This window comes from Citricoccus sp. CH26A (assembly GCF_000224415.1).
Taxonomy (GTDB): Bacteria; Actinomycetota; Actinomycetes; order Actinomycetales; family Micrococcaceae; genus Citricoccus.
Genome location: NZ_AFXQ01000002.1, coordinates 1 through 57,244, shown reverse-complemented (window position 1 = coordinate 57,244; position 57,244 = coordinate 1). Strand labels below are relative to the sequence as shown.

Genomic DNA, 57,244 nt, shown 5'->3' with positions numbered 1-57,244 from the left:
CGATTCCCTGCGTGCAGCCGTGACCGAACACGGTGCAGTGATGGTCCGCGGGCTCGGTCTTCAGGATGCAACCGAAGTGGCTGCCGTCTTCCACCGGCTGGCTCCGAATGGACTGATGCCAGACCGGGAGGCCTTCGCCACCAGGAAGCAGTATGTCGACGGCGTCTACTCGTCGCTCACGTGGCCCGCGAACCAACCCATGTGCATGCACCACGAACTCAGCTATGCGCTGGAGTTCCCCGGCATGATGCTCTTCGCCTGTCTGGAGGCGCCTAGCGCCGGTGGCGTGACGGGGGTGGCGGACGCTCGAACGGTTCTTGACGCCCTCCCCGAGGACCTGGTCCGGCGCTTCGAACACGAGGGCTGGCTGCTGGCCCGCAGTTACAACGAGGACATCGGAGCGTCCTATGAGGAGGCCTTCGGGGTCTCCGACCGAGCTGCCGTTGAGAGCTACTGCCGAGACCATGAGATCGAATTCGAGTGGCAGTCCGATGGGGAACTGCGCACCCGGCAAAGACGCCCCGCCGTGGTCCGCCACCCGCTGACCGGAGATCGCTGCTGGTTCAACCAGGTTGCATTCCTGAACGAATGGACGATCGCACCCGAGATCCGGGAGTACCTGGTGGACGTCTACGGTCCCGATGGGTTGCCGTTCAATACCCGCTTCGGCAACGGCGATCCGATCGATGAGGACGTCATCACCCTGCTGAATGAGGTCTATGAGGCCCACACCCTGCGGACCCCGTGGGAAGTTGGGGACCTCATGGTCGTGGACAACGTTCGCATGGCCCACAGCCGTGAGGCCTACGAGGGGCCTCGAGAGATCCTCGTCGGAATGGCGGAACCGCAACGGGTATTCGATCTGGTGACCACTGTCCAGGAGGATGTCCGATGAAGGGTGATCTCACGACGTCACCGGCCACGACAACGGAACTCAAGGCCGTTCCGCCGTTTGCGGTCATTCCCGGGGCCCAGGTGCAACAGGTGCTCCAAGGGCGGGAGAAGGAGGTCGTTGGACTGGTCGAGGAGACCTATCGGGTGCACGCCGCCGGGGACTCGGTGAACCCGCCGTCATACTTCCTGCGTTTCCCGGACCGTCCGACTTCGCGCATCATCGCCTTGCCGGCCTCGATCGGCGGGAGCGTCGGAGTGGACGGGATCAAGTGGGTCTCGAGCTTCCCGGACAACGTGGCGTCGGGTATACCCCGTGCCTCCGCGGTGCTGATCCTCAACGACCGCGCCACGGGATACCCGTTCGCCTGTATGGAGAGCTCCGTCATCAGTGCCTCCAGGACGGCCGCATCGGCGGCCGCGGCCGCGGACTGGCTCAGCAGGGGAGGGGAAAGGCCCAGACGCATCGGGTTCTTCGGTGTAGGCCTCATCGCCCGGTACATCCACGCCTTCCTCGACGCGACCGACTGGGCCTTCGACGAGATCGGGGTACACGACCTCTCGGTCGAGAGCGCGGAGGGATACAAGGGATACCTGGAACGAAGCGGCACTACTGCTCGGGTGACCGTGCACGAGAATCCTGAGCCGATGATCCGGGACAGCGACCTCATCGTGTTCGCCACCATCGCGTCACAGCCGCACGTGCACGACGTGACCTGGTTCGCCCACAATCCGCTGGTGCTGCACGTGTCCCTGAGGGACCTGGCACCGGAAGTCCTGCTGGCCTCTGCCAACATCCTGGACGACGTCGACCACTGCCTCAAGGCCGAGACCTCCGCCCACCTCGTCGAGCAGATGGTGGGCCACCGGGATTTCGTGGACGGAACCCTGGCCGACGTCATGGCCGGCTCGGTCTCCCTGCCGGATGACCGCCCGGTGGTGTTCTCGCCGTTCGGCCTGGGCGTGCTCGACCTGGCCGTGGGGAAGTACGTCTACGACGAAGTGGCCAGAAGCGGTGGGCTCCAGGTGATCGATGACTTCTTCTCGGAGCTGCGTCGCTATGGCTGATGCGGCACGTCGTTTGTCCCGGCCTGCGCTGAGGGCCTACGGGGCACGGTAGCGGGACACGACAGAGCCGCCCGTCCCACGATCGGGATCGGGCGGCTCTCCCTGCCGTCTTGACGACGGAGCAGGGGTCAGGCCGCAACCATCTGCAGAGGAACTTCCTGCGCTGGGCGGCTGCGGAGGTCAGCCATCTGGTCGTGAACCCGGACCTGGGCCAGGGCCAGTCGGGTCAGGGGAACATCCACGCCATGCCGCTCGGCGATGGCCACGAAATGACCCAGCAGGTGTTCCCCTTCGTGTGAGAACCCCGCCGTCAGGTCCCGGTAGAGGGAGGACGTGAACACGGATCCGGGCTCAGTGAACATCTCCAGGCTCGCCGCGTGGGCGAGTTCGGAGACAGGGTAACCGGCTGCTGCTGCGACGCGTTCGGTCTGGTCGATGACCTCCAGGACGAACTCCCTGCCACCGGGGGTGGCCAGGATGGCGCCGATTGTGCCGCGCATCAGGCACGTGGTGGTTCCCCCGGCCACGATGAAGGCCCACTTGTGCCACATGGCGGCCAGGATGTCCTCGCCGAGGATCAGGTCGTAACCGGGGACCGTGAGCTCCTGTTCGATGCGGGCCGCGCGGTCCGTGCGTTGCCGGTCCTGTTCGCCGAAGATCAGGCTGGCGTGCGGCTTCATCTGCAGGACCGCGCCCTCTGGGGTCACAGTGGTGACCACGCGGACGATTCCACCCAACACGGAGTCGGGACCGAACCGGTGGTTGACTCGGTCCAGGTGGGCCAGGCCGTTGAGCAGGGGCAGGATCGCAGTATTGGGCCCGACCCCCGGGGCGATGTCCTCCATCGCCTCGTCAAGAGACCATGCCTTGGTCATCAACAGGACCAGATCGTAGGGCCCGTCCAGCTCACGGGCCGTGACGGTGCGGACGGGTACCGTCTCGTCGTATCCGGGCCCGTAGACGCGAAGGCCATCGCGCAGCTGCTCGGCCCGACGGGGGCGGACCAGGAACGTGATGTCGCGACCAGCCTGGACGAGACGGCTGCCGAAGAACCCGCCGGTGGCCCCGGCACCCACAATGAGAGTCTTCATGATCTGTTTCCCTTCGGTGTTCTTGTCGGTGTTATGCGGCTTGGTGAGACTGACGGGTGATTCATCGGGCTGCCCCGACCGGTCGCGGCGATTGCGACCGCTCCACCGAGTCCGGTGAAGGGGGAACTGGGCGCGTTCCTCGCACACGCCATCGCACCCAGTCGCTGGCCTCCGAGATGATCGCCTCCAGCGGGCCCCTGCCCATCGAACTTCGCCACATCAGCGCGTAGACCATGAAGGCGATCATCTGAGTCCACAGGGACACCACCGGGCGATCCTCGTCCAGGATCTCGAGCATGAGGATGATGCAATGGGTCGAGTAGAGGGTCAGGGTCATCGCGCCGAGGGCCGCGAACGTTGTGAAGACCTTGTGCCCCCCACGGGCCAGGAACAGGGTGAGGCCCAGGACGGCCAGAGCCGAGCCCAGAGTGTGCAGGATGTTGAACGACGTTTCGGAATGTGGCGCGACAGCCGTCAACCACCACCATGTCGTGTTCGGCATCAACACCGATGGGCCGTAGGCCAGCACATCGGCGATGTCCTCCCCGTCCATGGTTGGCGTCGCCTCGACGAGGCGCTGGAATCCACCGACAGGACCGAGCAGGATCTTCGAGGTGCTCCAGGTTACGAGGGCAAGTGCCGTACCCCACCCCATGAGCTGCAGCGCCAGTTTGCGTGACGTCAGCACCTGTCGTCCGATCACCATGCCGACGCACAGGTAGACCATCCAGCTGACCACTGGGTAGAAACCGGTGACCAGCATGTCGGCAAGGAACGGCAGCGGCTGCTGCGCCGCGGTGACCAGCGTGTAGTCGGCCTCGATGTCGACCTGCTCCGGGGCACGGCCGTTGAGCAGGTGCCGAAGGATCGGGCCGAGGACGGCAAAGAGGATCGCGGAGAAGAGCAGGAAGCGACAAGACCGTCCGTAGAACGGGATGGCCACCAGGAACAGGACACCGAAATACGGGATGATCGTCTCGATCGGCGTGTCCAAATGGCCCAGGAGTAGGCCCACCAACAGGATGAGCAGGCCCCGGACGGTCAGGGCGGCCCGGTCGGCCGCCAGGGTGCGGCCGGCCAACTGTCCGCGGGATCGCTTTTCCACGAAGGCGATGGAGACCCCGGCGAGGACCGCGAACAGGGCCGAGGCGCGACCGGCGGCAATGCCGTAGGCCAGGGTCATGTCACCGTCGGCGTCGTCCGACGGGAAGACATGGGCAGCGATCATGCCGACCAGGGCAAGCGCCCGGGCAACGTCGACGCCCAGGGCACGCCGTGACGGCGGCGGTACCGCCTCACGGGGAGGACGAGGTGCGGGTTCACTTGCCGGCGGATGTGGAGACATGGGATCGACCTTGCGGAGTGGGGAGGTGGATGGGTGTCGTGGCCCGGTCAGCTGCGGCTGGATGTGCAGGAGCGGGACACCGTGTGCCTCCAAGAATGTGCCGGAGCCCGCTCAAAAGCGTCCGCCACGGGCGGTATCCCGGTGCTACGGAGTGTGGTGGATGCCGAACGGCCCGGGGCACGACGATCAGGTCGTGCTTCGGACCTCAGCCGGCGTGCTCCGACCGGGATGTCGGCCATTCTGGGTGATGGCAGCCGCGGTATCTCCCTGTGAACCATCCCCTGGATCCACATCACCGCGCCGGTGATCAAGTCCAGCACCGGGCGCAGGGCGGTCGCAATCATGGCGATGCTGTGCGTTGTCCAAGAGGTCCCCTGCGCGCCGCGTACGCAATGAACAGTACGAGGCCTACCGCAGCGCAGGTATTCCCAAAGTACCGCTGCGGGAGGATCCTTTCTGGTGTTCTCGCAACCATCATTGACTGACATAGGGACAGTTCGAGCCCATCGGTGAGCCGAACTGCGGGGAAGAACGAATTGCAGAGGGGCAGTCTCATGCGAGCCAACCACCAGATCACCCATGCCTGCGTCGATCACGCCGGTGTGCTGCCTGTCCGGTACCTCCGTGCCGCCGCCAGCGTGGCGGCCGTCGAGACCGCCGGGAGGTAGGACCATGTACTCCTTGTCGCAGATCCTCGGCGACGTGTCGGCAGCGCACCACCAGACCCCGGACGACTGGTCGCGGTCGGTCACCACCCTCGTACGGGACGCCGCTATCTACCACACGGCCAGGAATGGCTTCTACCGTGCCCAGTGCGACGCCGTGGGAGTGGACCCGGCCACGCTCCACGAACTCGAGGACCTCCAGCGCCTGCCCCTGCTGCCCGTCAGCCTGTTCAAGCGAGCCGACGCCCGCGTCCTGCTCACCTGCCCCCTGTCCAAGGTCGAGACCGAGGCCCGGTCCACCGGGACCAGCGGGGTGTCCTCGGTCGTGCGCCGCGACGCCGAGACGGTGACGCGCGCGCTGGTCGGACTGACCGGGACGTACCGGGAGTTCTTCGGCCTGTCCGGGGGAGCGGGCCTCTTCCTGAGCCCGTCCTCCGCCGACGCCCCGGAGAACGGCATGGCCAAGGTCTTCAACATCCTCAACGGCATCCTCGACGACCACGCGTACCTCGTCAGTGACAACGTCTTCGATCCCGCCGAGGCCCTGGAGTACCTGCGGAAGTGGAAGGGCCTGATGACCCGCCACATCATCGGGCCCCCGTTCCTCGTGCGTCGGTTCCTCCGGTTCCTCGAGCTCGAGGGAATCAACGTCTTCCTGGACCCCTACAGCATGGTCATCACCCTGGGCGGCTGGAAGCGCTACCCGGGCGAGGCCGTCTCCGCCGAGGACTTCCGGGACGAATGCCATCACCGGCTGGGCGTCAGCCGGGAGAACGTCCGGGACATGTACGGACTGATCGAGTCGGACCTGCTCGCGGTCGAGTGCCACCTGCATCGCAAGCACGTCCCGCCGTGGTGCTACGTGTCCATCCGGGACATCCACGACGTCACCAGGGAGGTCGCCGCCGGGCAGACCGGCATGATCGCCGTACTGGACGCCGTCAACACCAGTTATCCGGGCTTCCTCCTCACCGACGACGTGGGCGAGGTCGAGACCGGCACCTGCGCCTGCGGCCGGACCGGGCAGGTCATCACCTTCCGCCACCGCAGGCAGGGGGGTGAACTCGACCGCAGCGCCGTGAGCATCGAGCGGTACCTGGGCTCGGGCCGGTACGCCACGGCCCAGCCCGCATGAGTGCAGCACCGCCAGGGCCTGGAAGGGCGGTCGGGACGGAAGATCATGAGTGCAGTCGAGACCGGTAAGCCGCTCCGGCGATGATGGGCACGGGGCGCCGGCCGTGGGGCCCCCTCGGGGCCCGGAGCACGGTCCGTCAGGTCGGGGGTGAGGGGCGATGATCTCGCCCATCGTCTCCGGCCGGGACGTGAAGATCGCCCTCGGGGCGGTGGCCCTGGACACGCTGCTGTTCACGGGGGTGCCCTACGCCGGATGGTCCGCGCTCGGACCGCCGTCCGTGACGGTGGTCGTGCTGAACCTCGCGATGGTGCCGGTCCTGTTCCTGCGGCGGCGCGCACCGGTCCTGATCTGCCTGATCCTGTGCGGTTACGCCGCCGCCCTGACCCTGACGGTGGGGTCACGTCCCCTGGCCAGTCTCCTGGTGGCACTCTTCACCGCCGCGGCGCTGCGCCCGGCCCGGTACAGCGGCTGGTGCCTCGCGGCCATCCTGGGCACCCATGCCGTCAACCTGTCCTACCAGGCCTCCCTGGCCACGAGGGAGGGGAACCCCTGGACGACCGTCCTGGTCGTCGGCGTGGCCTTGGTGGTCTTCGACCTCGCAGCCTGGTTCCTGGGACGCTGGGCCGCGGAGTCCCGGCGCCGGGCCCGTGAGCTCGTCAGGACGAGTGAGGTCAGGGCCGCGCAGGCCGTCGCGGACGAGAGGCTGCGGATCGCCCGGGAACTGCACGACATCGTGGCCCACGCGGTCACCGTGATGGTCCTGCAGGCCTCCGGTGCGCGGCGGCTGCTGGTCAAGGACCCAGCCTCGGCCGAGACGGCGCTCGCCTCCGTGGAGGAGGTCGGCAAGCAGGCGATGGCCGAGCTGCGCCGCCTGCTCCAGGTGCTCCGCACCGTGGGCAGCACGGATGAGGAGGCGCTCGAGGCCGGGATGATCGCCGGCCTCAAGGACCTCGATCCCCTCGTCGAGCAGACCAGGGCAGCCGGGGTGACCGTCGAGCTCTCGACGTCGGGCATGGAGGGGCGGCTCCACTCCAGCGTCGAACTGAGCGTGTACCGGGTCGTGCAGGAGGCCCTGACCAACGTGGTCCGCCACGCCGGACCGGGTACGCACGTCCGCGTGAGCGTGGCCCGCGTGGATGACACCGTCACGGTCGAGGTGGCCGATGACGGTTCCGGCACGGTCAGCAGCGTGGCCCAGGAGCTGACCAGCGGGTACGGCCTGGCCGGACTCCACGAGCGGATCAAGCTCATGGGCGGCGAGATCCTGACCGGGCCGGTGGACGGCGGCGGCTACCGGGTCCGCGCCACCCTGCCGGCGGTGGCACCATGATCCGCGTCCTGCTCGCCGACGACGAACCCCTGGTCCGGACCGGTATCGCGATGATCCTCGGCGCCGAGGACGACATCGAGGTCGTGGACGCCGTGGGCGATGGCCGTGCGGCCGTGCTGCGGGCCCGCCAGACCGCACCGGACGTCGTCGTGATGGACGTCCGCATGCCGGTGATGGACGGGGTCGAGGCGACGCGGCGCATCCTCGACGAACAGGAGGCCGGTGCGCCGCAGCCGGGGGTCCTGGTGCTGTCGACCTTCCACGTGGACGAGGCCGTGCACGGTGCCCTGCGCGCCGGTGCCTCCGGTTTCGTCCTCAAGGACGCGGCGCCGGACGAGCTGGTCGCGGCCGTCCATGCGGTCGCTCGCGGAGACGCCTGGCTCGCCCCCGCGGTCGCCAAGCGACTGCTGGCGGAGTTCAAGGGACGGCCGGAGTCGCTGTTGCCCCGCGGCGACCTCATGGGCCGCCTCACCCATCGCGAACGGGAGGTGCTCATCCTCCTCGCCCACGGCCTGGGCAGCCGGGCGATGGCCGAGCACCTGTTCCTCAGCGAGGCGACCGTCAAGACCCACCTGAACCGGATCCTGACGAAGCTCGGCGTGCACGACCGGGCCGGAGCGGTGGCCGTGGCCTACCGGGAGGGACTGGTGGGCCCCAATGATCCGATGCCGCCACGACCGTGACCACACCGAGACGGGCCCGCGGACGGGCATGTGTTCCGGGTCACGGGGTGACCTGCTACCCTCTGCCCAGGCATCGTGGAACCTCTTGGCCCAGGGACGGGGCAACAGTGAGAACCTTGCTCGTCAACAATGGATCCGTGCCAGCGTCGGCTGAATGCTCCGCCGGGGGACGGGCGCGTGTCCCACTGCTCCGGGTGCTCCTCGGCATCGCCGCCCTGGTGTGCCTGACGGCGGCCGGAAGCCCCGCCCCGTCTGCGTCGACGGAGCTCCACAGCGGCACGGAGGGGACGAAGGCCGCGCTGGTCCGCATCGAGCTCGGTGCCGTGGCGGAGATCGTCCACATCGACCACTCCTCCGGTGAGGTGGAGATCGCCCGCGGCGGGACCACCGTGCCCCTGGGGGCCGGGACGGGCGTGCTGGTGTCCGCGGACGGCGTCGTGGCCACCACGTGGGAGAACATCCGCGTGGACACGGACCAGGTGGCCGTCTACGCCGCCAATGAGCTGTTCGCCGACGTCATCGGCGTCCCCATCGTCGGCAACGACGGTGACCCGGCCCAGCGGGGCTCCACGCCGGATCCGTACTGGGGTCCGCACCTGCAGCACTGCTACGACCAGGTGACGCACTGCGTGCACTTCCGGGTCCCGCAGTACCACGTGCGCACCTATACGACGGAGCCCGGTGGCGTCATGGCCGAACTGCTCAACTCCCCGTCCGGGCCCGGGGACGTGGCCCTGCTCCGGATCAGCGGCGGCGGGGGTGCGCCCACCGCCACGGTCGCGGCACCGGACGCGGCCCCCGGGCCGGACGACCTCCTGCTCGGCTTCACCCGACGACCTGGACCGGAGCACGGTCCGGTGCAGCTCCCGGTGAGGCTGGACGCCGCCACCGGAGTGATCAGCTCCCCGGAGGACCTGGCCGCGCCATTCGGCGCAGGCGTGTCCGGCGGACCTATCGTCGACCCCTCGACCGGTCAGGTCATCGGACTGGCCGGGCCGAGCCAGGACGACGGATCGTTGACGCTCGTGACCGCCGCGCAGATCCGGGCGGCCATGGACGAGGCGGGCGTGGAACCGTCCTCCTCGAAGTTCGACGTGGTGTTCCGCCGGGGGATCGATCATCTCGCCTCGGGCAACCCCGGCAGGTCGGCCCAGGGCGCCCTCGAGGAGTCCCTGACGTACTACGATTCCGCGCTGGCGACGAGCCATCTCCACCAGGCCCAGACGTTGGAGCCCGTCGAGGACGCCGACGCGGCGGCAGCCACCGGGTCGGGGGAGGACGCGGGAGGCCTGCGGTGGGGGGCCTTCCTGGCCATCGTGATCGGCGCCCTGCTCGTGGCGGGCCTTGTCGCGGCCCTCGTCCTGGGACGACGCCGGACGCCCGCGACCGCCGGCGCCGACAACCGGCCTCCGGAGACCGGCCGCTGGCGCTCCGTCACCGCGTCCGTGGCGTCAGTCCTCCCGGCGAGGTGGCGGGGGGACACGCACCCGGGCCCCGCCCCCCGGCACTCCCGGTCGGCCGACGCGCCGGCACCGCCGGATGCCGCACCGGACCACGGCGGCGACGGCACCGTCGACGCGCGGACCGGGCCCGCCCCGGACAGGCTCGACGGTCGTCGGTTCTGCTCCCAGTGTGGCGGGGCGGTGGACCCGGGAGCGCGATTCTGCACCGGTTGCGGTCATCCGGTCGGCTGATCCGTGGACAGCCCGAGGAATTCCCTGGGACCCGGGGCGGAGATCGCGGGGTACCGCGTCCAGTCACTGATCGCCCGGGGCAGCAGGGGCGTCGTCTACCGGGCTCTGGACGTCGCACATGACCGTCCGGTGGCCCTCAGGCTCCTCGCCCCGGAACTCTCGGCCGATCACGAGTTCGCCCGACGGTTCGAACGTGAGTCCCGGCTCGTGGCCTCCATGGACCACCCGAACATCCTGCCCGTGTACGGGACCGGGGAATGGTCGGGGCTGCTGTACGTCGCCATGCACCACGTCCGCGGGACGGACCTCCGGTCCGAGCTCGACCGGTGCGGCCCCCTCCCGCTGCCCGAGGCACTGCGCATCCTGACCGGCACGGCCGCCGCCCTGGACGCCGCCCATGCGGCCGGGGTGGTCCACGGCGACGTCCGGCCCGGCAACATCCTGTTGTCCGACGATCCCCTCGCCGCCGACGGCGCGGACGGCCACCGCCGCGTCTACCTGGCCGGATTCGGCCTGGGCAGGTCGATGGCGACCGTCACCGGGGCCACCACACCGGCGCAGGACCCCGGTCTCGTGGACTACCTGGCGCCCGAGCAGATCCGCGGTGAGGACGTCGACGGCCGGGCGGACGTGTACGCGTTGGCGTGCGTGGCGTTCGCACTGCTCGCCGGCCACCCACCATTCGACGAGGCGGACGAGGAGGCGGACGAGGAGACACGGCTCCGGGCCCACCTGGCCGGGGAGCCGCCACGGCTCGCCGGTGAACGCCCCGACGTCCCGGCCGTCGTCGAGTCCGCGATCCTCCGGGGCATGGCGAGGGACCGGGCGGACCGGCCCCCTTCCTGCGGTGCGCTGGTCGGCCTGATGTCCGGGGCCCCGGCCACCGACGTCGGTCACGTCCGGCCACGCCCGCCGGACGCCCCCACCGAGCCCGCCGGTGACGGACCGGCGCGCGGTGGCGATGACGACGTCCGCGCCGAGCCCGGACGACCGGCGGACACCGGAGGCGGCCCGGGGCCAGGTCCCCGCCCGGACCAGCACGGAGGCTCCCGGCACCGCGCGGTGCCCCGGGTGGGCGGACGCGCCCGCTGGATGATCGTGCTGGGCGCGGTGCTCCTCCTGCTCCTGGGCCTCGGCCTGGTGCTGGCCCGGTGGTCACCGGGGGAGAGGTACGTGCCCTTCCGTGCAGACGGCGTGCCCTACACCCTCGATGTCCCGGAGAACTGGACCGCCCGCACCCACCAGGCCGGGGACAGCACGGTCAGCGTGCTGTCCCCGGCGGACCTCACCGCGTTCTTCGCCGATGACCCGGAGGCGCCTGCAGCCGTGGGCCGGACCGCGGCCGATGACCCGTCCGACGTCGTCGGCCTGGCCATCTACCACCGTCCCACCGGGCTGGAGGGTCAGTCCCCGGCCGCCCGGGTCGATGCGGCGGAGGCCCTCCTGCCCGGCCGGGACGCGTACCTGGTCCACCGCGGAGAGGCCACCGTCGGAGACCTGACGGGGCAGGTCATGGAGGGATCCGTGCAACTGCCCACCGCCACCCTGCAGGTCCGGGCCCTGGTTGTCGAGACGGACCCCACCCAGTTGCTCGTGTTCTTCGCCCCCTCGTCGCTCTTCCACGAGCGCGCGGAGGTCTTCGACGAGGTCACCGCATCCCTGCGCCGGACCGGCTGACCGCCCGGCCCCGGGGTCACTGGGTCTGGCAGGTGGCCAGGCGCAGTTCCTCCAGGACGGACAGCACCGGGGTGCCGGGCTGGTCCAGGGCGGTCTGCATGCCGCTCAGCGCCTTCCGGAGGGCGGCGGCCGGCCGGGTGGACCCCTGGGCGTTGGCGTACCGCAACAGGTGCTCCACCAGGCTGATGCGCTCCAGGGTGCGGTCCTCACTCGGGCCGTTCAGGGTGTCCTCCACGGCGAGCACCGCCAGCCGGGTGGCTACCGCGGCCAGGGTGCCGTACGAGGCACCGCGGCTCGTGAACGTCTCCTCGACCCGGTGACGGGTGGCGGTGGTGACCACCGCGGTGCCGGTGGCCGGGGAACTGGTGGTCGAGACGATGGTCATGGTCTTCCCTCGTGGTCTGCTGAATTCGTGCGGGTGCGGGTGCGGATGCGGGGGCGGGATGTCCGGCGGGGTGCGGGATCCGGCGTGGGCGTGGATCCCGCACCCGGTGGCGTGCCGGTCTGCCCGCCTAGTCCCAGTACCTCACGACCTTGTACTTGAGCTCGTAGTGTGCACCGTGGTCGTCGAAGGTCGCGTACTGCCATCCCTCGTCGTAGTCGTGCTTCTCGATCCAGACGTGTCCGAGGTAGTCATCCTCGTCGTCGTGGTGTCCGTGGTCCTCGTCCCAGAGGCTGAGCTTGAAATCATGGTCGAAGTCCGCCCAGGCGCCGTCGAACCCGTAGTGGTCTCCCTCGTCCATGTCCTCGGGGCCCCAGACGGTGTGGTGACCGAACTTCATGTAGACCTCGTCGTAACCCTTGTGGTCCTCGTTGTCGTGGCAGTCGAGGTAGTCGAAGACCACTCGGTAATGCCACTCGCCGTCCGAAGAGCCGTCCACGCCGGCGGTGCTGGCCGTCGCGGCCGGAACCCCGGCGAGGAGCGCAGAGGCAGCGAATGCCGTTCCCGCGAGGGTGGCGCCGATCTTGCGGTTGAGAGGCGACATGGTGGTGATCCTTTTCCTCAAGGGGGTGTTCCGCCGACCGGAACCCTGGATGCCCTGTGTCATCAATGGTGGTCCGATCAGCCGGGGAAAGCGTCGGCTCGAAAAGGTATTTCCCGGCTACCTCGGACGGTGTACCCGGGGTCCTCCCGGGGTGACGGCGCAGACGCCCACGCCTTGCCGCGCCGCGGAAACGGGCGGAGCATGGACGCCATGGACTGGGGGTCGGGCCGCGGCCGGTGGGGGCCGTCGTCTCATCAGGGGTTCTGCCGGACGACGACGGCGCGTGCCGTTCGCCGCGCGGGCCACCGCGTCCCGGGAGCGCCCTGATGTCCCGCGTGTTCCTGAGCCACTCGAGCCGTAACTCCGCGGAGGCGGTGGCACTGAAACGCTGGCTCGTGGAGCAGGACCCCGGGCTCGCCGACGAGATCTTCCTGGACCTGGACCGTGACACGGGCATCGCCCCCGGTGAGCGATGGAAGCGTGCGCTGCGCCAGGCCAATGAACGGTGTGAGGTCGTGCTCTGCCTGCTCTCCACCCACTGGCAGAACTCGAGTGAGAGCCTGGCCGAGTACCGGACGGCCGAGACCCTGGGCAAGCTGATCCTGTGCGCCCGGCTCGAGCCCCTGGACACGGCGGGGATCACGGGGGAGTGGCAGCACTGCGACCTGTTCGGCGATGGACCGGCCACCGAGATCCCCGTGGACGAGGCGGGCCGGTCCGTGTGCTTCCAGACGGACGGGCTCCGGCGGCTGTACCGGGGGCTGCGCCGGGCCGGCATCGGTGCGGACCAGTTCGCCTGGCCCCCGCCGGACGATCCGGAGCGGGCCTGCTACCGGGGGTGGGAACCGCTGGACGAGTCCGACGCGGCCGTGTTCTTCGGCCGGGACGCACAGATCGTCCGGGGCATGGACGCGCTGCGGGGCATGCGGGCCTCCGGGATCGAGTCGCTGTTCGTGGTGCTGGGCCCCTCGGGTGTGGGCAAGTCCTCCTTCCTGCGCGCGGGACTGCTGCCGCGCATCCGGCGCGACGACCGGCACTTCCTGGTGGCCGGCATCGTGCGCCCCGGCCGGGACGCCCTCACCGGGGACCGGGGCCTCGCCCGGTCGATCCATCACCTGCGCATCGGCCTGGGCCTGAACCATCCCGCCCTGGGTGACATCAAGGAGGCCTGCCTGCGCGCGGACGCGGCCTTCCTGACCGGCCTCCTGGAGGAGGCCCGGCAGACCGCGGGCCAACGCCTCCTCGACGAGTCGGAGCAGACGCCCCTGCCCACGGTGGTCCTGCCCCTGGACCAGGCGGAGGAACTGTTCAGCGCGGACGCCGGTCCCCAGGCCCCGCGGTTCCTCTCGCTGCTGGCCCAGTTGCTGGGCCCCGGGGACGGGGCCGCGCGCGGGATGGTGGCGGCCTGCACGATCCGCACCGACTTCTTCGGGGCGTTGCAGGGCGCTCGCCAGCTGTCGGGCCTGAAGAGCGTGGTCTTCGATGAGCTGCGGCCCATGCCCCCGGCCCATTTCCGGGAGGTCATCCTGGGGCCGGCGGCGCGCTCCACCGCGGCCGGGCGGCCGTTGGTCGTCCAGGCCGACCTCGTCGAACGGCTGCAGCGCGACAGCTCACACGGTGCGGACAGCCTGCCCCTGCTCTCGCTCACCCTTGCCCGACTGTACGAGGACTACGGGGACACCGGTCAGCTCACCCTGGACGGATATGAGGCGATGGGCGGGATGGGCCGGGTGGTCCAGACCCAGGTCGACGCGGTGCTGGCGCGGGACCCCGTGGTGCGGAAGTCGCAGCTCCATCGACTGCGGTCGGCCTTCATCCCCTGGCTGGCCACGATCAATCCGGACAACGACCAGCCCGTGCGGCGGGTGGCACGGCTCGCCGACCTGCCCGCGGACGCCCGCCCGGAGATCGACGCCCTGGTGGCCACCCGGTTGCTGGTCCAGGACGAACGTGACGGCGAGGTCTTCGTCGAGGTGGCGCTGGAGAGCCTGCTGCGCCAATGGGGGGAGCTGGCCGGCTGGCTGGAGGCGGAGCGGGGGGACCTCAAGGAGGCGGACAACCTCGAACGGGCCGCCGCCGCCTGGGAACAGAACCAGCGCAATCCCTCGTGGCTGCTGGAGGGCGAACGCCTCGACCGGGCCGAGTCCCTGGTGGCGAAACCGGGCTTCCGGGATCGTCTGTCCCACACCATGGACTTCCTGTTCGCGTCCCGCGCCCGGGAGTACCAGCGGATGGCGCAGGAGGAGCGCCACAAGGCCGCCGAACTCCACGCGGCGCGGGAGAGGCAGGAGGTGGCGGAGGCCCATGCCGCGACCCTGCGTCGCAGGTCGCGCATCCTGAGGGCGGTCCTGGCGGGGACCGCCGTGGTCGCCCTGGCCGCCATCGTCGGTTTCGTGCTGGCCGTCTCCGCCATGCGCGAGGCCTCCGACCGGGCGCGCGAGACCACGGCGCTCATGCTGGCGGCCGAGGGCCAGGCGCGGCTGGCCGGCGCCAGGCCGGGGGGCGAGCTGCTGGGCATGCAGCAGATGCTGGCCTCGCGGGCCCTGATGCCGACCACCGAGGGGGACCGGGCCCTGGCCAGCTCCGTGGTGGTCCAGCACGACGTGTACAAGATGATCCCCGTGGGGTCCCCGGTGCGGGACGTGGCGTACGCCCCGGACGGGCGCCTCGTCGCCTCGGGTGATGACGGCGGAGCCGTACGGCTGTGGGATGCCGGGACCGGCCAGCCGGCCGGCGAACCACTGTTGGGACACGCGGGAGTTGTCCGGGCGTTGGCCTTCAGTCCTGATGGGCGGCGCCTCGCCTCGGCCGGCGACGACGGCACGGTCCGGTTGTGGGACCCCGGGACCGGCCAACCGGTGGGAGACCCCCTGACCGGCCATGGTCAGCCCGTGCGGGCGCTCGCGTTCAGCCCGGACGGGCGGCGCCTCGCCTCCGGTGGCGCGGACGGTTCCGTGCGCTTGTGGGACGCCGGCTCCGCGCGACCGCTCGGTGAACCGATGATCGGCCAGGGTCCGGTGAACGCCGTGGCGATCAGCCCGGCGGGCCGGTTGATCGCCACCGCCGGGGACGATGGCGCCGTGCGGCTGTGGAACGCGTCCACCGGTCAACCGGTCGCCGCCCCGATGACCGGGCACGCCGGGGCCGTGCACGCGGTGGCCTTCGACCCGGCCGGTGAACGGATCGCCTCGGCGGGGCACGACCGGACCGTGCGGTTGTGGGACGCGGATTCCGCCCAACCGGTGGGAGCACCGCTGACCGGGCACAAGAACTGGGTCTCCGACGTGGCCTTCAGCCCCGACGGCCAGCGACTGGTCTCGGCGAGCGCCGACTACAACCTGCTGCTCTGGGACCCGGCGGCGGAGCAGTCGATCGGCGACCCGCTGACGGGGCACGGACACGAGGTGTTCAGCGCGGCGTTCAGCCCGGACGGTGAGCGGATCGTGTCCGGCATGGGGGACGGGACGGTCCGCGTGTGGGACGCGCGGGCGCCCGTACCGATGGTGCACGGGTTGTGGGTCCTCGACCTGGACGTCAGTGACGACGGGGCGCTGATCGCCTCCACCGGCGTGGACAAGATCGTCCGGCTCTGGGACACCGACACCGAACAGCCCGTGGGCGGATCGCTGGCCGGACACCAGGACGTCGTGCACGGGGTCGCGTTCTCCCCGGACCGGGCCCTGATCGCCACGGCCAGTGCGGACCGGACGGTGCGGCTGTGGGACGTGGCCACCCGCCGCCAGCTGGGCCCCGCGCTGGCGGGGCACGACGGGGCGGTGCTGGACGTGGCGTTCTCCCCGGACGGGACCCTGATCGCCACGGCGGGGGCGGACCGGACCGTGCGGCTGTGGGACGTGGCGGCGCGTCGGCAACGGGGGCCTGCGCTGACCGGCCACGAGGGCGCGGTGAACGCGGTGGCGTTCTCCCCGGACGGGGCCCGGGTGGTCTCGGCCGGCGTGGACGGGACGGTGCGGATGTGGGACACCGGTTCCGGGCAGGCGGTCGGTGAGCCGCTGTCCGGGCACGGGGAGGCGGTCCTGGACGTGGCGTTCTCCCCGGACGGGGCCCTGATCGCCTCGGGGGGAGAGGACAAGATGGTGCGCCTGTGGGACGCCCGGAGCCGTCGGCAGCAGGGCCCTGAGCTGGCCGGGCACGAGGCCGCCGTGCGATCCGTGGCCTTCAGCCCGGACGGCCGCCGGGTGGCCTCCGGCGGGGACGACTGGCAGGTGCGGCTGTGGGATGCCGGGACCGGTGCGGCGATCGGCAACCCGCTCATCGGCCACTGGGACGTGGTGGACGGTCTCACGTTCACCCCGGACAACGCCACGGTGGTCTCGGGGAGCTGGGACCGCACCGTGCGCACCTGGCCCGTGCCGCCGGACGCCCCCGGGGCGCTGTGCTCGAAGCTGACCCAGAACATGAGCCGGGACCAGTGGCTGGAGTCGGTCTCCCCGGACGTCGACTACGTCGCGACCTGCCCGGACCTGCCCGTGCCGGACCCGGCGGGCGAGGCGTCGGAGGAGGCCGGGGGATGACGTTCCGGGAGTCGAACCGAGACGACCACTTCCGCAACGACGGCAGGCCGAAGCGCATCCTGACCCTCGACGGCGGTGGGCTGCGGGGCGTGCTGAGCCTGGGGATCCTGGAGCGGATCGAGGACCTGCTCCGGGAGCGCCACGGTGCGGGCCCGGAGTTCCGGCTGTGCCACTACTTCGACCTGATGGCCGGGACCTCCACCGGCGCGATCATCGCGGCCGCCCTGGCCCAGGGCTGGAGCGTGGCCCAATTGCGCGAGAGGTACCTGGCGCTGGGCAGGCGGCTGTTCAACAGGAGCCTGCTCCGGGAGGGCCTCCTCCGGGCGAGGTATGACAAGCGGATCCTGGACTCCGAGCTCAAGAAGCTCCTGGGGGCGGACACGACGCTGGGCAGCCCGAGGCTGCTGACCGGCCTGCTGGTGGTCACGAAGCGCCTGGACACCGGCAGCGTGTGGCCCCTGGGCAACAACCCCCGGGGCAAGTACTTCAGCACGGAGTCCGAGGGAAGCGCGCGGAACGCCGACTACCTGCTGTGGCAGGTGGTGCGCGCCTCGACGGCCGCCCCGTCCTACTTCGAACCGGAGACCATCACGATCTCGAGCGCGGCAGGCAGCAGGCCCGTGGTGGGCACCTTCGTCGACGGGGGTGCCAGTCCCTACAACGACCCGTCCCTGCTGGCCTTCGTGTACTGCACCCTGGAGGGATACCGCGTGGGCTGGCCCACGGGCGGTGACAGGCTGCTGCTCGTCTCGGTCGGGACCGGCTCCAGGGATCCCACGAGGAAGAGGTCGAGGCTCGCCGTCAACCACGCGCTCCAGGCGCTGTCCTCCGTCATGCAGGACTGCGCGGCGCAGCAGCGGGCACTGCTCCAGTGGATGTCCGACAGCCCCACCGCGGCAGTGATCGACCAGGAGCTCGGTGACCTGCGCGGTGACACCGTGCCGGGCGGTCCCCTCCTGAGCTACCTGCGCTACGACGTCGACCTGCGCCGGGACGGCGTCCTGGCCCTGGACGACTCGGCGGCCGCGACGGGCAGGATCGAGTCCCTGGGCCGGATGGACGCGCCCGGGAACATGCCCCTGCTGCACCGGCTCGGCCTGCTGGCCGGGCAGCGCGACGTCGACCCCGGCCATTTCAGGCCGGTCTTCGACCTGGTCCCGCACACCTGAGCGGGGGCGTGCCATGACCGAGCGCAAGCGGTACCGACCACGGCCGGAGCGGACCGTCGTCGCCGTCCCCCTGCGCCTGGAGATGCCCGGTTTCCGGTACCGCAAGTGGGGAGCCGAGCAGTACTGCAAGGCCGGTGACTGGCTGGTGGACGACGACGGGGACATCCGCACCGTGGACGCGGACGTCTTCGCGGCCACCTACCGCAGGGTCGGTCACGGCCAGTACCGCAAGATCACTCCCGTGTGGGTCGAGCGCGCCGTGGAGGAGGGCAGCGTCGAGACCAAGGAGGGCTGGACGCACTTCGGGCCGGGGGACTACGTGGTGTCCAACAACGCGGACGGCACGGACGCCTACGCGATGAACCCGGAGACGCTCGAGTCCCTCTACGAACCGGACGACGAGGACTAGGGGCCGGCGCACGCGAGAGGCCCTCGTCCCGCACTGCGGGACGAGGGCCTCTCCGGTGAAGCTCCCCCGACTGGACTCGAACCAGTAACCCTTCGATTAACAGTCGAATGCTCTGCCAATTGAGCTACGGGGGACCGTTGGCCTGCGGTCCATCCCGGGGGATGAACAGCCGGACAGCGGGATCCACTGTACCCAAGTTCCGCGCCAGAACGAAATCGGCGCTCCCGGGGGCTCCCCTTCGCTAGAGTCCCCCCGTGAACACCACCCCCTTGTCGCCGTTGCGGCGCTGGTTGCTGCTGGCCACGGTGAGTGCCGGGGTCATGCTGATCACCCTGGACAACACGATCCTCTACACGGCGTTGCCGACCCTGACCGAGGAGCTCGGCGCCAGCGCCTCGGAGTCGCTGTGGATCCTCAACGCCTATCCGCTGGTGATGTGCGGGCTGCTGCTGGGTGCCGGCACGCTGGGGGACCGGTACGGCCACCGCAGGCTGTTCCTCCTCGGCCTCGTCGTCTTCGGCGCGGCCTCGGTGCTGGCGGCCTTCGCACCGGCCGTGGGCGTGCTCATCGCCGCCCGTGCCCTGCTGGCGGTGGGTGCGGCCTGCATGATGCCGGCCACCCTGGCCCTGATCCGCATTGGCTTCGACGACGTCCGCGAACGCAACCTCGCCGTCGCGGTGTGGGGTGCCATCTCCGTGGTCGCCGCGGCGTTGGGACCCATCGTCGGCGGGGTGCTGCTGGAGGCGTTCTGGTGGGGGTCGGTCTTCCTCATCAACGTCCCCGTGGTGCTGGTGGCCCTGGTGCTCACCCCGTGGGTGGCCCCGCGTCCCCGGCCGGACCGCTCCACCCGGTGGGACGCGCCGTCCTCCGTGGACGCGATGCTCACCCTCACCGGCACGGTGTTCGCCATCAAGGAGGCGACCGGCCCGGACCCCTCCTGGCCGCGGTTCGCCACGGCGGTGGTGGTCGGCCTCGTCGGCGGTTGGCTCTTCGTCCGGCGCCAGCGCCGCCTCGAGCATCCGGTGCTGGACTTCGCGGTGTTCCGCAACCGGGCGTTCAGCGCCGGGGTCATCGCGGCCGCGTGCTCGATGTTCGTCATCGGCGGGGTCCAGCTGGTCACCACCCAGCGCTACCAGCTCGTGGCCGGCTTCACCCCGCTGCAGTCCGGCCTGCTGGTGGCGACGGTGGCCCTGGGCTCCCTGCCGGCGTCGCTCGCCGGCGGCGCCACCCTGCACCGCCTCGGCCTGCGGGTCCTCGTCGCGGGCGGCCTGGGGCTGGCCGCGCTCGGCCTGGTGATCGCCCGGCTCGGGGGCGTCGGGCCGCTCGGGCTGTTCGTGGCCGGGCTCGTCGTCACCGGCGTCGGGATGGGGCTGACCATGTCCGTCGCCTCCACCGCCATCATCGGCAACGTCCCCGCCCGGCAGGCCGGGATGGCTTCCTCGGTGGAGGAGGTCTCCTACGAGTTCGGCAACCTGCTCGCCGTCGCCCTGCTCGGCAGCCTCGCCACCGGGCTGTACGCCCGGTTCGTCCGGCTGCCCGATGACGCCCCCGCGGCCGCCGCGGACAGTCTCGTCGGCGCGGTGGACGCCGCTCAGGGGGACCCCGGCATCCTCACGGCCGCCGGGGTGGCCTACGACGCCGCCTTCCTCACCATCCTCGTCGTGGTCGCGGTCATCGTCGCCCTCACGGCCCTGGTCACCGGACGGCTGCTGCGGCACCACGGGCCGGGCACGCCGGCCGGTGCCCACGAGTCCAATCACCCGCTGTGAGGACAGGCTTGCCTGCGATGACACGGGCCTGAGGCGGGTCCTACTGTGAGCACATGAAGCTCACCGCAGACCTTGAGAAGAAGTTCAACGAACAGATCACCCTCGAGTTCGAGGCCTCCCTGGTCTACCGCCAGCTGGCCATCGAGGCCGACGAGCAGGACCTGACCGGCATGGCGTCCTGGCTGCGGCACCAGGCCGACGAGGAGATCGTCCACGCCCACAAGTTCATCGACCACGTGGTGGACCGGGGCAACCACGCCTCGATCGGCGCCATCAACGCACCGGCCGTGAATCCGGGCCTGTCCCCACTGGAGATGTTCGAGGCCTCCCTGGCCCACGAGCAGCGCGTGTCCAACGCGATCCGGGACCTGTACCGCGAGACGGAGGCCGCCGGGGACCTCGATGCGCGCCCCCTGCTCAACTGGTTCGTCGACGAGCAGATCGAGGAGGAGGCCACGGTCAGCGAGATCGTCGGCCGGATCCGGCTGATCGGCGACGACGGCTCCGGGCTGCTCCGGCTGGATGCCGAGCTGGGCTCGCGCTCCGGCGGGGGCGATCACCACAGCTGAGCCGGCGCCGGGCACCGGCGGACAGGAGAAGAGCCGGCGCCGCCTGAGGGGGACGGGGCGGCGCCGGCTTCGCCCCCGAACCTACGCCTTAAAGTTGAAAAGTCAACTGATTGTCCGTTGACGTGGACGGAACGGTTTTCGGTCGGTGCCGCGGTGGTAGGTTTGACCTGCCCGGGCTGCCCGGGTGTGATGGACTTCAGGATTGCTCGTCAGGCACGGCGGCAGTCTCACCGCAGACCCACCGCAGACCAGAGGGAAGGCACGCTCCAATGGCCCATCAGGCACCGACGCTCCCCAAGGGTTCCCCCCGCGTCTCCGACCAGACCCGTTCCAGCTCGCTGACGGAACTGGTCTCCACCGGCTTCCGCCTGCTGCCCCTGCAGCTGAAGGACGAGCTGGCCATGGTCAAGGGCCAGTTGGGCAAGAAGGGCGTCACGGCCGGGATCGGTGCCGCGCTGGCCGTCGTCGGGCTCGTCTTCGTGTTCATCATGGCCGTTGCGCTGATCGTGGCCATGATCGGTGGCTTCGCGCAGGACCGGCCGATCTGGTTCTCCGCGCTCATGGTCGCCGCCGGTGCCCTGGTCGTCGCGCTGATCTTCCTCGGGATCGGGGCGCTGCGCATCAAGGCCGCGATGCCCCTGGTCCCCGCCGAGACCATCCAGGGCGTCAAGTACGACCTCGGATACCTCAAGGAGGGCAACGCCTTCGACCCGGCCGAGTTCGACCGGCTCGAGGCGCAGCGGGCCGAGGAGAAGCGGATCGCCCAGGCCAGGGAGGAAGAGCGCCGCAAGGCCGCCGAGGCCGAGGCCAAGGCGGCCCGCAAGCGAGGCGAGGCCCCCAAGGAGGCCACCGCCCAGGACCCGTCCTACGCCGAGCTGCGCCGCCGCACCCAGTTGCGCCGCCAGCACCTGGGGGACATCCGGTCCGGGCTCGAGGAAAAGACCGACGTCAAGGCGCAGTTCTCCAGCTTCACCTCGCAGTTCCGGGGCCGTCCAGCCCCCGCCGGCCCGGACGCCCAGGACCCCACCTCGCCGACCGCACCCCACCACACCGGTGCCCGCGCCGGACAGACCGTCCACGACGCCGGTGAGAACGTGGGCGAGTACGTGCGGGAGAAGTGGCAGCCGCTGGCGCTGCTCGGCGCCGCGTCCACCGCCATCGCCGTCTTCGCCCGCCAGCTCAAGAAGTAACCGGCTCGCCACGACCGCACGGGGGTCCACGTTGCGTCTGATCGGTGCGGGGCACCGCGATGACATCGAGTACGAGATCACCGACCGGATCTGGACCGTCCCCAACGTCATCACCATCCTCCGGTTCTGCCTGGTCCCGGTCTTCGTCTGGCTGGTGGTCTCCGGACAGTTCCTCGCCGCGTTCATCGTGCTGGCGGTGCTCTCCAGCACGGACTGGGTGGACGGGTACATCGCGAGGCGCTACAACCAGATCTCCACGGTCGGCCAGTGGCTGGACCCGGTGGCCGACCGGTTGTCCCTGGCCGTCGTCGCGGTCACGCTGGTGGCCACCGGCATCGCCCCCTGGTGGCTGGTGGTGTCCCTGGTGCTGCCGGACGTCGTCCTGGGCCTCACGGCGCTGGCCCTGTTCCGGGGCAGCCCCGAACTCGAGGTCACGGTCCTGGGCAAGGTCCGCACCGCGCTGCTGCTCGTGGGCACCCCCCTCCTGCTGCTGGCGCAGGTCCCCGGCCTGGCCGAGGGGCCGCTGACCGTGATCGCCACCGTGGTGCTCGTCCTCGGCTGCGTGGGACACGTCTGCGCCGCCGTCGACTACATCGTGGGCTGCGTGCGCAAGTTCCGCCGGCTCCGCGCGGCCGGGGTGGACCCCCGCGACCGCACCCGTTGGGCGAGCACGTGAAGTGGCTGTCCATCACGGCCGCCCTGGCGGGAGCCTTCTGCCTGGCCCTGGGCAGCGAGCGCCAGGCCGCGGGAGTGCGCAAGCACCAGGCCTACCTGGGACTGCACCCCCGTTCGGGCCTGCTGAGGCTGTTTACCTCCGGTACCTGGCTGGCCGGCGGCGCACTGATGCTGCTGGGCATCGGCCTGAATGTCTACGCCCTGGCCACCGCGCCGCTGACCGTGGTGCAGCCGATCGGGGCGATCGCCGTCGTCATCACCACCCTGTTGCATGCCCGCATCCAGCACCTCAAGCTCAACCGGGCGACGATCTGGGGGATCGTCGCGTGCGTGGGCGGCTCGGCGGCGTTCGTGCTGGTCGCGATCGTCGCCACCGAGGAGAACCCGGCCCCCACGGTCGACCAGGAGCGGATCGCCGCCGTGGTGGCCATCACGGCCACCGTGCTGTGCGCGGTCGCCGCCCTGGTGATGCTGCGCCGTCCCAGTGCCTTCGGCTACATCGTCGGTGCCGGCGTGCTGTTCGGCTTCGTGGCGGTGTTCGTCCGGCTCGGCTCCATCCACTTCCTGCGCGGTGACGCCGGTGGGTTGCTGGGCATCCCGTGGTTCCATCTCGGGGTGATCGCCGCGGCCGGAGGGATCGGCGTCTACTTCGTGCAGAGCGCCTACCAGCACGGGCCCCCGGACCTGGTGGTGGCCGGGCTGACCGTCATCGACCCCATGGTCGGCGTGCTGACCGGCATCATCGTGCTGGGTGAGCTGCAACCCGGTCTGCCCTGGTGGGTGGGTTGGTGCATGGCCGCCGCCGGTGCCATTGCTACGCTCGGAGTCGTTGTCCTCGCCCGGCACCACCCGGACGTGATCCAGCGACGCGAGCAGACAGGAGCCCCATCCACGTGACGGCATCATCGGAGCGCCCGCTCAAGGTCCTCATCGCAGCGGACACCTATCCGCCGGACGTGAACGGAGCCTCCGTGTTCTGCTTCCGCCTGGCCAGGGCCCTGCACGCCCGTGGCCACGAGGTGCACGTGATGGCGGCCCGCAACGACGCCGGACCGGACACCGTCCAGGTCAACGACGAGGCGACCGTGCACCGGCTGCAGTCCGTCAAGGCCCCCACGCACGAGTACTACCGCCTGGTCTTCCCGTGGCACGCGCGGAGGTCCATCGGGGCACTGCTGGATGAGATCCGGCCGGACGTGGTGCACGTGCAGTGTCACTACATGATCGGCGAGGCCGCCATCAACGAGGCCGAGAAGCGGCGGATCCGCACCATCTCGACCAACCACTTCATGCCGGAGAACCTGGAGCCGTTCCTGCCGTTCCCGCAGTGGTTCCGGGACATCGTCTCGAAGAACTCCTGGCGGGACATGGGCCGGCTGATGCGCAAGACCGCCGCGGTCACCACGCCGACCGGGCTGGCCGCCCGGACCATGTCCGAGCATGCCGGCCTGGACCATGTCCTGCCGATCTCCAACGGCATCGACTCCGCCGCCTACGAGCGCGCCCCGGGGGAGACCGTGGAGCGTCCCGCGCACCCGGTGGTGCTGTTCGTGGGCAGGCTGGCCGTGGAGAAGAACGTGGACGTGCTGATCCGCGCCATCGGCCTGCTGGACCCGCAGCTCGACGCCCACCTCGAGGTGGTCGGCGACGGCGAGCAGCGCGGCCCGCTGCGGGCCCTCGTGGAGGAGCTGGGACTGGGGGAGCGGGTGCACTTCCTCGGCCACGTCTCCGACGCAGAGCTGCACACCGCCTACCTGCGTGCTGACGTCTTCTGCCAGCCGGGGACCGCGGAACTGCAGTCGCTGGTCTCCCTCGAGGCCATGAGCGCCTCCAAGCCGGTGGTGCTGGCGGACGCCCTGGCGCTGCCCCACCTGGTCACCGACGGGGACAACGGATACCTCTTCGCCCCCGGCGACCCCCAGGACCTGGCCGAGAAGCTGACTGCCGTGCTGACGGCCTGCGACGACGAGCTGGCCCGGATGGGGCGAGCCTCCCACGGCCGTGCGGTGAGACACTCGCAGGACAAGACCATCGACCTGTTCGAGATGCTCTACCGGGGGGCCACCCCCGAAGAGGTCCGCGCCCTGCTCTGACGGCCGGCCCGGACGCCGGGGCGCTCACCAGCAGGTGCCGGCAACCGCCGCCGGAGCCTAGGATCGCACCGTGGAGTGGTGGCTTGCGACCGACTCGGAATGGGCCCGCCAGATCGTCCAGCGCGGGGTGGCGGTCCTGTACCTCATCGCGTTCTGGTCCACCCTCAACCAGTTCCGGGCCCTGCTGGGCGAGCACGGCCTGCTGCCCGCCACGGCGGTCCTGGCCGCCGGCCGGCAGCGTGGCCCCACGGTCTTCCGTCGCTGGGGCTACACGGACCGCCGCCTGGTGGGGGTCGCCGCGGTGGGCATGGTGCTGGCCGCCGGGCTCGTGGCCGGGATCCCGCAGTCCGGGCCGCCTTGGGTGCCGCTGGCAGGGTTCCTCGTCCTGTACGGGCTGTACATGTCGATCGTGAACATCGGGCAGGTGTTCTACGGCTTCGGCTGGGAGATGCTCCTGCTCGAGGCCGGGGTGATGGCCGGGTTGCTCGGCTCCGACCGGTCGGCGCCGCTGCTGCCGGTGATCCTGCTGATCGCCTGGCTGGTGTTCCGGCTGGAATTCGGTGCCGGGATGATCAAGCTGCGCGGTGGGGCCGAGTGGCGGGACCTCACCGCGATGGACTACCACCACCAGACCCAGCCGATGCCCAACCCGCTCAGCCGCCAGGCCCACCTGAAGCCGCGCTGGTGGCACCGCTGTGAGGTCATCGGCAACCACGGGACCCAGCTGGCGATGCCGTTCCTGTTGTTCCTGCCGCAGCCGGTCGCCTCCATCGGTGCCGCCGTGATCGTCTTCACCCAGTTGTGGCTCGTGGCCACGGGGAATTATGCATGGCTGAACTGGGCGACGATCATCCTGGCCTGCGGTGCACTGGGCGACCGGGCGATCCACGCCGTGGTCCCGGCGCTGCCGGAGGACGTGGGCACCGCGGCGGACCCGCCGCCGTACTGGACCGTGATCGTGCTGGCGGCCTGCGTGGGGATCGCCGTGGCCTCGATCCCGGCACTGCGGAACCTGTTCTCATCCCGGCAACTGATGAACGCCTCCTTCAACCGCTGGCAGATCGGCAATGCATACGGGGCGTTCGGCACCGTGACGAGGACCCGGATCGAGGTGGTCATCGAGGGAACGGAGGAGGGCACCGAGGACGCACCACCCCCGGAGGACCGCTGGCTGGCCTACGAGTTCAAGGGCAAGCCCGGGGACGTGCGGCGCCGCCCGCGGCAGTTCGCTCCGTACCACCTGCGCCTGGACTGGATGATGTGGTTCCTGCCGCTGTCCGGGATCCACCAGCGCTGGTTCCTCGCCCTGCTGGCGCGGCTGCTCGCCGCAGACCCCGCCACGCTGGGGCTGCTGCGGCACGACCCCTTCACCGGGCGCCGGCCCTCCCTCATCCGGGTGCGGACGTTCCGGTATCGCTTCGCCACGCGCGCCGAACACCGCGCCGACGGCTCCTACTGGGTGCGCGAGGGTGGTCGGACCGTGATCGGGCCCGTCGCTGCCCGTGGGTGAGTGGTGATCGGTGAGCCGGAGCGCCCCGGGGCCGGGGCGCCGCTAGGATGGGTCCCTGTGCGACCGGCATCCCCGGTCCGCGGGGCGTTAGCTCAGTTGGTCAGAGCAGGGGACTCATAATCCCTGGGTCGCGGGTTCAAGTCCCGCACGCCCTACGAGCGCGGGAGCCGGACGTCCACCGGTGCGCCGCGAACGACGATGGTCCCCGCGGGCATCCGGAAGGTGCCGCGGGGACCATCGAGAGGGCGCCTCGATCAGTTGAAGCGCGCTGCGGTCTTCATCATGTTGTACGGGCTGTAGTTCAGGCTGGTCACGCTGACCCCGCTGGAAGCATTGCGGGCATGGGCGATCTTGCCGTCGCCGATATAGATGGCCACGTGGTAGATGCCGGAAGCGGCACCGTTATTGGACCAGAAGACGAGGTCGCCGATCTGGATGTCACCCAGTGAGGTATAGCTGTCTGCTGCCGTGTACTGGGCGCGGCTGGTGCGCGGAAGGGACTTGCCGGCCGCGGTGAAGGCACCCGTGGTGAATCCCGAGCAGTCGTAGCCGTAGGGGCCATTGCCGCCCCAGGCGTAGTAGGTGGCGGAGCTGTTGGCCTTGGACCGTGCCCAGCTGGCCGCGGAACCCTTCCAGGAGGAGGGGCTGGTGGCAGAGGCCAGCTGGTACTGGAGGGTGGTGCTGGCGCGTCCGCTGGAGGCGGAGGCGGCCTTCAGGTACCGCGCATTGACCCAACCGGTGCGGCCGGATGCCTTGATCTGGACCCACGCCCCGCTGGCCTTGCCGGTCTTCGAGACGACTGCGCCGCGCTTGAGCACGGTGACGACGGAGTTGCCCACGCCGGGTCCGCTGCGCATGTTCAGGGACGTGGTGGTGGAGGCTGAGCCGGTGGAGGACGAGGTGGTGGTGACCGTCCGCGGGGACGGGGCCACGGCGGTGGTCGAACGCGCTGCCCGGGACCCGGTGGACAGGTACGCGGCATTCACCCAGCCGGTCCGGCCCGATGCGGTGATGCGGACCCAGGACCCCTTGGACTGTCCCGTGGGGGTGACGGCGGCACCGCGCTTGAGGACGGTGACGACGGAGTTGCCCACGCCGGGGCCGCTGCGCATGTTGAGTCCGGTGGTGGTGCTGGCGGTCGAGGCCTTGACGACGGCACTGACTGGGGCGGCGACGGCCGCCGTGGACGAGGCGAAGACGGCGCCGACCAGGAGGGACAGGCTGGCGCCGCCCGCCGCGAGTCGTCGGTTCCGTGCCTGTCTGGCCTGCAGCTTCTCGGCCTTACGGCGCTCACGTCGAGTGGAAAAAGTCATGGTGGCCCCCGGGGCGATTCGGTGCGATGACTGGGCGGTGGTGTCCCGTTTTGCCCTCGTACCACGTGGGCTGCCCCAAGTCAGGCAGGAAATGTTGCGAGTTCGTTTCCTGCTCGTGATCAACGTACACGACAGTTATTCAATCGTCACCTTGGCCCCGGCCGGTGGCGCCTCAAGCGCCCGGACGGGGCGCCCTGGAGGACCGGCGGAGCGGAGCGCCATGTGCCGGCGCCGCTAGTGTTCTGCCCATGCCTCGACCTGAGTCCGCCCTGCGCCTGTTCATGGACGCGCGGTATACCCGCACCGACTTCCATGACGGCATCTCCCGCTACGGCGCCAGCCTGATCGAGGCCTGCGCCCCGCTCGCTGAGGTCACCATGGTCATCTCGGACGAGGCCCAGCTCGCCCTGCTCCCCGGGGGCATCCCCTGGGTGCGGGTCGCGGACCCGACGTCCCCGGCCGAACCGTTCATCGCGCGCCAGCTGAACCGGCACCGGCCCGACGTGGTGTTCTCCCCGATGCAGACGATGGGCTCGGCTGGCCGCGAGTACGGGCTGATCCTCACCCTGCACGACCTCATCTACTACCAGCACCGCACTCCGCCGGCCGACCTGCCGGCACCGGTCCGGTTGCTGTGGCGCGCCTTCCACCTGGCCTACTGGCCCCAGCGGCTGGTGCTCGACCGGGCCGACGCCGTGGCCACGGTCTCCCAGACGAGCCGCCGGCTGATGCGCCGGCACCGGCTCACCAGCCGTGAGATCCGGATCATCGGCAACGCCCCGCAGGCTGTGTCCGCCCCCCGCGACCCGGAGGCGAGGCCCGAGCGGTCCCTGGTCTACATGGGCTCGTTCATGGACTACAAGAACGTCGAGACGCTCATCCGCGGCCTCGCCGGCCTGCCCGGGTACCGTCTGCACCTGCTGTCCAGGATCTCGACGACCCGAGAGGCGGAACTGCGCCGGGTCGCGGCGGACGCGCGGGTACCCGACGAGGCGCTGGTCTTCCACCGGGGGACCACGGACGAGGAGTACGTGCGCCTGCTGCGCTCGGCCACGGCCCTGGTCACCCTGTCACGCTCCGAGGGTTACGGTCTCCCGGTGGCCGAGGCGATGGCCCAGGGCACGCCCGTGGTGATCTCCGACCTCGAGATCTTCCGGGAGATCGGCGGGCCCGACGGGGTCGCCGCGCGGTTCGTGCCCCTCGGGCCCGCCGGAGAGGCGGCGGGCTCGGACGCCGATGACTCCCCGTCCCTCCTGGCGGGCCGGATCAGGGAACTTGAGGACCCGGCGGTGTTCGCGGCGGCCTCCCGCGCGGCGGTCGACCAGGCCGGCACGTTCTCCTGGGAGGCCTCCGCCCGTGCGCTGGTGGACCTGGCCACGGCGATCGCCCGCCGCCGCTCCCTGGGGGCCTAGGATGCCGGCGGTCCGCCCGTGACCGGCCAGAGCACGGAGGGGCCGGACAGGCCCAGCAGGACCAGTGGGTCCACATAGCGGTCCCACGTGGCGCCCTGCACGGTCCAGCCGTCGGGGATGCGGACGCCCCAGTGCACGCACTCGACCGGGCAATGCTCTACGCGCCCCTGGACGGAGCCCACCGGCTCGCCGGCGCCGACGCGATCGCCGACCTCCAGCCCCGGCGCCAGGTCGACCGGTTCGAGGCTGGAGAGCATCCCGTCCGGATGGGCCACGGTGACCACGGAGCGGCCGGCCACCGGTCCCGCGTACCGGATGGTGCCCGCGCCCGGAGCCAGGACGCCACCGCCCGGACTCGCCCAGTCCACGCCGCGGTGCCCCGACGACCACGGGGCAGCGGGCGGATCAAAGGGCCGCAGCACCGCCGAGGGTCCCCTGGCGGGGGAGGGCGCCGACCAGCCGCTGGGGCCACCGGGACCGGCTTCCGCGGCGGACGGGGCGAGCAGCACCACCGCTGCGACTGCGGCGGCGGGCACCGCCATCGGGCAGGGAGTGATGCTGTGGACGGGGAGTCCGGGGCGGGGCAGGCGGGGTGACATGGCCACCACGCTCCCGCGCCGCCGGCGGGTCCGCCACCGGCCGATGGCCCGGGTGGGGATGGCATCGCCCTGCCGGTGCGCTGTGGAGTCCTGGTTCGGACCACGGAACGGCCTGGGGTAAGATTGGCCCAGCAGTTGTGTGCCTGCCCGGGAGGTATCCCGTTCAGGGCCCGCGACTGACTACGCGCATGACTGATGCCGGCCACGCGGAGCGCGCTCCGCCCAGGGCACGGCAGGTCCCCACCATCGGTCCCGGCGCGCACGTGCGTGCGCTGCCGGGTCAGCGTCGGGGGCGCCGGGTTCGCCCGCAGCCCATGCCAGGGACCGGACCACCACGGCCGGTCGACAACCGACAACCCCTCTAAGGAGCGACATGCCTGTCGTGACCATGCGCCAGCTGCTCGATTCCGGTGTCCACTTCGGACACCAGACCCGCCGCTGGAACCCCAAGATGAAGCGCTTCATCTTCACCGAGCGCAACGGCATCTACATCATCGACCTGCAGCAGTCCCTGTCCTACATCGACCGGGCCTTCGAGTTCGTCAAGGAGACGGTGGCCCACGGTGGCTCCATCCTCTTCGTCGGCACCAAGAAGCAGGGCCAGGAGGCCATCGCCGAGCAGGCCACCCGCGTGGGCATGCCCTACGTGAACCACCGCTGGCTCGGCGGCATGCTGACCAACTTCTCCACGGTCTCCAAGCGCGTGCAGCGCATGAAGGAGCTCGAGGAGATCGACTTCGAGGACGTCGCCGGTTCGGGCCACACCAAGAAGGAACTGCTCCTGCTGCAGCGCGAGCTGACCAAGCTCGAGTCCAACCTGGGCGGTATCCGCAACATGACCCGGACCCCGTCCGCCGTCTGGATCGTGGACACCAAGAAGGAGCACCTGGCCGTGGACGAGGCCCAGAAGCTGGGCATCCCGGTCGTGGCCATCTTGGACACCAACTGCGACCCGGACGAGGTCACCTACCCGATCCCGGGCAATGACGACGCCATCCGCTCCGTCAACCTGCTGACCCGCGTGATCGCCGACGCCGTGGCCGAGGGCCTCATCGCCCGCAACCAGGGCAAGTCCGGCTCCCAGGGTGCCGAGGAGCCCATGGCCGAGTGGGAGCGCGAACTGCTCGAGCAGCACAACGCCCAGCAGACCGAGGCCGCCGACCAGTCCGCGCCGGCCACCGAGCAGGCCGCGGAGCAGGACGTCGAGACCGCACAGGCACCCGCTGCCGAGACCGCCGAGGCACCCGCTGCCGAGGTCGCCGAGACGCCCGCCGCAGAGGCACCCGAGGCCACCGAGGCCAACTGATCCACCACCGGCCGGTCCCGCACGGGGCCGGCCGGTGCCTGCCCGGGACCCCGGGCAGACACCGACAGACCACCACAACACCACTCGGGATAACCCCGCAACAGGTAAGGATGGGTACCGCATGGCGAACTACACCGCAGCTGACATCAAGGCCCTGCGCGAGCGCACCGGCGCCGGGATGATGGACGTCAAGAAGGCACTGGACGAGGCCAACGGCGACGCCGAGAAGGCCATGGAGATCATCCGCGTGAAGGGCCTCAAGGGGGCCACCAAGCGCGAGGGCCGTGCGACCGCCGAGGGTCTGGTCGCCGCGACCGTCACCGCCGGCGCCGGCGTCATGATCGAGATCAACTGCGAGACCGACTTCGTGGCCAAGAACGAGAAGTTCATCGAGCTGGGCAACGTCGTCCTCGAGGCCGCCGTCTCCTCCGGCGCGACCGACCTGGACGCCCTGCTGGCCGCGCCGTTCAACGGCCGCACCGTGGGGGACCACGTCACCGACGAGGGCGCCATCCTCGGCGAGAAGGTCGTCGTGCGCCGCATCGCCCGCGTGGAGGGCGCCTTCGTGGACGCCTACCTGCACAAGACGTCCAAGGACCTGCCCGCCCAGGTGGGCGTCCTGATGGCCGTCGACTCCGACTCGGACGCGGCCAAGACCGCCGCCCACGACGTCGCCGTGCACACCGCCGCCTACGCCCCGACCTACCTGTCCCGCGAGGACGTGCCGGCCGAGACCGTCGAGAACGAGCGTCGCATCGCCGATGAGACCGCCCGCGCCGAGGGCAAGCCGGAGCAGGCCCTGACCAAGATCGTCGAGGGTCGACTGACCGGTTTCTTCAAGGAGATCGTGCTGGTGGACCAGCCGTTCGCCAAGGACCCGAAGCAGACCGTCGGCAAGGTCCTCTCCGAGGCCGGCACCGCCGTCACCGGCTTCGCCCGGTTCCGCGTCGGCAACTGACCGACCGGCACACGGCCACGGACCGCGCGCGGTAGGATCGGACCGACCGCGTCGCGGAACGACCTGGAAGGGGGTGGTCACCAGTCACTGGTGGCCACCCCCTTTGTCCTGCCCTATCCGGCACCATTCCGTCGGCGCAAGCCGCCAGCCCCGATGAGCCCAGGAGGCCCGCACATGCAGAGCACCGACCAGCGCACCACCCCGGACATCCGTGACGCGACGTCGTTCAACGAGTCCCGGGACCTGCAGCAGGCCCAGGCCGGCGACACCCACGGGGACCCGGGCCGGACTGGCAAGCGCCGCGTCCTGCTTAAGCTCTCCGGCGAGGTCTTCGGCGGCGGCAAGGTCGGCGTCGACCCGGACACCGTGCGCGGCATCGCCGACCAGATCGCCGGCGCACGCGGCCAGGTCGAGGTCGCCATCGTCGTCGGGGGAGGGAACTTCTTCCGCGGGGCCGAGCTCTCGGAGAACGGCATGGACCGGCGCCGCGCGGACTACATGGGGATGCTGGGCACCGTGATGAACTGCCTGGCCCTCCAGGACTTCCTCGAGCAGGCCGGCGTGGACACCCGCGTCCAGTCCGCCATCCACATGGAGCAGGTGGCCGAGCCCTACATCCCGTTGCGCGCCATCCGGCACATGCAGAAGGGCCGCGTGGTGATCTTCGGCGCCGGCACCGGCCTGCCCTACTTCTCCACCGACACCGTCGCCGCCCAGCGGGCCCTGGAGGTCGGCGCGGACGAGGTGCTGATGGCCAAGTCCGGCGTGGACGGCGTCTACACGGCCGACCCCAAGAAGGACCCGGGGGCGCAGAAGTACGAGCACCTGACCTACGACGAGGCGCTGCTGAACGACATCCGCGTGATGGACCAGACCGCCATGACCATGTGCAAGGACAACAAGCTGTCCATGATGGTGTTCGGCATGGAGGGGGACGGCAACGTCACCCGCGCGCTGCTCGGTGAGCGGATCGGCACCACCGTCACCGTCTGAGGCCACCGGCCCCCTCCATCCCCACCGTCCCGCCTCGTCCGGGCCATCCGGTGCCACCGGTGTCCTAGGATTGAGGCCACACCATCCGAACCGAGGAGACAACGTGACGCAGGAAACCCTTCAGGCCGCCGAGGAGCAGATGGAGAAGACCATCGAGGCCACGGGCGAGGACTTCGCCTCGGTCCGCACCGGACGGGCCAACCCCGGCCTGTACTCCAAGGTGATGGTCGAGTACTACGGCTCCTTCACGCCGCTGCAGCAGCTGGCCTCGTTCACCACCACCGACGCCCGGACCCTGCTGATCTCCCCCTTCGACGTCAGCGCCCTGCGGAACATCGAGAAGGCCCTGTCCGACTCGGAGATCGGCGCCAACCCGTCCAACGACGGCAAGGTCATCCGGGTCGTCATGCCGGAGCTGACCGAGGAGCGCCGCAAGGAGTACGTCAAGTTGGTCAAGTCCAAGGCGGAGGAGCACAAGGTCTCGCTGCGCAACTCCCGCCGCAAGGCCAAGGAGGCCCTCGACCGGATGGTCAAGGACGGCGAGATCGGCGAGGACGAGGGGAGCCGCGCGGAGAAGGAGCTCGACGCCCTGACCCGTAAGTACACCGAGACCATCGAGGACATGGCCAAGCGCAAGGAAGCCGAGCTCCTCGAGGTCTGAGCGGCACCGCACCCTATGACGTCCGAACCCTCCGCTCCCGCCGGGCCGCGGCCGGTCCCGGACCCGGGACCACCGCAGACCCGGCGGCAGCGGCGGGAACTGGAGGCGGCCCGGGCCCGGAAGGCCAAGGCCGGCCGCAACCTCCCCGCTGCCATCGCGGTCGGTGCGCTCCTGCTGGGTGGCGCCCTCGTCGGCCTGATCTGGCTGCCGGTCGTGCTGGCGATCCTCGTGGTCGCCCTGCTGCTGCTGGGCGTCACCGAGACGGCCAGCGCGATCTCTCGGCGCGGCCTGGACGTGCCCCGGATCCCGCTGTGGACCGGTGCCGTGGCGATGCCCCTGGGTGCCTTCGCCGGAGGCGCCGAGGCGCTCGTGCTGGCCCTGCTCGGCACGGTCCTGCTCATCCTGGTCTGGGCCGTCGCGGAGGACCTGCCGGCGCGTGGCGAGAGCGTCCTGGTGTCCGTGTTCATCGTGATGTGGGTGCCGTTCCTGCTCTCCTTCGCCGTCGCCCTGTTGCGCCAGGAGCAGGGCAATCTCATGGTGGCCTGCATGCTGCTCATGGTGGTGGCCAATGACACGTTCGGGTACATCGTGGGGGCCTCGTTCGGCCGGCACCCGATGGCCCCGAAGGTCAGCCCCAAGAAGTCCTGGGAGGGATTCGCCGGTTCGGTGGGCGGGTCCGTGGTGGTCGGGACCCTCGCGGTCCACTTCCTGCTGGACCACCCCTGGTGGGTCGGCAGTCTCCTGGGCCTGCTGACGGTCGCCTCCGCCACCGCGGGGGACTTCGCCGAGTCCATGGTCAAGCGTGAGCTGAACATCAAGGACATGGGTTCGATGCTGCCCGGGCACGGCGGGGCCATGGACCGGCTGGACTCCCTCGTGTTCTCCGCCCCGGTCGCCTACATGGTCTTCGCGCTGCCCTTCGTCTGACCCGGCCGTCCCACACTGCCCGGTCTCACCCCCCTCTCGTCCCGGCTGGCTACGATGGTCTCGGCACCACGACTTTTCCCGCAGAAGGAGCGCCTCCCCGATGGACCACGGCACGCGGCAGGACACGCAGGGGCTCGCGAGGCGGGTGATGGCCTCGGCCGACCGGCAGCCCTTCGACGTCGTCCCGCCGGACACGTTCGGCTACCACCGGCGCCAGGTCGACCGGTTCATGGCCCGGGCGCGTGTGGCCTATGAGGGCGCCGGGGGCCTGCGGTCCGCGGACATCCGCCGGATCGCCTTCGACGCCGTCAAGGGCGGCTACGCCGCCGACCAGGTCGACGACGTGCTGGACCGCCTCGAGGACGCCCTGGCCCAGGCCGAGCGTCAGGAGCGGATTCGCTCCGAGGGCGAGGACGCCTGGTCCGCTCGGGTGCAGGGGTCGGTGGAGATCCTCCGCGGACGGTTGCAGCGACCGGACGGGGAACGCTTCCGGCGTGCGTCCCGCGCGGACGCCGCCAGCTACGACGTCGGTGGCGTCGATGCGCTGTGCCGTCGCCTGCTCGCGCGGTTCGAGGGTCAGGACCCCCTGGACGCGAACGAGGTGCGCCGGGCCGTCTTCGCCGCCGCCACGGGGGCCGAGGGTTACGACGAGGCCCAGGTCGACGCATTCCTGGACGCGTCGATCGACGTCCTGACTGTGCTGGACTAGTGCGGGGCTAACCGTCCCCGGCGCCGCCGTCGAGCAGGGACTCGACCAGCGGCACGGTCCGCCACGGGACGAGCTCGGCCATCGCCAGGGAGGTGTCCGCACGCTCCACGCCCTTGATGGCGAGGATGCGGGTGTGGATCCGGAACAGGTCCTCCGCGTTGCGCGCGGCCACCCGGGCCAGTACGTCCGCGGACCCGGTCAGGCCGTACGCCTGGACGATCTCCGGGATCCGGGTCAGCGCCGCCGTGATCTCCGCCAGTTGCTGCTGGTGCACGTGGACCTGCACGAACGCGGTCAGCGGGTGCCCCAGGGCCGTCAGGCTGATCCGCCGTTCGAACGGCAGGAACACGTCCTCGGCGGTGAGCCGGGCCAGCCGCGCCTGCACCGTGTTGCGGGACAGTCCCAGGTACTGGGCCAGGGCCACGGTGGTGGCGTCCGGCATGTCAGACAGTGCGGCCAGGATCCGCAGGTCGGTGGTGTCCAGGGTGCGCATCATGCTCACGTTCTCACGGGTGTCGGGGGCGAAACGCGGGCAGGTTGCCCACTGCGCTGATCATATCTTGTGCACCCCTCGCAATGTGACTAGCATCACAACTCATCGCGGCCGACATCCAGGCCGCATCCACGGCGAGGGCCATCACCCACCCAGTGACGGGCCCGATCGAGGAGGACCCCCATGGGAACGGTCAGTCTGAACACCCCGCCCACCGGCATGCCGCACGTGCCCGAGCCGGACCTGCACCAGGTCCTGACACCGGAGGGCCACCGCCGTCCGGACCATGACCTGGACCCCTGGCTGGAGGACGTGACCGCGACCATGCTGGCGGGGCTGCACCGGGACATGACGGTGATCCGCCGCCTGGACACCGAGTGCACCCACCTGCAGCGCCAGGGCGAGCTGGCCCTGTGGCCACCGCTCCTGGGGCAGGAGGCCTCCCAGGTCGGTTCCGCCGCGGCGCTGCACCGTGAGGACTACGTGTTCCCCTCCTACCGGGAGAACGGGGTGGCCTACCTGCGGGGCGTCGACCCGCTCGGACTGGTCCGGCTGTGGCGCGGTTCCACCTACTCCGGCTGGAATCCGGCCGAGACCAACCTGGCCGCCCAGCAGATCATCATCGGCGCCCAGTCCCTGCACGCCGTCGGCTACGCCATGGGCCTGCGCCGGGACCACTCTGAGGCGGCTGCGATCAGCTACTTCGGGGACGGCGCCACCAGCCAGGGTGACGTCAACGAGGCCATGGTCTTCGCCGCCAGCTACCACGTACCGGTCGTCTTCTTCTGCCAGAACAACCACTGGGCGATCTCGGAACCGGTCACCCTCCAGGCCAGGCGGCACATCGCCGACCGCCCCTGGGGGTTCGGCATCCCGGCCATGCGCGTGGACGGCAATGACGTGCTGGCCGTGCTGGCCGCCACCCGCCGTGCCCTGGAGCGGGCCCGCAACGGCGGCGGCCCCACCTTCATCGAGGCGGTCACCTACCGCATGGGACCGCACACCACCGCCGACGACCCGACCCGCTACCGCTCGAAGGACGAGGTCGAGGCCTGGCGGGCCAAGGACCCCATCGACCGGGTGGAGGCCCACCTGGCCGCCACCCTGACGGACTCCGACCGGGACGCCCAGGGTGGGCCCCTGACGATCGAGGCGGTCCGCGAGGCGTCGGCGACGGCCGCGGACGAGATGGCCGCCGCCCTGCGGACCGGCCTGGCCGGGCTGGTCGACCCCGGCCCCGAGGCACTCTTCGAGCACGTCTACGCCGAACCCCACCACGAGCTGGCCCGCCAGCGCGAGCACTACCGGCTCTACCTGGCCCAGTTCGACGGCGAGCAGCTGGAGGCGGGGGCCCGATGAGCGCACAGGAGATCACCTTCGGCAAGGCCATCACGGCGGGCCTGCGGGCCGCACTGGCCGAGGACGAGAAGGTCGTGCTGATGGGGGAGGACATCGGCACCCTCGGCGGCGTCTTCCGCATCACCGACGGGCTGATGCAGGAGTTCGGGCCGGACCGGGTGGTGGACACCCCGCTGGCCGAGTCCGGGATCATGGGCACCGCCGTGGGACTGGCCTACCGGGGCTACCGGCCCGTGGTGGAGATCCAGTTCGACGGCTTCGTCTACCCCTCGTTCGACCAGATCGTCTCCCAGGTCGCCAAGACGTACTACCGCACCCGCGGCGCCGTGCCGATGCCGGTGACCATCCGGATCCCCTTCGGCGGCGGCATCGGCTCTCCGGAGCACCATTCCGAGTCCCCCGAGGCGTACTTCGTGCACACCGCCGGGCTGCGCGTGGTCTCCCCGTCCACGCCGCAGGAGGGTTACGACCTGATCCGGGCGGCCATCGCCAGCAATGACCCCGTGGTCTACCTCGAGCCCAAGCGCCGCTACCACGACCGCGGGCCGGTGGACCTCTCGGCCCCGCTCCGGCCCATGGGGCCGGCCGCAGTCGCCGCCGAGGGCACGGACGTCACGCTCGTGGCCTACGGTCCCCTGGTGAAGACCTGCCTGCAGGCCGCCGAGGCCGCCGCGGCCGAGGGCATCTCGATCGACGTCATCGACCTGCGTTCGCTCTCGCCCGTGGACTACGGGCTGATCGAGGCCTCGGTGCGCCGGACCGGACGACTGGTGATCACCCACGAGGCCAGCCGTACCGGGGGCCTGGGCGCCGAGATCGCCGCCACCGTGACCGAACGCTGCTTCCACTGGCTGGAGCACGCGCCGGTCCGCGTCACCGGCTTCGACATCCCCTACCCTCCGGCCAAGCTGGAGCACCACCACGTCCCGGACCTGGACCGGATCCTGGACGGCGTGGACCGGGCCCTGGGCCGGGCCAATTCCCTGGACTCGATCGACCCGTTCGCGCCACCCACGCCGCTGGCCGCCGACGGAACGGAGCGTGGCTGAGATGCTGAAGGTCTTCAACCTGCCCGACCTGGGTGAGGGGCTCACCGAGTCCGAACTGCTGGACTGGAAGGTCTCGGTCGGCGATTCCGTCACCGTCAACCAGGTGCTCGCCGAGGTGGAGACGGCCAAGGCCGTCGTCGAGCTCTCCAGTCCCTTCGAGGGCACCATCACCGCCCTGCACGGTGAACCCGGCGCGGTGGTGGCCGTGGGGGCGCCCATCGTGTCGTTCGACCTGCCGGGGGAGCCCGGGCAGGACGGGCCCGACGGCGCCGCCCCCGCCCGCTCCGACGGTCGCGTGCCCACGCTGGTCGGCTACGGCGCCGCCGCCGAGGGGGCCGGGCGCCCGGCCCGCAGGGCCCGGGCCGCTCAGGCGGTCCCGCCGGGACCGGTGGCCCCGGCACAGCCCTCCGCCGGCACCGGCGAACGGCCCCGCTCCACCCCGCCGGTGCGCAAGCTGGCCAAGGACCTGGGGCTGGACCTGGCCGCCGTGCCGGGCACCGGGCCCGGCGGGGCCGTGACGCGGGACGACGTGACCCGGGCCGCGGAGCCCGGCAGCACGATCGAGTCCGACAGCACGAGGGGGCTCGGCCGCCAGGTGGAGCCCGTGCCCGCCGCCGCGCGGACCCTGGGCGGACGGCCCCGCACGGAGGAGGAGGCCATCCGCTCCGTGCGCAAGGCCACGGCCGCGGCCATGACGGCGAGCGCCTTCACCGCACCCCACGTGACGGAGTTCCTCACGGTGGACGCCACCGAGTCCCTCGAACTGCTGGAGGCGCTCAAGGGCCACCGGGACTTCCGTGGACTGAAGCTGACCCCGCTGACCCTGGTGGCCCGGGCAGCCTGCCTGGCCCTCGAACGCACCCCGGGACTCAATGCCCGGTGGGACGGGGAGAACGGGCGGATCATCCGGCAGAACTACGTCAACCTGGGCATCGCTGCGGCCACGCCGCGCGGACTGATGGTCCCCAACGTCAAGGACGCCCAGGCGCTGGACCTGGCCGGGCTGGCCCGCGAGGTGGCCGCACTGACCGGGGCGGCGCGCGAGGGGGCGCTCACCCCGGATCAGCTGACCGGCGGAACGTTCACGCTGACGAACGTCGGGGTGTTCGGGGTGGACGCGGGGACGCCGATCATCAATCCGGGCGAGGCGGGGATCCTGGCGCTGGGCCAGGTGCGCAGGATGCCGTGGGAGCACCGCGGCGAGATCGCGCTGCGGCAGGTCCTCACGCTGTCCCTGTCCTTCGACCACCGGCTGGTGGACGGTGAACAGGGCTCACGGTTCCTGGCGGACGTGGGTGCGGTCCTGCAAGAACCGGGCATGGCCCTCGCGCTGTTCTAGTCGGGCTTCTAGACGGTATGTAGTGACCGCTCCGGCGTGGAGGGGTTGCGGGCCGGGGCCTCACTCACAGAGGTTCGTGGGTTACCGGACACGACGCCCCGTGCCCGGCCTTGCCGACAGTTGTGGGAGGCCCCGGTGTTTACCGAGCGTACGAGTGTCGGGCTCGATGTGCACGCACGATCCGTCGCGGCAGCGGCGATCGATGGCGTCACGGGAGAGCTCGTCCAATCCAGACTGACCCCATCGCACGAGCACATCCTCTCCTGGCTGCAGGATCTGCCCGGTCCGGTGGCCGTGGCCTACGAGGCCGGGCCGACCGGCTTTGGTCTCTGCCGGACGCTGAGAGAAGCGGGGATCCGGTGTGAGGTGGTGGCCCCGTCGAAGCTGCAACGCCCGGCCGGCGACCGGGTGAAAACCGATGCCAAGGACGCGGTGCACCTGGCCCGGTTGCTGAGATTGGATGAGATCACGCCCGTGGCGGTGCCTTCCGTCGACCAGGAGGCCGCCCGCGACTTAGTCCGAGCTAGGGAGGACTGCCGAGGAGATCTGATGCGGGCCCGACACCGGCTCTCGAAGCTCTTGCTGCGCCAGGGCCTGGTCTATTCCGGCGGCCAGGCGTGGACCGGCGCCCACCACACCTGGCTGGTGCACCAGGCCCAGCCGCAGCTGCTCCAGCGTGCGACTCGGTTAGCCTTCGATGCCGACTATGAAACGGTCATGGTTACTCTGATCCGCCGCAACCGGTTGGACAAGGACATCGCGGCGATGGCCGCGGAATCTGAGTTCACCCCGGTGGTGCGACGGCTCGGTTGCCTGCGTGGGGTCTCCACCCTGACCGGATTCGCCCTGGCCGTGGAGATCGGGGACTGACACCGGTTCACCGGAAACAGCATTGGATCCTTCGTCGGGCTGGTTCCCTCCGAGCATTCCTCCGGCCAGACCCGGTCTCAGGGGCCGATCACCAAAGCTGGCAACACCCATGTGCGCCGGCTTTTGGTCGAGGCCGCCTGGCACCACCGGGCCCGGTACACCATCGGCAAGACCATGCGGGATCGGTGGGACCTGGCCCCGGGGCCGGCCCGGGCCCGCGGCGATGCCGGCAACCGGCGCCTGCACGAGAGGTGGGTGCGGTTCCTTGCCCGCGACAAACGGGGCACGGTGGCCAACGTCGCCGTGGCCCGGGAACTGGCCGGTTGGTGCTGGTCGCTGGCCGTGATGGGCGACTGAACCCACAGACTGCTTCGTCTCCCGTGGTGCCGGTGGCAGCGCCTGGAGCGACCCGCGATTCGACTATGAGCAACCGGGCCAGGCCCGGCGACGCTCGACTCTAGACACGCGATCCCGCTCCTGCCGAACACCCCGTCCTGCGGTATCCGACCCGCGCATATCAGTCTGACCGCGCGTCGATCATTGACACGCTCACCGGACTCGGAAGGCGAAGCAAGAGGCGCCCGCCCCACGATCGGGGACGGGCGCCTCACCCTGCCACTTGACAGACGTCCACTACATATCAGTCGAGCTGCATGATCAGCTCGGTCACCACCTCGGAGCGGGCGTTGGAGAACGTCTTGTCCTCGCCCACCACCACGAAGCCACGGCGGGCGAGGATCTTCTGGGGGCCGACGTTGTCCGCGGGGACGTGGGCGCGGATGGGACGGTCCGTGAAGGAGGCGAGGAACGCGTCCACGGCCGAGGTGGTGATGCCCTGGCCCCAGTACTCGCGGGCGGTCCAGAAGGAGAGCTCGGGAACGGCGCCGATGCCGGACACGATCAGGGCGCCGGCCACCGCGCCGTCCTGCTCGATGGTCCAGACCTGGGTGTCCGCGTCGTTGAGCAGTCCTGACCAGTGGTAGTCGAAGACGCCCCGGTCCTGCGGGTTGCGCGGGGCGAAGGCGGCCATCTGGTTGGCCTCGGGATCCTGCTGGTGCTCGAAGAAGCGGTCCAGGTCCTCGGATCGGACTTCACGAAGTTGCACGGGACAGTGACCTCCTCGTCACGGGTAGCCGCCGGATCCGGCGCGGGCTCGGACCCACTGTACGCGCAATCAGGGCCGGATCCGTGCGTGGCGGCGATCGAACGGGCCCCGGGTCTCGACAGCCCGCGGTACCGGTGACTACGATCTCCATCAGATTCGGTTACTAACCATTCACTGAAACCCAGTCGCCAGGAAGGCCACCGTCATGACCACTGCCCCCCAGTCCACCCGAGGCGCCGTCGCCGGGCCGGAACTCGACGAGGACTACCGCGACCTCGTGGCCATGGTCCGGGAGTTCGCCAACGAGGTCGTCGCCCCGGTGTCCGCCGAGCTCGACGCCCGGCACGAGTTCCCGTACGACATCGTGCGCCAGATGGGCGAGCTGGGCCTGTTCGGGTTGCCGTTCCCGGAGGAGTACGGCGGCATGGGCGGGGACTACTTCGCCCTGGCCCTGGCCCTGGAGGAGCTGGGCCGGGTCAACCAGTCGGTCGCGATCACCCTGGAGGCCGGGGTGTCCCTGGGGGCCATGCCGGTCTACCGGTTCGGCACCGAGGAGCAGCGGCAGCAGTGGCTGCCGGAACTGGTCACGGCCCGGCGCCTGGCCGGATTCGGCCTGACCGAGCCGAACGGCGGCTCGGACGCCGGCGGGACGCAGACCACGGCCAGCCTGGCCGACGGCACCTGGACCGTCAACGGCGCCAAGGAGTTCATCACGAACTCCGGGACCGACATCACCAGCCTGGTCACGGTCACGGCGGTCACCGGGACCACCGAGGGCCGGGACGGGAAGCCGGCCAAGGAGATCTCGACCATCCTCGTGCCCTCCGGGACGCCCGGCTTCACGGTCGGCCAGGCCTATGACAAGGCCGGCTGGAACTCCTCGGACACCCATCCCCTGTTCTTCGACGACGTGCGGGTGCCCGAGGCCAACCTCCTGGGGGAGCGGGGGCGCGGTTACGCCAACTTCCTGTCCATCCTCGACGAGGGGCGCATCGCGATCGCGGCCCTGGCCACGGGGGCCGCCCAGGGCTGCGTGGACGAGTGCGTGGCCTACGCGAACACCCGGCTGGCCTTCGGGCAGCCGATCGGCAGGTACCAGGCCGTCTCCTTCAAGATCGCCCGGATGCAGGCGCGCGCCCACACCGCCCGGCTGGCGTACTACGAGGCGGCGGCCAAGATGCTGGCCGGCAAGCCGTTCAAGACCGAGGCCGCCATCGCCAAGCTGGTCGCCGGCGAGGCCGCCATGGACAACGCCCGGGACGCCACCCAGGTGTTCGGCGGCTACGGGTTCATGAACGAGTCGCTGGTGACCCGCCACTACCGCGACTCCAAGATCCTGGAGATCGGCGAGGGCACCACCGAGGTGCAGCTGATGCTGATCGCCCGTTCGCTGGGGCTCTGATCGACCAACCCTGTGATGGACTTCACTTTCTGTCTAGGATAACCACGTCATAACTCTCACAGGCATCCTCGTGATGCCGTCCTGACAAGGGGGCTTCGTGTCTTCAACACCACACCCCGACCTGGCTGACAACGGTCACGTCGACTTCCGGGCCGTACAGTCCACACCGCAGTTCCAGGAACTGCGCCGCACCCACCGGAGCTTCGTCTTCCCGTGGACCGTGGTGTTCCTGGTCTGGTACTTCCTCTACGTCATCCTCGCGGCGTACTTCCCCGAGTTCATGTCGATCAAGGTGCTCGGCAACATCAACCTCGGCATCGTCATCGGGCTGCTGCAGTTCGTCTCCACCTTCGTGATCACCGGCCTGTACGTGTCCTTCGCGAACCGCAGGCTGGACCCGAAGGCCACCGCCATCCGCGAGGAACTCGAGGCTCTCGATCCCTCCATCGCCAACCAGAGCCTCGCCGAGGGAGGAAACAAGTGAACATCGCCCCCGTCCTCACCACCGCCGCCGAGGGGACCAACGTCGGCGAGCCCTGGCTCAACATCCTGATCTTCGGCATCTTTGTCGCCATCACCCTGGTCATCGTGCTCAGGGCCTCGAAGAACACCAAGACCGCAGCCGACTACTACGCCGGCGGCCGCTCCTTCACGGGCACCCAGAACGGCACCGCCATCGCCGGCGACTACCTGTCGGCGGCCTCGTTCCTCGGCATCGTGGGCGCGATCGCGATCAACGGTTACGACGGCTTCCTGTACTCGATCGGCTTCCTCGTCGCCTGGCTCGTCGCCCTGCTCCTGGTGGCCGAGCTGCTGCGCAACACCGGCAAGTTCACGATGGCGGACGTGCTGTCCTTCCGACTGCAGCAGAAGCCCGTGCGCATCGCCGCTGCGCTGAGCACCCTGATGGTCTGCGTGTTCTACCTGTTGGCGCAGATGGCCGGTGCGGGCGCCCTGGTGTCCCTGCTGCTGGGCATCGACGACCGGCTCGGGCAGTCCCTCGTCATCGCCATCGTCGGCGCACTCATGATCGTCTACGTGCTCGTCGGCGGCATGAAGGGCACCACCTGGGTGCAGATCATCAAGGCCTGCCTGCTGATCGCCGGCGCCTTCATCATGACCGTCTGGGTGCTGGCCCTGTTCGGTTTCAATTTCTCGGCCCTGCTCGGTCAGGCCGTCGAGCTCAGCCCCCATGGCGAGGCCATCCTCAATCCGGGCCTGCAGTACGGCGTCAGCGAGGTCGCCAAGCTCGACTTCCTGTCCCTCGGCCTGGCCCTCGTCCTGGGCACCGCCGGCCTGCCGCACGTGCTGATGCGCTTCTACACGGTGCCCACGGCCAAGGAGGCCCGCAAGTCCGTGGTGTGGGCGATCGTGCTCATCGGCGCCTTCTACCTGTTCACCCTGGTGCTGGGTTATGGGGCCGGCGCGCTGATCGGCCCGGAGCGGATCCTCAGCGCCCCGGGCGGAGTCAACTCCGCGGCCCCCTACCTGGCCTTCGAGCTGGGCGGGCCGCTACTGCTGGGCCTGATCTCCGCCGTCGCGTTCGCGACCATCCTGGCGGTCGTGGCCGGACTGACGATCACGGCGGCCGCCTCCTTCGCTCACGACGTCTACGCCTCCGTGCTGGCCAAGCACAAGCCGAGCCCGGAGAAGGAGGTCAAGATCGCCCGCCGCACCGTCGTGGTCATCGGCATCCTGGCCATCGTGGGCGGTATCGGTGCGCAGGGCCAGAACGTCGCCTTCCTCGTGGCGCTCGCATTCGCGGTGGCCGCCTCGGCCAACCTGCCCACCATCCTCTACTCGCTGTTCTGGAAGGGCTTCACCACCCGGGGCGCGCAGTGGTCGATGTACGGCGGACTGGCCGCGGCGATCCTCCTGATCGTCTTCTCCCCGGTCATGTCGGGCACCGAGACCTCGATGATCCCGGGTGCCGACTTCGCCTTGTTCCCGCTGAAGAACCCGGGCATCATCTCGATCCCGCTGGCGTTCTTCCTCGGCTGGCTGGGCTCGGTCACCGAGAAGCGCGCCGAGGACCCGGTCAAGCAGGCGGAGATGGAGGTCCGGTCGCTCACCGGCGTCGGTGCCGAGAAGGCGGTCGACCACTGATCGGCTGACCGTCCCGACGGCGGCCCCGGACCACCTCGGTCCGGGGCCGCCGTGCTGTCCTGCCGCCGCGGCCGGTGCAGGCGCCTCCCAGCGGGCCCGGCCATAATGGACCGGTGACCTCCGCGCAGACCGCCCCCGCCACCGCCGTACCCGCCGCAGCCTCCGCCGGCGCCCCCGAACGTCGCCGGGTCACCCTGATCGGGTCCACCGGCTCGATCGGCACCCAGGGGCTGGACGTCATCGCCCAGGCCCCCGAGCGCTTCACCGTGGCCGGGCTCGCCGGCGGTGCCAACACCACGCTGCTGGCCCGGCAGGCGGTCGCCACCGGGGCCCAGGCCGTGGGCAGCGCCACCGCCACTACGGACGAACTGGCCCGGGCGATCGCCGCCGCCGCCGCCGAGGCGGGCGTCCCGGTGCCGTCGCAGGCCTTGTTCTCCGGGCCCACCGCGGCGGCCGAGGTGGCCGCGTGGGAGGACGCCGACGTCGTGCTCAACGGCATCACCGGCTCCATCGGCCTGGGGCCCACCCTCGCCGCCCTGCAGGCCGGGCACCTGCTGGCCCTGGCCAACAAGGAGTCCCTGATCGTCGGCGGGGCCCTCGTCCGGGCCGCTGCGGCCCCCGGACAGCTGGTCCCGGTGGACTCCGAGCACTCCGCGCTGGCCCAGGCCCTGCGCTCCGGGTCCGCCCACGAGGTCCGCCGGCTGGTCCTCACCGCCTCCGGCGGGCCCTTCCGCGGACGCGACCGGTCCCAGCTGGCCACCGTCACCCCGGCCGAGGCCCTCGCGCACCCCACCTGGGACATGGGGAGGGTGGTCACCACCAACTCGGCCACCATGGTCAACAAGGCCCTCGAGGTGATCGAGGCCCACCTGCTCTTCGACGTCCCCCTGGACCGGATCGACGTGGTGGTCCACCCCCAGTCCGTGGTCCACTCCATGGTCGAGTTCACGGACGGTTCCACCATCGCGCAGGCCTCACCGCCGGACATGCGCCTGCCCATCGCGCTGGGGATCGGCTGGCCGCACCGGGTGCCCGGCGCGGCACCGGGTTGCGACTGGACGCAGGCGGCCACGTGGACCTTCGAACCCCTGGACGAGGAGGCGTTCGGCGCCGTGGCCCTGGCCAAGCAGGCCGCCGCGGCCTCGCCCACCCATATGGCCGTCTTCAACGCCGCCAACGAGGAGGCCGTGGAGGCCTTCCACGACGGGGCGATCGGCTTCCTGGACATCGAGGACACCGTGCGCGCCGTGGTGGGGGAGTACGACCCGGACGCCGTGCTCGAGGGCCGGGGGCTGACGGTCGACTCCCTGGCAGCCGCCGAGCGCTGGGCACGCACCGCGGCGCGGTCACGCTGGGACGGGCGGTGACGGGCGTGGAGGTGCTCTGGTTCATCATCGGGGTGCTCGCCGTGGCACTCGGGATCGCCGTGTCGATCGCGTTGCACGAGGTCGGGCACCTCGTTCCCGCCAAGCTCTTCGGCGTGAGGGTCACCCAGTACATGATCGGGTTCGGTCCCACGCTGTTCTCGCGCCGCAGGGGGGAGACGGAGTACGGCGTGAAGGCCATCCCGCTGGGCGGCTACGTGTCCATGATCGGCATGTACCCGCCCGTGCACCCGGAGGCGGGGGAGCGGCCGCGTAACGCCAGTACAGGCATGTTCCAGCAGATGGCCACGGACGCCCGGCAGATGTCCGCCGAGGAACTGCGCCCCGGGGACGAGAAGAGGATGTTCATCGCCCTGCCGGTCTGGAAGCGGATCGTCATCATGCTCGGCGGTCCCTTCATGAACCTCGTCATCGCCTTCGTGCTCACGGCCGTCCTCGTCACCACCACCGGGATCGCCACCCCCTCCACCACCGTCTCGGAGGTCTTCCGGTGCGTGGTGCCCGCGGCCGTCCAGCAGGAGCGGGTCGCCGCCGGCCAGGAGGACTGCCAGCCCGGGGACCCGGAGGCCCCGGCCTTCGCGGCCGGCCTGCAGCCCGGGGACACCATCACCGCGTTCGACGGCACGCCCGTGCGGACCTGGGATGAACTCTCCGGCGCCATCCGGGATCGGGCCGGCCGGCCCACCGCCGTGACCTGGGAACGGGACGGCGTGGAGCAGGTCGGCACCATCACCCCGCGGCTCACCGAACGGCCCGTCACGGATGAGCTGGGCAGGGTCCAGGAGAACCCCGACGGCAGTCCCCGCACCGAGCAGGTCGGCTTCGTGGGCATGGGGTCGCAGGTCGAGAACGTCCCCGCCCCGGTGACGGAGGCGTTCCCGGTGATGGGCCGGCAGCTGCAGGCGACCGCCGAGGTCGTGGTGTTGCTGCCCGTGAAGCTCTGGGAGACCGCCGAGGCGGTGTTCGGCCCCGAGGAGCGGGACCCCAACGGACCGATGTCCGTGGTCGGCGTCGGCCGGATCGCCGGTGAGGCGGCCGCCCTGCCGGAAGTGCCCCTGGCGGACAAGGCCTCGATGCTGCTGTCCCTGGTGGCCGGCGTCAACGTGGCCCTGATGGTGTTCAACCTCATCCCGCTGCTGCCCCTGGACGGCGGACACGTGGCCGGGGCGCTGTGGGAGGCGATCCGCCGCGTGTGGGCCAGGATCACCCGGCGCCAGGACCCCGGCCCGTTCGACATCGCCCGGCTCCTGCCGCTGACCTACGTGGTGGGCATCGCCCTGCTGGGCATGGGGTTGCTGCTCATCGTGGCGGACATCGTGGAACCCGTCCGCTTGTTCTGACCCGCCCCTGACCTAGGGTGGGGGCATGGAGAAGATCTTCGCCGTCCAGTACACCTACGTCGCCGGGCTCGGGGAGGAGCGCGATGCCCACCGCGCCGCGCACCGCGAGTTCCTGACCTCCCTGGGGCCGGCCATGGTGGCCGCCGGGGCCTTCGTCGACGACCCCTCGGCCGCCCTGCTGCTGGTCCGCGCGGACTCCGATGAGGCCGTCCGGGACCTGCTCGACGGCGACCCGTTCAAGAAGCAGGGCCTGATCCACTCCACCGACGTCCACGAGTGGAGCTGCGCCGTGGGGGAGCAGGCCGCGGTGATCCGGGGCGGGGCCTCCTGATCCGCCCGAGCCGCCGGACACTGCTGGCCGGGCTCACCGGGACCGGCACCGCCGCGTTCCTCACCGCCTGCACCTCCTCCGACGGTGCTCCGGGCGGGACCGGGGCGCCGGCGTCGGCCCCGGCCCCCACCCGGGCAGCGTCCCCGGCCCCCGCCCCGACGACGGCCCCGGAGCTGCCCGGGGGCGGCAGCCGGCTGTTCCCGGACCGGCGGATGGTCGCGCTCTACGGGACTCCCGGCACCGGTGCGCTCGGGATGCTCGGCGAGCAGGACGTGGACGGGGCGATCGCCCGGGCCGCGGAACTGGCCGCCGAGTACCAGGAGCACAGCCGGGAACCGGTCATCCCGGCGTTCGAGATCATCTCCACCGTGGCCACGGCCGCCCCCGGCCCCACCGGGGACTACAGCACCCCGGTGGACCCCGACCGGTTGCGCGCCTGGGTCGAGGCGGCCGGCGAGGCGGACACCTACGTGGTGCTGGACCTGCAGCCGGGGACCGCGGACTTCCTCAGCCAGGCGCGGATGTTCGAGGACCTGCTGGCACGGCCCCACGTGGGCCTCGCCCTGGACCCCGAGTGGCGGTTGCGGCCGGGACAGCGGCACATGCGGCAGGTCGGCCAGGTCTCCGCCGCCGAGGTCAACGAGGTCACCGCCTGGCTGTCCGGACTCGTGGCCGCGCACCGGCTGCCGGAGAAGCTGGTGATCCTGCACCAGTTCCAGGTGCGGATGATCCCGGACCGTCAGGACGTGGAGTCCCGCGACGGACTGGTGCTGATGGTGCACGCGGACGGTCACGGGACCCCGGACCAGAAGCTCCAGACCTGGCGGGCCCTGAAGAGGGACCTGCCGGCCGGGATGCGCCTGGGCTGGAAGAACTTCGTCGATGAGGACCACCCGACGTTCACGCCGGAGCAGACCATGACCATGGTCACTCCCCAGCCGTGGTTCGTCTCCTACCAGTAGACTGGGCTCGAATCCTAACCGTCAGTGAACCAGGAGTCCCTCCGTGCCCGTCAGCCTCGGCATGCCCGCCGCCCCGCCGCCCGTCCTGGCCCCGCGCCGCAAGACGAGGCAGATCTCCGTGGGCAGGGTGGGCGTCGGCTCGGACCACCCGGTCTCCGTGCAGTCGATGACCACCACGAAGACCCATGACATCGGGGCGACCCTGCAGCAGATCGCCGAGCTCACCGCCGCCGGCTGTGACATCGTGCGCGTGGCGTGCCCCACGGACAAGGACGCCGCCGCCCTGAAGGTGATCGCCCAGCAGTCCACGATCCCGGTTATCGCGGACATCCACTTCCAGCCCAAGTACGTCTTCGCGGCGATCGAGGCCGGCTGCGGCGCCGTCCGGGTGAACCCGGGCAACATCAAGCGCTTCGACGACCAGGTCAAGGAGATCGCCCAGGCCGCCTCCGAGGCCGGCACCTCCATCCGGATCGGCGTCAACGCCGGCTCCCTGGACAAGCGCCTGCTGGAGAAGTACGGCCGGGCCACCCCGGAGGCCCTCGTGGAGTCCGCGGTCTGGGAGGCCTCGCTGTTCGAGGAGCACGGCTTCCGGGACTTCAAGATCTCGGTCAAGCACAACGACCCGGTGGTCATGGCCCGCGCCTACGAACTGCTGGCCGCGCGCGGTGACTGGCCGCTGCACCTGGGCGTGACCGAGGCCGGACCGGCCTTCCAGGGCACCATCAAGTCGGCCACCGCCTTCGGTTACCTGCTGGGCCAGGGGATCGGGGACACCATCCGCGTCTCGCTGTCCGCGCCGCCGGTCGAGGAGATCAAGGTCGGCCTGCAGATCCTGCAGTCCCTGAACCTGCGCGAGCGCAAGCTGGACATCGTCTCCTGCCCGTCCTGCGGACGCGCCCAGGTGGACGTCTACTCGCTGGCCGAGGAGGTCACCGAGGGTCTCAAGGACCTGACCGTGCCCCTGCGCGTGGCCGTCATGGGTTGCGTCGTCAACGGCCCGGGCGAGGCCCGCGAGGCCGACCTGGGGGTGGCCTCCGGCAACGGCAAGGGCCAGATCTTCATCAAGGGCGAGGTCATCAAGACCGTCCCCGAGGACCAGATCGTCGAGACCCTGCTGGCGGAGGCGCGTCGCATCGCGGCCGAGTCCGGCATCGAGGACGGCAGCGGGGAAGGGACTGATGGCCGGGATCCTGTCCAGGGCTCGCCCGTGGTCACCGTCAGCTGACGACGCCGTCCGCCGGGCCACCGGCGGAGTCGTCCGCGTCCTGACGCCCGCGGACACCGCGGCCCTGGCCGCGCTGGCCGCCGCGGACCCGGTGGCCAACTGCTTCGTCGAGTCGATCCTCGAGAACGGCCGGCACGCCGGCAGCACCCGCTCCGGCGGGTCCCTCTTCCTGGGCATCGACGCCGCCGCAGCGCCTCCGGCCCCCGGCCGGGCCCCGGGACGCGTCCCCGGGCTGGAGGCCGCCTGCTGGGTGGGCGCCAACATCGTCCCGGTCGGCGCCTCCCCCGAGGCCGGCGCACTGTTCGGCCGCGCCCTGCTGGCACTGCGGCGCCGCTACGCCTCCGTCTACGGCCCTCGCGACGCCGTGCTCTCGATCTGGCAGGAACTGGGACGGGGCCCCCAGCGTGCGCGCCAGGTGCGCGACGAGCAACCGCTGATGGTCCTGCCCGGTGCGCCCGCCGTCGAGCCCTCGCCCCGGGTGCGGCCTGCCCGGCCGAAGGAGTTCCACACCGTGCTGCCGGCCTGCGTGGCGATGTTCGAGGAGGAACTCGGGTTCTCGCCACTGGCCAACGGTGCCGTGCAGTACCGGCTGCGCGTGGAGGACCTCATCCGCAACGGTCATTGCCTCGTGGACCTGGACGACGCCGGCCGGGTCCGGTTCAAGGCCGACCTCGGGGTGGTCTCGGCCCGGTGCTCCCAGATCCAGGGGGTGTGGGTGGACCCCTCGCTGCGCGGCCGCGGGCTGGCGGCGCCCTCGATGGCGGCGGTCGCGGCCTACGCCCACACCATCACGGAGCACGTGAGCCTCTACGTCAACAGCTTCAACACGGCCGCCCTGCGGACCTACCGGACCGTCGGGTTCGAACAGGTCGGCACGTTCGCCACCGTGCTGCTCTAGCCGGTCCACGGCACGCGGGTGACCTATGCTTTCCTAGTCATCACCACCGGCGTCCAGAAAGCACAGCCTGGCCATGAATCCTCACCCCTTCCGCCCTGCCCCCGCGCTGCGGGCCGTCCTGGGCGCCGGCGTGCTGGCCCTGGCCCTCACCGCCTGCGGCGGGCCCGGCACGGAGGGGGAGACCACCCCGGCCCCGCCCACGGAGCCGGCCACCGGGTCGGCCATGGAGGCCACCCCGAGCGCCTCGACGACCCAGGACGGGGCGGCCTCCGGCATCGAGGCCGCCCTCAAGGCCGTCCTGGGGGAGCAGGCGCAGATCGTCAGCGGGGACAGGCTCCAGCAGCTGACCGAGAGCGCCCAGGGCGTGACCGCGGAGATGACGGTCACCCCCGAGGAGTGCGGCCAGCAGGGACTGGGAGCGCAGACGGGCCGGTTGCCGGAGGGCACCGAGCTGGTCGGAGGGATCGTGGTCGACGCCGAGGACCCGGCCGCCCCGGCGTCTGACATGCTCAGCGTCACCCTGTTCCCGGACGCCGCCGCGGCCACTGTGGCCCTGGCCGACTACGAGGAGTTCGCCCGGGCGTGCTCGTCCTACACGATCGGGATGGGGGAGGGGATGACCGCCGAGGCCACCCTGGAACTCGCCGACGTGGAGGCCGACGCCGACGCCGCGCTGGCCATGACGATCGGCACGTCCGTGTCGATCGAGGACGTCGACCTGCCCGAGGGCACCGAGTCCTCCACCTCCACCACCCTCTACGTCCAGGACGGCGAGAGACTGGTCACCTACGCGGGTTCCCGCGTCGGGGACCGGACCGTCCCCGTCGAGGAGGGCCTGGAGAAGGTCGATTCCCTGCGCGCCGAACTCGACGGCTGAACACCGTCCCCCGCTTTCCCAGACCGCAACACCGTACCCACCGATCGGAGCCGAAGTGCCCCTGCGCATGTCCACCCTGTTCCTCCGCACCCTGCGTGATGACCCGGCCGACGCCGAGGTCGCCAGCCACCGGCTGCTCGTGCGCGCCGGCTACATCCGCCGAGCCGGCCCGGGCGCCTTCACCTGGCTGCCGCTGGGCATGCGGGTGAAGAACCGGGTCGAGCAGATCGTGCGCGAGGAGATGGACGCGATCGGCGGCCAGGAGGTCCAGTTCCCGGCCCTGCTGCCCAAGGAGCCCTACGAGGTCTCCGGGCGCTGGGAGGACTACGGCGACGGCATCTTCCGCGTCAAGGACCGCAAGGGCGCCGACTTCCTGCTTGCGCCCACCCACGAGGAGATGTTCACCCTCCTGGTCAAGGACCACTACTCCTCCTACAAGGACCTGCCGGCGTACCTGTACCAGATCCAGACCAAGTACCGGGACGAGGCCCGGCCGCGGGCGGGCCTGTTGCGGGTGCGGGAGTTCATCATGAAGGACTCCTATTCCTTCACCGTGGACGACGCCGGCCTCGAGCGTGCGTACCAGGACCATCGGGCCGCCTACCTGCGCATCTTCGCCCGGTTGGGCCTGGAGGTCGTGCCGGTGCAGGCCACGGCCGGCGCGATGGGCGGCTCCGCCTCGGAGGAGTTCCTGCACCCCTCGCCGATCGGCGAGGACACCTTCGTGGAGTCCGACGGCGGCTACCGCGCCAACGTCGAGGCGGTCACCACCGTGGCTCCCGCACCGCTGGACGAGGCGGCGCTCGCGGGCGCCCCGGCGGCCGAGGTGAAGGACACCCCGGACTCGACGACGATCGCGGCCCTGGTGGAGGTGTCGAACCAGCTCGCCCCGCGTGTGCAGGGTGAGTGGACCGCCGCGGACACGCTCAAGTGCGTCGTGGTCACCGCCGTGCTCGACGGCGAGCAGCGCCGGCCCTTCGTCGTCGCCGTGCCCGGGGACCGGGACGTCGACCTCAAGCGGCTGGAGTCCGGCGTCGGGGAACTGCTCGGCGCCACGGGCGAACCGACCCTCGAGGCGGCCACCGAGGAGGACCTGAGGAAGGTGCCCTCCTTCGTCAAGGGGTACATCGGCCCGGCCCGGGTCGCGGCGGACGGTGCGTCGACCCAGTTCCTGGGCGGCGAGGCCGAATCCGGCGTGCCCTTCTTCGTGGACCCGCGGATCGCCCCCGGCACCCCCTGGATCACCGGGGCCAACGCGCCCCAGCAGCACGTCTTCGGCCTCGTGGCCGGGCGCGACTTCACCTGGGACGGCGTCGTCGAGGCCACCGCGGTGCGCGACGGCGACCCGGCCCCGGACGGCTCGGGTCCCCTGCGGACCCGTCGCGGCATCGAGATGGGCCACATCTTCCAGCTCGGCCGCCGCTACGCCGAGGCACTGGACCTGAAGGTGCTCGACGAGAACGGCAAGCAGGTCGTCGTCACCATGGGCTCCTACGGCATCGGCGTCACCCGGGCCATCGCCGCCCTGGCCGAGTCCAACCACGATGAGAAGGGCCTGGTGTGGCCGCGGGCCGTGGCTCCGGCCGACGTCCACGTGGTGGCCACCGGCAAGGGCGAGGAGATCTTCGCCGCCGCGGAGGAACTGGTCGCGGGCCTGGAGGAGCGCGGACTGACGGTGCTCTACGACGACCGGAAGAAGGTCTCCGCCGGAGTGAAGTTCTCTGACGTGGAACTCATCGGCATCCCCACCTCCGTGGTGGTGGGCCGCGGGCTCGCCCACGGCGTCGTGGAGGTCAAGGACCGGGCGACCGGGGAGGCCCGGGAGGTGGAGGTGGCCACGGCCGCCGACGTCATCGCCACGCTCGTGGCCGGCTGAGCCGGGCGGGAGGGGACCGTGCTGACGGGGCTGGAGGACATCACCGCCGCCACGGTGGTCATGATCGTGCTGGCGGGCCTGGCCGCCGGCTGGATCGATGCCGTCGTGGGCGGGGTGGCCTGCTCCAGCTGCCCGTCCTGCTGATGGTGCCCGGCATCTCGCCCGTCCAGGCGCTGGCCACCAACAAGATGGGGTCCGTCTTCGGCACCACGACGAGCGCCGTCACGTACTACCGGCGCGTGCACCCGGACCTGCGGACCGCGTTGCCGATGGCCGGGGTAGCCCTGGGGGGCAGCTTCTGCGGGGCGATCGTGGCCACGCTGCTGCCGGCCGAGGTGATCAAGCCCGTCATCGTGCTGGCGCTGGTCGGGGTGGCCGTGTTCACCGCGGCCCGGCCCCAGCTGGGCCGGGACACCGGGCTGCGGTACGAGGGCCGGCGGCACCTGGCCGTCGCGATCGTCATCGGCCTGGTCATCGGCTTCTACGACGGCCTGCTCGGGCCCGGGACCGGGACCTTCCTGGTCATCGCGCTGGTGGCGATCCTCGGCTACGACTTCCTGCAGGGCTCGGCCAAGGCCAAGATCGTCAACCTAGCCACCAACCTCGGGGCCATCGCGTTCTTCCTGCCCTCGGGCCACGTCCTGCTCGGGCTGGGGCTCATCCTGGGCGCGGCCAACATGGTGGGCGGCTACGTCGGTGCCCGCATGGCGGTGCAACGCGGTGCCGGGTTCATCCGCGTGGTCTTCCTCATCGTGGTGTTCGTGCTGATCGCGCGGCTGGGATACGACCTGTTGCTGGGCCGGTAACCTAGGGCGAATGACTGAGAACCCCACAGCCCGTCAGCCGGGCTCGCTCGCCGAGCTGGTGGCCCCCGCCGTCGAGGCCGCCGGGATGTACTTCGAGTCCGTCACCGTGGCGGGCGATCCCGGGCACCGCAGCCTGCAGGTCGTCGTCGACCGCCCCGAGGGCACCGCCGGGCTGGACCTGGACGACGTGGCCGCCGTGGCCACCGCGGTGTCCGAGGCGCTGGACGCCGCCGGGGACCACCTGCCGGAGCTGGGCAGCGAGCCCTATCAGCTCGAGGTCTCCTCGCCGGGCGTCTCGCGTCCGCTGACGGAGCCGCGTCACTGGCGCCGCAACGTGGGGCGCATGGTGACCGTCTCGCTCGGCGGGCAGGAGATCACGGCGCGCATCCGGGAGGCGGACGCGTCCGGCGTGGTGCTCGTCCCCGTGCGTGCCGGGGCCAAGAAGGGGATGCCCGCCAAGGTGGGGGAGCCCGAACGCCACGCCTACGACCGCCTCGGCCCGGGGCGGGTGCAGGTAGAGTTGTCCAGCGGTGGCGGCGATGCCTCCCGCGAACAACTGGACACGGAGGTCTGAGTGGACATCGACATGAGCGCGCTGCGGCTGCTGGAGAAGGAGCGCGAGATCCCGCTGGACAAGCTCGTGCCCACGATCGAGCAGGCCCTCCTGGTCGCCTACCACAAGTCTCCCGGCGCGTTGCAGCAGGCCCGCGCCGAGCTGGACCGCAAGACCGGTCACGTGACCATCTGGGCCACCGAGCTCGATGAGGACGGCACGGCCGTCGGGGAGTTCGACGACACCCCCCAGGGCTTCGGCCGGATCGCCGCGTCCACGGCCCGGCAGATCATCCTGCAGCGGTTGCGCGACGCCGAGGACGACCAGATCCTGGGCGAGTTCAAGGGCCGGGAGGGTGAGCTGATCTCCGGGCTCATCCAGCAGGGCACCAATCCCCACATGATCCAGGTCAGCCTCGGGTCCGTCGAGGCCGTCCTGCCGCCGCCGGAGCAGGTCCCCGGTGAGGACTACTCCCACGGCACGCGCCTGCGGGCCTACGTGGTGGACGTCCACCGCGGCCTGAAGGGCCCCTCCATCACCCTGTCCCGCTCGCACCCCGGACTGGTCCGGAAGCTGTTCGAGCTGGAGGTCCCGGAGATCGCGGACGGTTCGGTCGAGATCCTGGCCCTGGCCCGCGAGGCCGGGCACCGCACGAAGATGGCCGTGAAGTCCACCCGGCCCGGTGTCAACGCCAAGGGAGCGTGCATCGGTGAGATGGGATCGCGGGTCCGTGCCGTGATGAGCGAGCTGAACGACGAGAAGATCGACATCGTCGACTACAGCGAGGACCCGGAACGGTTCATCGCCAGCGCGCTGTCCCCGGCCCGCGTGAGCTCCGTCACGGTGGTGGACGCCGCCACCCGCTCCGCCCGGGTGGTGGTGCCGAGGGACGTGCTGTCCCTGGCCATCGGCAAGGAGGGCCAGAACGCACGCCTGGCCGCCAAGCTGACCGGTTGGCGCATCGACATCGCCGGCGAAGACCGCCCCTGAGCCCCGGGCGACCCCGGTGGGGGCGCGCGAACGACGACTGGGGTAGACTGGTTCAGGTCCAATTCCCTTCCGAAGGCAGAACGACTCCCGATGCAGGCACACACCCCGGTGCGGACCTGCGTCGGATGCCGAGGCAGGGAGGACCACACCAAGCTGGTGCGACTGGCGCTGGACGGTGTCACGGGTTCCCGATCCGTGGTGCCCGACCCACGCCGCCGCATGCCGGGCCGAGGGGCTTGGCTCCACCCGGACCCCGCTTGCCTGCAGACCGCCCTGAAGCGAGGCGCATTCAACCGGGCCTTCCGTGGCCCGGTCGACGCGACCGCCCTGGCCGGGCTGCTCGCCGGGCACCCGGATGCACCGGCACTGAGAACGAACGACGAGAGCGGGTCAGAGATCTGATGGAAACCCGATGAGCACCAAGCGATGAGTGCCCAACGATGAACACCTTAGACGTACATCGGTCCGTCTGACGCGGTCTAGGAGGAGCCCCCGGCTCCACCCACAGGCCACGGCGCGGACCAGAACAGGAGAACCGTGGCCAAGGTCCGCGTCCACGAGCTCGCCAAGGAGCTCGGAATTTCATCCAAGGAGGCCCTGAACAAGCTTCAGGACATGGGCGAATTCGTCCGCTCCGCCTCCTCGACCATCGAACCCCCGGTGGTCAAGAAGCTGCGCTCCGCCTATGCGGACGCCGCTCCCAAGTCCTCGGGTGCCCCGGCCCCGGCCGCGAAGGCCCCTGCCGCCAAGCCCGCCACCGCCGCAAAGCCCGGTTCTGCCGCGCCCAAGCCCGGCTCGGCCGCGCCCAAGCCCGGTTCGGCGGCCCCCCAGGCCCCGGCAGCACCGGCGCCCGCACCGGTCGCCCAGGCCCCGGCAGCACCGGCCCCGGCCGTGGAGACCCCTGCCGCCCAGG

General features: G+C 70.8%; 52 protein-coding genes, 2 tRNA genes and 1 pseudogene (1 of these 55 cut by a window edge). 46 read left to right on the top strand and 9 right to left on the bottom strand.

The window, feature by feature from the left end; all coding sequences use genetic code 11:
• Both CITRI_RS0101580 and sbnB read left to right on the top strand, forming a co-directional pair.
• Positions 1-895, top strand: the 3' portion of a protein-coding gene (locus CITRI_RS0101580; RefSeq protein WP_029138952.1) for a TauD/TfdA family dioxygenase. Its footprint begins 113 nt before the window's first position; only the last 895 of its 1,008 coding nucleotides appear in the window; its start codon lies beyond the left edge, outside the window; it ends in the stop codon at positions 893-895.
• Positions 892-1,959 (top strand): 2,3-diaminopropionate biosynthesis protein SbnB, encoded by a 1,068-nt coding sequence (sbnB, locus tag CITRI_RS0101575; RefSeq protein WP_010142801.1) that lies wholly within the window; start codon positions 892-894, stop codon positions 1,957-1,959. The genes CITRI_RS0101580 and sbnB overlap by 4 nt, the downstream gene beginning before the upstream one ends.
• 128 nt (positions 1,960-2,087) lie before the next feature.
• On the opposite strand, the gene CITRI_RS0101570 is transcribed toward sbnB, so the two are convergent.
• Complete coding sequence (locus tag CITRI_RS0101570) at positions 2,088-3,050, bottom strand: 2-dehydropantoate 2-reductase (protein WP_029138951.1); 963 nt, start codon at positions 3,048-3,050, stop codon at positions 2,088-2,090.
• Between the two features lie 61 nt (positions 3,051-3,111).
• Positions 3,112-4,395, bottom strand: a complete 1,284-nt coding sequence (locus CITRI_RS15820; protein ID WP_083843197.1) for a heparan-alpha-glucosaminide N-acetyltransferase domain-containing protein — start codon at positions 4,393-4,395, stop codon at positions 3,112-3,114.
• Positions 4,396-5,067: 672 nt separating this feature from the next.
• Here CITRI_RS15820 and CITRI_RS0101555 point away from each other — a divergent pair.
• The 5 genes from CITRI_RS0101555 (at position 5,068) to CITRI_RS0101535 (ending at position 11,579) form a co-directional block, all read left to right on the top strand.
• The gene (locus CITRI_RS0101555; protein WP_010142798.1) at positions 5,068-6,195 is read left to right on the top strand and encodes an acyl-protein synthetase; all 1,128 of its coding nucleotides are present in this window, start codon (positions 5,068-5,070) and stop codon (positions 6,193-6,195) included.
• A gap of 157 nt (positions 6,196-6,352) precedes the next feature.
• Positions 6,353-7,525, top strand: coding sequence for a sensor histidine kinase (locus tag CITRI_RS18240; RefSeq protein ID WP_010142797.1), 1,173 nt, complete (start codon positions 6,353-6,355; stop codon positions 7,523-7,525).
• Positions 7,522-8,208 carry a response regulator transcription factor gene (locus CITRI_RS0101545; protein WP_010142796.1) on the top strand — a complete coding sequence of 229 codons (687 nt, stop codon included), beginning with the start codon at positions 7,522-7,524 and terminating at the stop codon, positions 8,206-8,208. The genes CITRI_RS18240 and CITRI_RS0101545 overlap by 4 nt, the downstream gene beginning before the upstream one ends.
• 194 nt (positions 8,209-8,402) lie before the next feature.
• Entirely contained in the window at positions 8,403-9,902 is a 1,500-nt protein-coding gene (locus CITRI_RS15810) for a zinc ribbon domain-containing protein (RefSeq protein WP_010142795.1), read from the top strand.
• A gap of 3 nt (positions 9,903-9,905) precedes the next feature.
• Positions 9,906-11,579, top strand: coding sequence for a serine/threonine-protein kinase (locus CITRI_RS0101535; RefSeq protein WP_010142794.1), 1,674 nt, complete (start codon positions 9,906-9,908; stop codon positions 11,577-11,579).
• 16 nt (positions 11,580-11,595) lie between these two features.
• On the opposite strand, the gene CITRI_RS0101530 is transcribed toward CITRI_RS0101535, so the two are convergent.
• Together CITRI_RS0101530 and CITRI_RS0101525 are read right to left on the bottom strand one after the other, a co-directional pair.
• Positions 11,596-11,964 (bottom strand): hypothetical protein, encoded by a 369-nt coding sequence (locus CITRI_RS0101530; protein WP_010142793.1) that lies wholly within the window; start codon positions 11,962-11,964, stop codon positions 11,596-11,598.
• Positions 11,965-12,091: 127 nt separating this feature from the next.
• Entirely contained in the window at positions 12,092-12,565 is a 474-nt protein-coding gene (locus CITRI_RS0101525) for a hypothetical protein (protein WP_010142792.1), read from the bottom strand.
• Positions 12,566-12,891: 326 nt separating this feature from the next.
• Between CITRI_RS0101525 and CITRI_RS15805 the strand changes: the two genes are divergently transcribed.
• From CITRI_RS15805 to CITRI_RS0101510, 3 genes are read left to right on the top strand one after another with little or no spacing between them, the layout of a single operon-like run.
• On the top strand, positions 12,892-17,100 hold the full coding sequence (locus tag CITRI_RS15805) for a TIR domain-containing protein (RefSeq protein ID WP_010142791.1): 4,209 nt from the start codon (positions 12,892-12,894) through the stop codon (positions 17,098-17,100).
• Entirely contained in the window at positions 17,097-18,269 is a 1,173-nt protein-coding gene (locus CITRI_RS0101515; protein WP_010142789.1) for a patatin-like phospholipase family protein, read from the top strand. Before CITRI_RS15805 ends, CITRI_RS0101515 begins: the two co-directional genes overlap by 4 nt.
• A 13-nt stretch (positions 18,270-18,282) precedes the next feature.
• Positions 18,283-18,678 carry a hypothetical protein gene (locus CITRI_RS0101510; protein ID WP_010142788.1) on the top strand — a complete coding sequence of 132 codons (396 nt, stop codon included), beginning with the start codon at positions 18,283-18,285 and terminating at the stop codon, positions 18,676-18,678.
• Between the two features lie 61 nt (positions 18,679-18,739).
• On the opposite strand, the gene CITRI_RS0101505 is transcribed toward CITRI_RS0101510, so the two are convergent.
• Positions 18,740-18,812: transfer RNA gene (locus CITRI_RS0101505), tRNA-Asn, on the bottom strand.
• Between the two features lie 186 nt (positions 18,813-18,998).
• Here CITRI_RS0101505 and CITRI_RS0101500 point away from each other — a divergent pair.
• The 8 genes from CITRI_RS0101500 (at position 18,999) to CITRI_RS0101465 (ending at position 26,639) form a co-directional block, all read left to right on the top strand.
• Positions 18,999-20,447 carry an MFS transporter gene (locus CITRI_RS0101500; RefSeq protein ID WP_010142787.1) on the top strand — a complete coding sequence of 483 codons (1,449 nt, stop codon included), beginning with the start codon at positions 18,999-19,001 and terminating at the stop codon, positions 20,445-20,447.
• 53 nt (positions 20,448-20,500) lie between these two features.
• Positions 20,501-21,016 (top strand): ferritin, encoded by a 516-nt coding sequence (locus tag CITRI_RS0101495; protein ID WP_010142786.1) that lies wholly within the window; start codon positions 20,501-20,503, stop codon positions 21,014-21,016.
• 269 nt (positions 21,017-21,285) lie between these two features.
• Positions 21,286-22,206, top strand: coding sequence for a phage holin family protein (locus tag CITRI_RS0101490; RefSeq protein ID WP_010142785.1), 921 nt, complete (start codon positions 21,286-21,288; stop codon positions 22,204-22,206).
• A 31-nt stretch (positions 22,207-22,237) separates the two neighbouring features.
• Entirely contained in the window at positions 22,238-22,882 is a 645-nt protein-coding gene (locus CITRI_RS0101485; protein ID WP_010142784.1) for a CDP-alcohol phosphatidyltransferase family protein, read from the top strand.
• The gene (locus CITRI_RS0101480; protein ID WP_029138948.1) at positions 22,879-23,778 is read left to right on the top strand and encodes a DMT family transporter; all 900 of its coding nucleotides are present in this window, start codon (positions 22,879-22,881) and stop codon (positions 23,776-23,778) included. Before CITRI_RS0101485 ends, CITRI_RS0101480 begins: the two co-directional genes overlap by 4 nt.
• Positions 23,775-24,974: a glycosyltransferase gene (locus CITRI_RS0101475; protein WP_010142782.1), complete on the top strand. Its 1,200-nt coding sequence runs from the start codon at positions 23,775-23,777 to the stop codon at positions 24,972-24,974. Before CITRI_RS0101480 ends, CITRI_RS0101475 begins: the two co-directional genes overlap by 4 nt.
• A 70-nt stretch (positions 24,975-25,044) precedes the next feature.
• Positions 25,045-26,484: a lipase maturation factor family protein gene (locus tag CITRI_RS0101470; protein WP_010142781.1), complete on the top strand. Its 1,440-nt coding sequence runs from the start codon at positions 25,045-25,047 to the stop codon at positions 26,482-26,484.
• An 81-nt stretch (positions 26,485-26,565) separates the two neighbouring features.
• A tRNA-Ile gene (locus CITRI_RS0101465) sits at positions 26,566-26,639 on the top strand.
• Positions 26,640-26,738: 99 nt separating this feature from the next.
• Here CITRI_RS0101465 and CITRI_RS0101460 read toward each other — a convergent pair.
• Positions 26,739-27,797 carry a C40 family peptidase gene (locus tag CITRI_RS0101460; RefSeq protein ID WP_010142780.1) on the bottom strand — a complete coding sequence of 353 codons (1,059 nt, stop codon included), beginning with the start codon at positions 27,795-27,797 and terminating at the stop codon, positions 26,739-26,741.
• Positions 27,798-28,045: 248 nt separating this feature from the next.
• Between CITRI_RS0101460 and CITRI_RS0101455 the strand changes: the two genes are divergently transcribed.
• Positions 28,046-29,209 carry a glycosyltransferase gene (locus CITRI_RS0101455; protein WP_040385332.1) on the top strand — a complete coding sequence of 388 codons (1,164 nt, stop codon included), beginning with the start codon at positions 28,046-28,048 and terminating at the stop codon, positions 29,207-29,209.
• Here the strand turns inward: CITRI_RS0101455 and CITRI_RS18735 are convergent.
• Positions 29,206-29,751 (bottom strand): M23 family metallopeptidase, encoded by a 546-nt coding sequence (locus CITRI_RS18735; RefSeq protein ID WP_040385331.1) that lies wholly within the window; start codon positions 29,749-29,751, stop codon positions 29,206-29,208. The genes CITRI_RS0101455 and CITRI_RS18735 overlap by 4 nt on opposite strands.
• A gap of 430 nt (positions 29,752-30,181) precedes the next feature.
• Here CITRI_RS18735 and rpsB point away from each other — a divergent pair, with 430 nt between their 5' ends.
• From rpsB to CITRI_RS0101420, 6 genes are all read left to right on the top strand, one after another.
• The gene (gene rpsB / locus CITRI_RS0101445; RefSeq protein ID WP_010142777.1) at positions 30,182-31,114 is read left to right on the top strand and encodes a 30S ribosomal protein S2; all 933 of its coding nucleotides are present in this window, start codon (positions 30,182-30,184) and stop codon (positions 31,112-31,114) included.
• A gap of 121 nt (positions 31,115-31,235) precedes the next feature.
• On the top strand, positions 31,236-32,072 hold the full coding sequence (tsf, locus tag CITRI_RS0101440) for a translation elongation factor Ts (RefSeq protein ID WP_010142776.1): 837 nt from the start codon (positions 31,236-31,238) through the stop codon (positions 32,070-32,072).
• A gap of 174 nt (positions 32,073-32,246) precedes the next feature.
• Complete coding sequence (pyrH, locus tag CITRI_RS0101435; protein ID WP_010142775.1) at positions 32,247-33,065, top strand: UMP kinase; 819 nt, start codon at positions 32,247-32,249, stop codon at positions 33,063-33,065.
• A gap of 103 nt (positions 33,066-33,168) precedes the next feature.
• Positions 33,169-33,726, top strand: a complete 558-nt coding sequence (gene frr, locus CITRI_RS0101430) for a ribosome recycling factor (protein ID WP_010142774.1) — start codon at positions 33,169-33,171, stop codon at positions 33,724-33,726.
• 15 nt (positions 33,727-33,741) lie between these two features.
• On the top strand, positions 33,742-34,653 hold the full coding sequence (locus CITRI_RS0101425) for a phosphatidate cytidylyltransferase (protein WP_010142773.1): 912 nt from the start codon (positions 33,742-33,744) through the stop codon (positions 34,651-34,653).
• A 100-nt stretch (positions 34,654-34,753) separates the two neighbouring features.
• On the top strand, positions 34,754-35,362 hold the full coding sequence (locus CITRI_RS0101420) for a DivIVA domain-containing protein (RefSeq protein ID WP_010142772.1): 609 nt from the start codon (positions 34,754-34,756) through the stop codon (positions 35,360-35,362).
• A 7-nt stretch (positions 35,363-35,369) separates the two neighbouring features.
• On the opposite strand, the gene CITRI_RS0101415 is transcribed toward CITRI_RS0101420, so the two are convergent.
• Entirely contained in the window at positions 35,370-35,855 is a 486-nt protein-coding gene (locus tag CITRI_RS0101415) for an Lrp/AsnC family transcriptional regulator (protein ID WP_029138944.1), read from the bottom strand.
• Positions 35,856-36,038: 183 nt separating this feature from the next.
• On the opposite strand from CITRI_RS0101415, the gene CITRI_RS0101410 reads away from it, so the two are divergent.
• The 5 genes from CITRI_RS0101410 to CITRI_RS20005 all read left to right on the top strand — a co-directional run bounded on the left by CITRI_RS0101410 (position 36,039) and on the right by CITRI_RS20005 (position 40,829).
• A complete protein-coding gene (locus CITRI_RS0101410; protein ID WP_010142770.1) occupies positions 36,039-37,214 on the top strand; it encodes a thiamine pyrophosphate-dependent dehydrogenase E1 component subunit alpha in 1,176 nt (391 codons plus the stop codon).
• On the top strand, positions 37,211-38,263 hold the full coding sequence (locus tag CITRI_RS0101405) for an alpha-ketoacid dehydrogenase subunit beta (protein ID WP_010142768.1): 1,053 nt from the start codon (positions 37,211-37,213) through the stop codon (positions 38,261-38,263). The genes CITRI_RS0101410 and CITRI_RS0101405 overlap by 4 nt, the downstream gene beginning before the upstream one ends.
• Position 38,264: 1 nt before the next feature.
• A complete protein-coding gene (locus tag CITRI_RS0101400) occupies positions 38,265-39,602 on the top strand; it encodes a dihydrolipoamide acetyltransferase family protein (protein WP_040385330.1) in 1,338 nt (445 codons plus the stop codon).
• Between the two features lie 135 nt (positions 39,603-39,737).
• Positions 39,738-40,472, top strand: coding sequence for a transposase (locus CITRI_RS15795; RefSeq protein WP_010142766.1), 735 nt, complete (start codon positions 39,738-39,740; stop codon positions 40,470-40,472).
• 21 nt (positions 40,473-40,493) lie between these two features.
• Positions 40,494-40,829 carry a transposase gene (locus CITRI_RS20005; protein ID WP_255347878.1) on the top strand — a complete coding sequence of 112 codons (336 nt, stop codon included), beginning with the start codon at positions 40,494-40,496 and terminating at the stop codon, positions 40,827-40,829.
• Between the two features lie 283 nt (positions 40,830-41,112).
• Here the strand turns inward: CITRI_RS20005 and CITRI_RS0101390 are convergent, their stop codons facing one another.
• Positions 41,113-41,577, bottom strand: coding sequence for a GNAT family N-acetyltransferase (locus tag CITRI_RS0101390; protein WP_010142764.1), 465 nt, complete (start codon positions 41,575-41,577; stop codon positions 41,113-41,115).
• A gap of 205 nt (positions 41,578-41,782) precedes the next feature.
• Between CITRI_RS0101390 and CITRI_RS0101385 the strand changes: the two genes are divergently transcribed.
• From CITRI_RS0101385 to CITRI_RS15785, 16 genes and pseudogenes are all read left to right on the top strand, one after another.
• On the top strand, positions 41,783-42,979 hold the full coding sequence (locus CITRI_RS0101385; protein ID WP_010142762.1) for an acyl-CoA dehydrogenase family protein: 1,197 nt from the start codon (positions 41,783-41,785) through the stop codon (positions 42,977-42,979).
• Between the two features lie 97 nt (positions 42,980-43,076).
• Positions 43,077-43,463, top strand: a complete 387-nt coding sequence (locus CITRI_RS0101380) for a DUF485 domain-containing protein (RefSeq protein WP_010142761.1) — start codon at positions 43,077-43,079, stop codon at positions 43,461-43,463.
• Positions 43,460-45,085 (top strand): cation acetate symporter, encoded by a 1,626-nt coding sequence (locus CITRI_RS0101375; protein WP_010142760.1) that lies wholly within the window; start codon positions 43,460-43,462, stop codon positions 45,083-45,085. Before CITRI_RS0101380 ends, CITRI_RS0101375 begins: the two co-directional genes overlap by 4 nt.
• A 113-nt stretch (positions 45,086-45,198) precedes the next feature.
• Positions 45,199-46,452: a 1-deoxy-D-xylulose-5-phosphate reductoisomerase gene (gene dxr / locus CITRI_RS0101370; protein WP_010142759.1), complete on the top strand. Its 1,254-nt coding sequence runs from the start codon at positions 45,199-45,201 to the stop codon at positions 46,450-46,452.
• Positions 46,449-47,810 (top strand): RIP metalloprotease, encoded by a 1,362-nt coding sequence (locus CITRI_RS0101365; RefSeq protein ID WP_010142758.1) that lies wholly within the window; start codon positions 46,449-46,451, stop codon positions 47,808-47,810. The genes dxr and CITRI_RS0101365 overlap by 4 nt, the downstream gene beginning before the upstream one ends.
• A 25-nt stretch (positions 47,811-47,835) precedes the next feature.
• Positions 47,836-48,141 carry a YciI family protein gene (locus CITRI_RS0101360; protein ID WP_010142757.1) on the top strand — a complete coding sequence of 102 codons (306 nt, stop codon included), beginning with the start codon at positions 47,836-47,838 and terminating at the stop codon, positions 48,139-48,141.
• Positions 48,087-49,103 (top strand): hypothetical protein, encoded by a 1,017-nt coding sequence (locus CITRI_RS0101355; RefSeq protein WP_010142756.1) that lies wholly within the window; start codon positions 48,087-48,089, stop codon positions 49,101-49,103. Before CITRI_RS0101360 ends, CITRI_RS0101355 begins: the two co-directional genes overlap by 55 nt.
• Before the next feature lie 61 nt (positions 49,104-49,164).
• Positions 49,165-50,331 carry a flavodoxin-dependent (E)-4-hydroxy-3-methylbut-2-enyl-diphosphate synthase gene (gene ispG / locus CITRI_RS0101350; protein WP_040385342.1) on the top strand — a complete coding sequence of 389 codons (1,167 nt, stop codon included), beginning with the start codon at positions 49,165-49,167 and terminating at the stop codon, positions 50,329-50,331.
• Positions 50,285-51,229 (top strand): DUF4081 domain-containing GNAT family N-acetyltransferase, encoded by a 945-nt coding sequence (locus CITRI_RS0101345; protein ID WP_010142754.1) that lies wholly within the window; start codon positions 50,285-50,287, stop codon positions 51,227-51,229. The genes ispG and CITRI_RS0101345 overlap by 47 nt, the downstream gene beginning before the upstream one ends.
• Positions 51,230-51,302: 73 nt before the next feature.
• Positions 51,303-52,106, top strand: coding sequence for a hypothetical protein (locus CITRI_RS0101340; RefSeq protein WP_010142752.1), 804 nt, complete (start codon positions 51,303-51,305; stop codon positions 52,104-52,106).
• Positions 52,107-52,161: 55 nt separating this feature from the next.
• A complete protein-coding gene (locus tag CITRI_RS0101335; RefSeq protein ID WP_010142751.1) occupies positions 52,162-53,982 on the top strand; it encodes a proline--tRNA ligase in 1,821 nt (606 codons plus the stop codon).
• Between the two features lie 60 nt (positions 53,983-54,042).
• Positions 54,043-54,788, top strand: a pseudogene (locus CITRI_RS15790) (sulfite exporter TauE/SafE family protein).
• Between the two features lie 10 nt (positions 54,789-54,798).
• On the top strand, positions 54,799-55,362 hold the full coding sequence (gene rimP / locus CITRI_RS0101325) for a ribosome maturation factor RimP (RefSeq protein WP_010142749.1): 564 nt from the start codon (positions 54,799-54,801) through the stop codon (positions 55,360-55,362).
• A complete protein-coding gene (nusA, locus tag CITRI_RS0101320; protein ID WP_010142748.1) occupies positions 55,363-56,331 on the top strand; it encodes a transcription termination factor NusA in 969 nt (322 codons plus the stop codon). It abuts the gene before it with no gap.
• Positions 56,332-56,421: 90 nt separating this feature from the next.
• The gene (locus CITRI_RS0101315; protein ID WP_010142747.1) at positions 56,422-56,733 is read left to right on the top strand and encodes a YlxR family protein; all 312 of its coding nucleotides are present in this window, start codon (positions 56,422-56,424) and stop codon (positions 56,731-56,733) included.
• Between the two features lie 135 nt (positions 56,734-56,868).
• Positions 56,869-57,244, top strand: a 376-nt coding sequence (locus CITRI_RS15785) for a translation initiation factor IF-2 N-terminal domain-containing protein (protein ID WP_010142746.1), incomplete at its 3' end; no start/stop codon positions are given.

Excerpts from the sequence above, each read along its gene's own strand:
- sbnB (WP_010142801.1), top strand. The coding sequence starts at position 892 with ATGAAGGGTGATCTCACGACGTCACCGGCCACGACAACGGAACTCAAG.
- CITRI_RS0101570 (WP_029138951.1), bottom strand. The coding sequence starts at position 3,050 with ATGAAGACTCTCATTGTGGGTGCCGGGGCCACCGGCGGGTTCTTCGGC.
- CITRI_RS15820 (WP_083843197.1), bottom strand. The coding sequence starts at position 4,395 with ATGTCTCCACATCCGCCGGCAAGTGAACCCGCACCTCGTCCTCCCCGT.
- CITRI_RS0101555 (WP_010142798.1), top strand. The coding sequence starts at position 5,068 with ATGTACTCCTTGTCGCAGATCCTCGGCGACGTGTCGGCAGCGCACCAC.
- CITRI_RS18240 (WP_010142797.1), top strand. The coding sequence starts at position 6,353 with ATGATCTCGCCCATCGTCTCCGGCCGGGACGTGAAGATCGCCCTCGGG.
- CITRI_RS0101545 (WP_010142796.1), top strand. The coding sequence starts at position 7,522 with ATGATCCGCGTCCTGCTCGCCGACGACGAACCCCTGGTCCGGACCGGT.
- CITRI_RS0101530 (WP_010142793.1), bottom strand. The coding sequence starts at position 11,964 with ATGACCATCGTCTCGACCACCAGTTCCCCGGCCACCGGCACCGCGGTG.
- CITRI_RS0101525 (WP_010142792.1), bottom strand. The coding sequence starts at position 12,565 with ATGTCGCCTCTCAACCGCAAGATCGGCGCCACCCTCGCGGGAACGGCA.
- CITRI_RS15805 (WP_010142791.1), top strand. The coding sequence starts at position 12,892 with ATGTCCCGCGTGTTCCTGAGCCACTCGAGCCGTAACTCCGCGGAGGCG.
- CITRI_RS0101515 (WP_010142789.1), top strand. The coding sequence starts at position 17,097 with ATGACGTTCCGGGAGTCGAACCGAGACGACCACTTCCGCAACGACGGC.
- CITRI_RS0101510 (WP_010142788.1), top strand. The coding sequence starts at position 18,283 with ATGACCGAGCGCAAGCGGTACCGACCACGGCCGGAGCGGACCGTCGTC.
- CITRI_RS0101500 (WP_010142787.1), top strand. The coding sequence starts at position 18,999 with ATGCTGATCACCCTGGACAACACGATCCTCTACACGGCGTTGCCGACC.
- CITRI_RS0101495 (WP_010142786.1), top strand. The coding sequence starts at position 20,501 with ATGAAGCTCACCGCAGACCTTGAGAAGAAGTTCAACGAACAGATCACC.
- CITRI_RS0101490 (WP_010142785.1), top strand. The coding sequence starts at position 21,286 with ATGGCCCATCAGGCACCGACGCTCCCCAAGGGTTCCCCCCGCGTCTCC.
- CITRI_RS0101460 (WP_010142780.1), bottom strand. The coding sequence starts at position 27,797 with ATGACTTTTTCCACTCGACGTGAGCGCCGTAAGGCCGAGAAGCTGCAG.
- CITRI_RS0101455 (WP_040385332.1), top strand. The coding sequence starts at position 28,046 with ATGCCTCGACCTGAGTCCGCCCTGCGCCTGTTCATGGACGCGCGGTAT.
- CITRI_RS18735 (WP_040385331.1), bottom strand. The coding sequence starts at position 29,751 with ATGGCGGTGCCCGCCGCCGCAGTCGCAGCGGTGGTGCTGCTCGCCCCG.
- rpsB (WP_010142777.1), top strand. The coding sequence starts at position 30,182 with ATGCCTGTCGTGACCATGCGCCAGCTGCTCGATTCCGGTGTCCACTTC.
- tsf (WP_010142776.1), top strand. The coding sequence starts at position 31,236 with ATGGCGAACTACACCGCAGCTGACATCAAGGCCCTGCGCGAGCGCACC.
- pyrH (WP_010142775.1), top strand. The coding sequence starts at position 32,247 with ATGCAGAGCACCGACCAGCGCACCACCCCGGACATCCGTGACGCGACG.
- CITRI_RS0101425 (WP_010142773.1), top strand. The coding sequence starts at position 33,742 with ATGACGTCCGAACCCTCCGCTCCCGCCGGGCCGCGGCCGGTCCCGGAC.
- CITRI_RS0101420 (WP_010142772.1), top strand. The coding sequence starts at position 34,754 with ATGGACCACGGCACGCGGCAGGACACGCAGGGGCTCGCGAGGCGGGTG.
- CITRI_RS0101415 (WP_029138944.1), bottom strand. The coding sequence starts at position 35,855 with ATGCGCACCCTGGACACCACCGACCTGCGGATCCTGGCCGCACTGTCT.
- CITRI_RS0101410 (WP_010142770.1), top strand. The coding sequence starts at position 36,039 with ATGGGAACGGTCAGTCTGAACACCCCGCCCACCGGCATGCCGCACGTG.
- CITRI_RS0101405 (WP_010142768.1), top strand. The coding sequence starts at position 37,211 with ATGAGCGCACAGGAGATCACCTTCGGCAAGGCCATCACGGCGGGCCTG.
- CITRI_RS0101400 (WP_040385330.1), top strand. The coding sequence starts at position 38,265 with ATGCTGAAGGTCTTCAACCTGCCCGACCTGGGTGAGGGGCTCACCGAG.
- CITRI_RS0101385 (WP_010142762.1), top strand. The coding sequence starts at position 41,783 with ATGACCACTGCCCCCCAGTCCACCCGAGGCGCCGTCGCCGGGCCGGAA.
- CITRI_RS0101360 (WP_010142757.1), top strand. The coding sequence starts at position 47,836 with ATGGAGAAGATCTTCGCCGTCCAGTACACCTACGTCGCCGGGCTCGGG.
- ispG (WP_040385342.1), top strand. The coding sequence starts at position 49,165 with ATGCCCGCCGCCCCGCCGCCCGTCCTGGCCCCGCGCCGCAAGACGAGG.
- CITRI_RS0101345 (WP_010142754.1), top strand. The coding sequence starts at position 50,285 with ATGGCCGGGATCCTGTCCAGGGCTCGCCCGTGGTCACCGTCAGCTGAC.
- CITRI_RS0101340 (WP_010142752.1), top strand. The coding sequence starts at position 51,303 with ATGAATCCTCACCCCTTCCGCCCTGCCCCCGCGCTGCGGGCCGTCCTG.
- rimP (WP_010142749.1), top strand. The coding sequence starts at position 54,799 with ATGACTGAGAACCCCACAGCCCGTCAGCCGGGCTCGCTCGCCGAGCTG.
- CITRI_RS0101315 (WP_010142747.1), top strand. The coding sequence starts at position 56,422 with ATGCAGGCACACACCCCGGTGCGGACCTGCGTCGGATGCCGAGGCAGG.